This is a genomic window from Micromonospora sp. DT43 (assembly GCF_049841645.1).
Classification (GTDB): Bacteria; Actinomycetota; Actinomycetes; order Mycobacteriales; family Micromonosporaceae; genus Micromonospora.
Genome location: NZ_JBNCKR010000005.1, coordinates 232660 through 288194, shown reverse-complemented (window position 1 = coordinate 288194; position 55535 = coordinate 232660). Strand labels below are relative to the sequence as shown.

Sequence of the window (55535 nt, the reverse complement as noted above, 5' to 3'; positions counted from 1 at the left end):
ACAGGTCGGGCGGAAACGGCCAATCGGGACCGCGCCTTCAGTATGGACAGCGGACCTTGGTGATCGCTGCCCGCCCGAGGGTCGGCACGTGTCGGCGATGCCGGCCCCACCCGGGATGGGCGGGGCCGGCGGGTGGGAAGCCGCGCCTCACGAGTTGAGGTTCATCCGTGCGCAGGGTGTCCAGTCACCGACCGGTGCGCCCGGCCGACGGCCGACCAACCCACACGGCAGCGGCGCCAGCGGTACGCCCAACCGCGGGGCGATGGTGTTGTAGGCCAGCCGGCCCATCACGTCGTAACCTCCCGGCGTGGGGTGCACTCCACACTGGTCCAGATAGCCTTCGGGAATGGATTGATAGTCGATCCAGGTCGGTACGCGCCTGCCGAACTCGTCGATGATCTTCATGCTCCGGTAGATCGCGTCATTGATCACGGCTTCGCTCGCGGGCAGCCAGGCCGGGCTCGGGCCGGGTGGGGTCGTGCAGCCGGTCGTGCCGTGTCCGGCGCTGTACTGCACGAAGGCCGGGTACATGACGACGTCCGGGTCCATGTCCAGCGCCGTGTCGAAGAGTGTCCGGTAGGTACGCTCGAACGCGGTGATCTGCTCCGCGCTGGCGGTCGACAGGTTGTTGTTGGTCCCGCAGTTGACCAGGATCAGGTCGGGTTGGTGCCTGCTGACCAGGTCCGCCATCCGCGACGTCCAGTAGTTGCAGGTCGCGCCTCCCAGCGCTGCCACGGCAAAGGTGTGCGGGACGCAGTTCTCGTTGAGCAGTCGCCCCAGCTCCGCGCGGTAGGCGGCGCTCACCGAGCCGGTTATCGTCGCGCCCTCGGTGATCGAGTCGCCCACCGTCAGGATCTTCATCGTCGGTCGGGCTGGCGTGGGACAGGCGGCTGCGGCTCGGGCGGTGACGGGTGCCCCCGCCGGCACGGACAGGGCGGCCGCCACGAGAGCGAGAACGACGGCACCCAACAGCACGGGACGCAGTTTCATCGCGCTGCCCTCAGCACTCGTCGACGTCCGGATGTGGCGCTGTGATAGCTGTTCATGACATTGACCGTATGGGCATGGACGGGTGCCCCGGAGGTCGGGTGGACGCGGCGACCGGATCGGTGGGGGTTGCTGATCGACCCTCTCCTTCCTGCCCTCTAACGTGGCCGCCATGACCGTCGACGGTTGGTTGGCAGACACCCGCACGTCCTACGACACGGTCGCGGTCAGTTACGCGCACCTGGTCCGGGACTTCCTGGCGCAGGCGCCCTACGAACGGGCAGCTCTGGCGCTGTTCGCCGACCTCGTACGCGCCCGGGGTGGTGGTCCGGTCGTGGACGTGGGGTGCGGACCGGGTCGCATCACGGCTCACCTGAACGGCCTGGGTGTCGCCGCCTTCGGGATCGACCTCTCCCCCGGGATGATCGCGGTGGCCCGCCAGGATCACCCCGAGCTGAGGTTCGAGGTCGGCAGCATGACCGATCTCGACCTGGCCGACGGTTCGGTGGCCGGCCTGGTCGCCTGGTATTCGCTCATCCACATACCCGACGAGCGGCTCGGCCAGGTCCTCGCGCACTTCAGGCGCGTGGTGCGTCCGGGAGGCCCGCTGCTGGTCGGCTTCCACATCGGCGACGAGACGACCCACAAGACCGAGGGGTACGGCGGCCACCCGATGAACCTCCGCGTACACCGCCGTCGGCCGGCCCAGGTCGCGGCCTGGCTACGCGACAGCGGTTTCGCGGTGGAGGCCGAGATGACCGTCGTCTCGCCCGAGAGCAAGCTCGGCGGCATCACCTTCGGACGACGAGAGCCCTGATCTTTCACGTTGTCAGCCCTCCGTGACTCCTGCTAACCTCAAACCGCGAACACTGTTAGCAGTTATCCTGGCGGAACGAGGATCTGATGACGGACGACGCACGGCCGGTATGGGTTCTCGGTGGCGGCGGGGTCGCCGGCATCGCCTGGGAGGTGGGCATCCTCGCCGGCCTCGCGGACGAGGGGGTGATCGTCGCCCCGGACGCGGTGGTCATCGGCACGAGCGCTGGCGCCGTGGTGGGCGCCCAGATCGCCAGCGGAACTCCTCTCGTCGAGCTGTACGAGCGCCAGCGCCAGGGTGTGCCCCACGAGACCGCCCCCGCGCTGGGCTTCCTCGCCCTCCTCCGGCTCGCACGGGCGCAGGTGTTCGTCCGCGATCCCGAGCAGGCCGCTCGCCGTCTCGGCCGACTCGCCCTCTCCGCGCGCATCGACGATCCGTCCCGGCAGCGCCGGATCGCGGAGGCACGGCTGCCGGACCACACGTGGAAGGACACCGACCTCCGCATCACCGCCGTCGACGTGGAGTCCGGCGCTCTGCGCGTCTTCACGCGACACGACGGCGTGTCCCTCCTCGATGCCGTCGCGGCGAGCTGCGCCATGCCGCAATCCGCCGTCCCGGTGGCCATCGGCGGTCGCCGGTACATGGACGGCGGCATGCGGTCCGCTCTCAATCTCGACCTCGCGCCCGGAGACGGTCCGGTGATCGTCCTCGCGCCCAGCACCGCCGCCATCGGGCCCTGGGCCCGCGTCGAACGGCAACGGGCGGCGCTGGACGCCGACCGCCCGGTCGAACTGCTCGGACGCGACCCGGCGTCCAGGCGAGCACAGGGCGCGAGCGTGATGGACCGGTCCGTCGTGCCCGCGCTCGTGGCCGCCGGGCGGGACCAGGGTCGGCACGAGGCGCCGCGCGTGGCCGCCGCGCTGGCGACGACAAGCAAGCCGTAGGCCGCCCGGCCACGCCACCGTCGAGGTCCACCACCGACGGCGACCGCCGGCCCAGCGACCTCGGACCGGGTGTACGTGCCGACCCGGAGCGTTGATCACCATCAGTACGTGGTCACACCGGGCCGACCCGGCACCGCGAGATCGCGTCCCCCGATCGAATTAGCGGCCGTGGATAGAATCGAGCCGTGGCCCGGGAATTCGACACTCAGCTCATCGAGTCGGTCGCGGTTCGCCGTGCCCGCATGCGTGAGCTGCTGCTGTGGGGCCGGCAGCGCCGGGTCCGCGCCACGGGTGACGGGTTCAGGTGGCTGCGTAGCGGTCTCGTGCTGGCGGCGGTGGCCTGCGCCGTGTGTGTGGGCTGGTCCTTCCTGCAGAACGTCGTCGCCGAACAGCAGAAGGCACGCAACCCGGCACCGACCCAACCAACGAGTCCACGATGACGCAACCGCAGACCCTCACCTCCGCCGGTCACCTCAGTCGGGTGACCCTGGCCGGTCCACACCGACGCATCGACCTCGTGCTGCCCGCCGACGAGCCCCTCGGCCTGCTGCTGCCCGAGGTCGTCGCCCTGGTCGGTCACCCACCCACTGATGATTCGCGGGGCTACCAGATCAGCACCCTCGACGGCACAGTGCTCGACCCGGCCGGCAGCCTTCGGCAGGCCGCCGTCCCCGACGGCGCGTTGCTACGGGTCGACCCGATCTCCGAGGCGCCACCGGCGGCGATCGTCCACGACGTCTCCGACGAGGTCGGCGACGATCTCCACCGCCGGCACGGCCGGTGGGGCGACGCCGCACGGACGTGGACCGCCACCGCGGCCTGCCTGGTGGCCGCCACGGTGGCGGCGCTGCTCGCCGGCCCGCAACTCGGGCCCGCCGTGGTCAGCGTCGTCGGCGGCGCGGTCGCCCTGTCCGGCCTCTTCGTCGGGATGGCGGGCAGACGGCCCATCGGGGTGGCGGTGCTGTTGAGCGGTGCCGCGATGGTGCTGACCACCGTGCCCGGCTGGACGGACACCCCTACCCACCGCTGGGCGCTGTGGGCCCTCGGGATCGGCTGCGCCGTCCTCGCCCTGGGTGCCGTGACGGGCAATGGGCGTGCCGGCGTCCTCGGAGGCGGCACGATCCTGCTTCTGGTCGCGGGCTGGAGCGGGCCGCTGCTGCTCGGCATGCCCGCGGCGCGGGTCGCGGCGGTGCTGGCGATCGCGTCGGTGGGCGTACTGGGACTGCTGCCACGGTTCGCGATGATGACATCGGGCCTCACCCGTCTCGACGACCGACGCAGCAACGACGAGCCGGTGAGCCGCGTGTCGGTCCAGGCCGCAGTCGACGCCGCGCACCGCGGGCTGGCCGTCGCGGCGATCGCGGCGGCGACGTCGGCGACGCTCGCCGGGCTCATCCTCGCGTCGGCGCCGGGCCCGTGGAGGCTGGCGCTGGCAGCCCTGGTGGGCGGTGCCCTGCTGCTGCGGATGCGCGCCTTCCCGCTGGCGGCGGAGGTGGTGGCGCTGGTGACCGGCGCGCTGACCATCGCGGGCGGCCTGCTGATGTGCTGGATACGGGAACGGCCCGACACGTGGTGGGCCACCGCGGTGGCGGCGCTCGGCGTCTGTGCGGTGGCCCTGGCGATCCTGGCGTACCGGCCACCGCCGCACGTCCTGGCGCGAGGCCGGCAGGTCGCCGATCGCGTCGAGGCCCTGACCGTGCTGGCGCTGGTTCCCGTCGCCGTCGGGGTGTACGGGCTCTACTCGCGACTACTCGACACCTTCTGATGACTGAGGCGGTGGCATGAGCGCTCCACCGGTGCCCGGCCCGGCACCGCCAATCCCGGCACCGCCACGCACCCCGCCGCCGCCCGGCGCACCGGCGTCGGAGCCGGACGAGCTGTCCATCGCGCGCCGGCCGCCCTTCGGCGACTCCGCGCTACGGCGTACGTGGCGCAGCGCCAGCCGCATGTTCGCCAGCGGCCGGCAGACCCGTGAACTCGTCGACCTCGCCGCCGAGGTGCAGGCACCGGTACACACCGGCCGGCGGATCGCGGTGGCCTCCGTGCAGGGCGGCGCGGGGAAGACCACGGTTGCCGCGCTGCTGGCGTCGGTGTTCGCCGCGCGGCGCGCCGATCCGGTGCTCGCAGCCGACGCCGACCCGTACGAGGGCTCGCTGACCTGGCGGCTCGGCACCCCGAGCGAGCCGTCGCTGCAACGACTGGCACCCGGCCTGCTCGCGGCCCGGGGCGGCGACCTGCGCGCCCTCGAACCACTCCTGCCACGCACCGGGACGGGCCTCTGGGTGCTGCCGAGCGGCACCACCGACCCGAACCTGTGCACCTCGGTCACACGCGCGCTGTCGCGCCTCTTCGCCGTCGCTGTCACCGACTGCCCGCCCGGCCTGGAAGCCCGTACCCCGGCGGGGGTGATGGCCGACGCGCACGCGGTGGTGCTCGTCGCGGCGGCGACACCCGACGGGGTTCGGGGCACCTACCAGACGCTGCGCCGGATCGTCGACGACGGATACGGGTCATGGTTGACGCGGGTGGTCGTCGTGCTGAACGCGAGCAACGCCCACGGCCGCGCGACGCTGATCCACGGCGCCGCCCGCGAGCTGATCGAGCAGACCGGCGTACCGATGGTGGTGCTGCCCTACGACCGTCACCTCGCCGCCGGTGCGCTCATCACGCCGTCGCGGATCGGCGAGGCGACGCTCGTGGAGGCAACCCGCGCCGCCGCGTTGGCTCTGAGTCGCGCTCGGCGAATGTGACCGGAGGCCCACCGCATGTCGACGCGCATGGTGCATCGCCCCGCCCGGATGGCCCGCCCGATGTCCGCCATGGATCCACTCGTGCTGGACCCACCACCGCAACTGCCCGATGGCAAGTCCGCGATGGGGCTTCAGGCGCTGCTGCCCATGGCCGGTGCGGGTGTGGCGATGAGCATGATGATGTTCCTGCGCGGCTCCGGGTTCGCGGCTCTGGGCGCGGTCGTCATGGTGGCGGCACTGGGCGCCGCCGGGGCGATGTACCTCACCCAGTTGGGTAAGGCCGGCCGGCAGCGCCGGGCGCAGCGTGAGCGTTACCAGGACTACCTGGAGGAGCTGCGCGACCAGTTGCGCGAAACCGAGCAGCGTCTGCGGGACGAGGCGAACCTCCTCGACCCGCCGGTGAATCGGCTGCTCGACGTGATCCGCAGCCCGGCCCGCCTGTGGGAACGCCGACGCGCCGACATCGACTTTCTGCACGTACGGCTGGGCATGGGTTCGCTGCCTGTCCGGACGCTCGAGCTGCGCGAGCAGAGCACCCCCACCAACCCCCTCGATCCGTTCATGCGCCACGAGGCGCGCTCACTGATTCACCGATTCGCGCTGACACCCGGCCTGCCGCTGCGGGCGAACCTGGACTGCGCCGGGGATGTCAGCGTGATAACGCCGAACTACGCGGAGGCGGTCACCCTGGCCCGGGCGATCCTCGTGCAGGTCGCCACGTTCCACGCTCCCGACGACGTGCAGCTCGCGATCATCACCACCCCCGAGCGGGCCAGGGCCTGGCGGTGGGCACGGTGGCTGCCACATCTGCTCGACCGGACGTCGATCGGCCCGTCCGGTCCGACCCCGCTGCTGGTCACCGACGTGCAGACGCTCGCCGAGCTGCTCGGCGAGGATCTGGAGGAACGGGCCACCAGCGCGCTCAAGTCGTTCCGTCACGGTGTCGGGCGCACGGAGGCGAAGGCCCGGTCGCGGCTGCTGGTCATCGACGACGCACACGGTGAACTCGCCCGCGGGCTGGCCAGCCCCGACCAGACGGTCGGTCTGGCCAGCCTCGGCATCACCGTGGTGCACCTGCTCGCCGACCGGCTGCACGAACCCGGCGACATCTCCCGCCGGATCACCATCGACGGCGACTCGCTCACCCTGGACGATCTCACCGCGTCCCCGGCGGTGACCGTACGTGGCACCCTCGACGACGCACCGGCCCCGCTCGTGGAGGGCCTGGCCCGCAGCATCGCGCCGCTGCGGCTGTCCGCCGACTCCTACGACGACGGCACCGGCACGCCACCGGCCGACTTCCAGGACCTGTTGGGCCTGTCCGACCCCACCGACCTGGATCTCGCCAACCTCTGGCGGCCACGGGGAGAGCGGGACTTCCTCCGCGTCCCGATCGGGGTCGACCCGGCGGGGCGCCCGGTGCTGCTCGACCTGAAGGAGCCCGCACAACTCGGGATGGGGCCGCACGGGCTCTGCGTCGGAGCGACCGGTTCGGGCAAGAGCGAACTTCTGCGTACGCTCGTGCTCGCCCTGGCGGCGAGTCACCCGCCGGAACGCATGGCGATGGTCCTCGTCGACTACAAGGGCGGGGCCACCTTCGCGCCGTTCAGCGACTTGCCGCACCTGGCTGGCCTGATCACCAACCTGGTCGCCGACGCGGCGCTCGTGGAGCGGATGTACACGAGCCTCGACGGCGAGGTGCAGCGCCGCCAGCAGGTGCTCGCCGACGCCGGCAGGGTCACCGACATCACCGAGTACCACATGCTCCGCGCCGCCCAGGGCGAGCGCACCGACCTGCCACCGCTGCCCCACCTCCTCGTGCTCATCGACGAGTTCGGTGAACTGCTCGCCGCCAAGTCGGAGTTCATCGACCTGTTCCTGCGGATCGGGCGGATCGGGCGATCGATAGGCGTGCATCTGCTGCTGTCGAGCCAGCGCGTCGAACAGGGCAAGATGCGCGGCCTGGAGAACTATCTCGCCTACCGGATCGGCCTCCGTACGCTCACCGAGATGGAGTCGCGCACCGTCCTCGACACGGTCGACGCGTTCCACCTGCCGCCGCTGCCCGGCAACGGCTACCTGAAGGTCGACGTGTCGATCTACCAGCGGTTCAAGGCCGCGTACGTTTCCGGCCCGCTCAGCAACGGCGCGGACGCGGAACTCGCCCCGATCGTCGGGCCGCTGGCGAAGCCGATGCCGTTGTTCGGCACCGCGCGCAGCGACGTCGACGAGAACGTGCCCGAGGAACCGAAAGCGACCCGCCGCACCACCGGGCCGACCCTGCTGTCGACAGTGGTGGGGCAGATGGCGGCGAGCGGGCAGCGGGTTCCGGCGATCTGGTTGCCGCCCCTGCCAACCTTGCTCACCCTCGACGAGGCGGGCGGTGGGGTGGTCACCACGCCGGAGGGCGTACGCCTGGGAGACCGGTCGCGCTCCGGCGTCGGGTTGCCGGTCCCGCTGGGCCGTCTCGACGATCCGGCCCGTCAGTGGCAGGGCCCCTGGGTGCTGAACCTCGCCGGGAGCGGCGGCAACCTGCTCATTCTCGGCGGGCCCGGCAGCGGCAAGACGACCGCGCTGCGTACCCTCGCGCTCGGCCTGGCCACCACCCATCGCCCCACCGACGTCGGCATCTACGGCATCGACCTGCTGGGAAACGGCCTGTCGGGGCTCGCCGGGCTCCCCCACGTCGGCGGCGTCGCCAGCCGCGAGGACCGCGAACGCGTCCGCCGCGTGGTCGACGAGGTGCACGCGATGCTCGCCCAGCGGCAACGCATCTTCAGCCGGCACCAGTTCGACACCGTCGAGGACCTGCGGCACGCCGACGAGAGCGTGCGCACCGAGGTCGGCTGCGTCGACGTGGTGTTGCTGATCGACGGATACGGCCAGCTCAACGCCGAGTTCGAGAGCCTGGAGACCAAGGTGCACGGCCTGCTCGCCCGGGGCGGCCGCTACGGCATCCACGTGATCGGCACCGCCCGGCGGTGGAACGAGGTCCGTGCCGCGCAGCAGGTCGCCTTCGCCAACCGGGTCGAGCTGCGGCTCACCGAGCCCGCCGAGTCGAGCATCGACGGCCGGCAGGCCCGCGGTGTCCCGCCGGACCAGCCTGGCCGGGCTCTCACCAGCGAGAAGCTGTTCGCCCAGGTCGCGCTGCCCCGCCTGGACGGAATCCAGGACCCGGCCAACGCCGGTCTGATCGCAGCCACCCGGTTGGTACGAGCAGCGTGGACGGGGGCGCTGCCGCCACCCGTCCGGGTCCTGCCCGCGGTGCTTCCCGTGGCCGACCTCGCCGACGCCCCCGCCGGCCACGGAGTGGTTCCCTTCGGGCGCTACGAGAGTGACTTCGCCCCCGCCGTCGTCGACCTGTTCGGCCGCGACCAGCACCTCCTCGTCCTCGGAGACCCCCGGACCGGCAAGACGAACCTGCTGCGGCTGGTCGCCGAGGAACTGATGGGGCAGTACACGTCCGAGGAGCTGGTGTTCGCCGTGTTCGACCCCCGCCGCGCACTCGCCGACGTGGTGCCCGACTCCTACTGCGGCGGATACGCCCCGAACTCGACGCTCGCCCAGCAACTGTCCAGGGCGGTGGGCGACGAGCTGGCGAAACGGCATTCGTCCGATGCGGCGCGTACCCGGATAGTGCTGCTCATCGACGACTACGACATCCTTGCCGCGTCCGCCACGCAGCCGCTCGGCGCGCTGGTCCCGCACGTGGCGGCCGGTCGTGACACCGGGCTGCACGTCGTGATGGCCCGGCGGGTGGCCGGCGCCTCGCGCGGTCTGTTCGAACCGTTCCCGTTGGCCGTCCGCGAGGCGGGCTGCCTGAGTCTGCTCATGTCCGGCGACCGGACGGAGGGTCAACTGTTCTCGGGCGTACGGCCCATGGTCCTGCCAACCGGCCGCGCACAGCTGATCCGCCCCGGCGACGGCCCCCGCATGGTGCAGACCGCGTTCACCGGCCAGACGAAGGAGAAGTGATGACATTCGATGCGGTGGCGCTGTGCCGCGCCGAGCCCGATGCGGCCGCGATGCTCGGCGCCCTGCTCGCGGCCGGCTCCGAGCTGAAGATGGACACGATCGAGGCGGCGGGGCTGGTGCAGCTGTTCGACCCGGGCGACGGGCGTCTGCTCCTGAGCGTCGAGACCGCCCGCCTGGTGCGCGTTCCCGGCGAGGCGCAGCGGCTGCTGGGCCTCGTCCCCGCCGACGACGTGCCCGAATCGGTGTGGTGGGTGGAGAGCCGGGCGCCGGGCGCCGACCCGCAGGCCGCGGAGGTGGCCCGCCGGTTCACCGCCGCACTGGTCGAGATCACGGGAGGGTTGACATGGGAGAGCCGATGAACGGCGCGACCGACACGATCACCGACCGGGCCGTCGTCCTCCATCAGGACCGCGCGGTGGTCGGCCTGGCACCCTGGCTCGCCGAAGCCGCCGTCGACGCGGTACGCGACGGACTGCTGCTCCAGGTCGTCACGCCGGCGGACGGCGTGATCACGTACCCGTTGGAGATGATGCTCGCCCAGGCACAGGGACAGTGGGTGGTGCGGACGGGCGACAGGTACCGCGACGGGCTCACCGGTCTGCCGTTGCACTGGGACGGTCACCGCTTCGCCGGCGCCGACGCCTCGCAGCCCGCCGGTTCGCCGCCGGACGACGCACCGTGGACAGGCGGCCTGGAAATCCAGATCGTCACCCTGCACCCCGTCACCGAGGCCCTGCGACTGGGTGCCAGCACGGAAGCAGCCGTCCGTGCTCTCACCGGCGGCGACCCGGCCGGGTGGGGCGTCGCCGAACCGGTCACCGAGCCGTGGTCACGCCCCGAACTCACGGCGTTCTGTCGTACGCGCGCACCGGCACCCACCAGCCTGACCATCGTCGGCGGCGAGCACGCCGCCGCCACCCTCGGGGTGCTGACGGTCGAACGGGTCGACGTCGGCATCCGCGAACAACTCCGGCTGGCCGGCCCTCCCCTGTCGACTGTCGACGAGACGGCACTCGAGGGGCTCGCCGAGAAGCTGGCCGGGACCGCCCGCAGCATGATCGTGACCGTGCACCCGGGCCGGTCCGGTGGGCTGCGGTCAAGCACGCCGAGCATGCCCGCGCTGCCGTGGGGAATTCTGGTCGGCCACCAGGAGAACCCCGTCGAGTCTGCGCAGGAGATGGTGATGGGCCGCCCGTTGGGGCGGGGCGCCCGGCGCGCGTGGTGGTATCGACTGGACGGCGGCCCCGGCGCCCCGTACGAGACGCTCGGCGCGGTGATGCGTCGCTACGGCCTGAGCGTCCCCCGTTAGATCGACCCGTGTACGCGGAGCTGAAAACGTCAACTCAGTCGAGCGACTCGAGGATCTCCTGAAGGCCTCGGACGAGGTACATGGGCCGATAACCCAACCCTTGCAACTCACCGAACATCTTCCTCGCGGCTGGCTCGTCCAACTGACCTCGGTGGAAGTCCCGGATCGTCAACACATACGGCATGTCTTCGAACGGGATCCCCGCGTCGTCCTCCAGCTCGTGCCCCACCTTGAAGTCGAGCGCCAGGTCATCGGTCTTACCTCGGTAATCAGCGTAGGGCTTGTCGGACGGTTCGAACCGGATACCCAGGGCGGACCTGACCTTGCCGGCCACCCGTTCCCGGTCCTCGACGGACCCGAAATATATCTCCAGGTAGTTCGGCATCAGGACGTTACCGGCCATTCCATGTCTGAGTCCATAACGCAGGTTCGCAATCTCGTGAGCTTCGCAGCGTTACCAGGGGCCCCATTGAGGAATGCGGTGAGGCCCTTGATCGCGTCGGGCCGGATGAGGGACGTATGCCTTACATCGATGATGACATTGCCACCCCGAACTATGGCCCGGCTGGGAACGAAATCTCGTTCTTGACCGTACGGTGTGTCGGGGGGTCGACTGGATGAAGCCGCCGGGCTCCCGGTACCAACGTTCGGCGCGGTGCTGCGCCGCTACGGCCTGAACGCCCCCGCCAAATCGGCGCGCGTGCGAGGGCCGAAGTCGCGCTTCTCGCCGGCCCGCCGAGATCGGGGCTCGTCGGGACGGCTCCCCGTCCGCTCCTGCCGGACGGGGACCCGGAAGCCCGATGAGCACGCCTGGAAGGCCGAGGAGCAGCGGCCTAGGCTGTCGCGATCCCATTGTCGATGGCCCACCGCTTGCTCGCCGCCTCGGCACGGGTCTTCTCATGCAGACTCGGATCGTTTGCCAGCCGGTCGAAATAGTCGCGTTCACCCGCCCCGCCGAGATTCAAGATCACCGGAAGCGTCTCGATCGTGTCACGCCACGGCAGGCGCAGCGTCACCGTCTTGAGCAGGTCGAGCGCTCGGGCCCGCTCCTCGGCGTCCAGATGATCCCGAGCGACCCACCCCAGCCACCGGAGCAGCTCCACGACCAAGCCGTTGACGATGAAGCTCACCCACATCTCCCCGACCGACTCGACGAACTCGTCCGGGGGGTCGGTCCACGTGGCATCGAGGATCTCTGCGACGCCGTCCTCCTTCGCCCAGACACGCACGTTGGTCCGCGTCACATCGGCGAGGGTCGGCAACCGACGCTTGAGGGTCACCTGCAGCAGAAACCAGTCATCGTCGAAGAACGTCTCGGGTAGTCCCCAGGTCGGGTCCTCGCCGTGCCGAGAGGCGCTGTCCAGCTGAAACGCCAGACCTGCTTCCAGGGCCGCGAGTGCCACAGCCCTATCCTCGGGACCGGGCGGCAGATCCTTGATCGCCATGTGAATTCGACCCAAGTCCGCCAACTGCCACGAGGGCGGCAGGCTGGCCAGCAGCTCGGGCGCCACCAGGGAATCGCTCACAGGAACTCAACTCCAAAGGGCCTGAGGAAGTCGCGTGCCGCGGCGAGGTTCGGCAGGTGCTCGTCGAACCAGGCACCCGCCTGGCCCCGCTTCATCGGGTGCGCTGCATTCACCGACGCCTCCTCGGCCGCCTCGCGCAGTTGGCGCAGCTGGTCTGGAGTCAACGTGCGTCCACCTATCTGGATCGGCACCTCCGCGTCGGCGATACGGTCGATCGCGTACCGCTTCGGCTTCGGGTTGGTCATGCTGAACAGGCCCTTCAACCCCTCGTCGGTCCCGATCCGGTAGCCCACTGCGCGGTTGGCGGGATCTGCCGCTCGCCAGGCAAGCATGCGCCGCAACTGATCAGGCTTCTCGTCGATCTTATTGGCCACCGTCTGCGCGGTCGCCTTGACCTCGTCCAGATGCACCTTGCCATCTCTGGTCTGGTACAACAGATCCGCCTCAGGAACTTCGCCGGTACGAACCACCGTGCCGGTGCCGAAATCGACAGGCTCGTTCTTGACGTTGAGGCCGATCTTCGACCCGGGCATCAGGTCGGGGCTGTTGAGAACATCGTTCGCGGCACGCAACTCAGCGGCCGCTCCCGTTGCGGCAGATCGGTCTCCGCCCAACTGGTCCATGACGTCGCGGAGAACGTGGGCCTGCCGGTCGGCGCTGCCCGCCAATCGTCCGGAATCCTGCAGGTCCATGAAATCCCGGGCCGCCCGGTTGGCCACACCGTCCGGCAGGTCGGTACGGGCGAGCAGGTCCTGCACCTGGGTCCTGGCGGCGGGAGAGAGCCGCTCGGCCTGATCGAGCAGACGCTGCTGCTCACCCGGCGTGAGATCCCGCCCCCGATCGGGGACTCCTCCGCCCGGCGTGTTCCCGTCGGGCGCATTGCCGTCCGGCAGATTTCCACCCGGCCCATTACCGTCCGGCAGGTTCCCACCCGGCCCATTACCGTCCGGCAGGTTCCCACCCGGCCCATTACCGTCCGGCAGGTTCCCACCCGGCCCATTGCCCTCCGGCAGGTTCCCACCCGGCCCATTACCGTCCGGCAAGTTCCCACCCGGAGTCACGTCACCCGGATGGTGGCCGCCCGGCGTGTTGCCGCCGGGCAGGTTGCCGCCGGGGCCGTTGCCGCCATCCATGTGCATCACGTCGCCGCCGCGAGTGCTGGGCATGTCGACCTCGAAGCCGCGGCCGACCGGCACGTCGCCGACGATCGCCGGGGCCAGCCCGAGCTGCGGAATCTTGATGTCGAACTTCTTGGCGAAGTTGATGGCCACCTCGCCGACAGTGGGCAGCTTGTCGAGCCAGTTGCCGGTGCGGATCAGCGCGGCACTGACCCGGGCGGCGGTGGCGCTGCCTCGGATGCCGTTCATCGCAGCGCCCGCGCCACGCAGGCCGGAGCCGGCGCCCTTGGTGCCGACCACAGCCGAGACGATGTTGAACGTCGCCAGGCCCGCAGCCTTCGACTTGTCCTCGCCCCACGTGTCGTACGCGATGATGCTCTTGCCCGCGTTGAGCAGGAGGTTGCCCGCCTCACCCTTCTCCAGGAACGGCATGCCGACCGTCTGGTCGATCACGATCGTCACCGGGTTGATGTAGATCGAGACGGCCCAGACGAACTTGCCGAGGCCCAGCCAGGAGTTGCCGGCGGTGCCCCAACTCCACTCGCCGGTGGTCGGGTCGCGGCCGATCAGCCCACCCAGGTCCTCGAGCATGGTGACGAAACCCTCGCCGACGCCGACGAAGAACGCCCCGACGTCACCGAAGAAGCCGCGGTCGTGCTCCTCGTTGCTGCCCCACGGCAGGGCCCCGTCCTCACCAGCAGCGGCGTTGAGCATGTCGGCGGTGAAGCCGTACTCGCCGTCCTCGGCCTGGCCGTCGGCGTTGTCGGCCCGATACTGGCGACCGCCGTACAGCGCGTTAATCGTGTTGGCGCACTTGCGCTGCGCCTCGAAGAAGGCCGCCACCTGCGTGTTGACCGCGGTGATCAGGCCGTTGTGCTGGTTGACCTTGCCCTCGTCCTCGCGCCAGTCCTCGTCGTCCTTGACCGAGCCGACGAACTGCTCCGCCTGGCCCTTCAGGGCCGCGAGCTGGGCCTTGATCTCCTTGACCTCGCTGGCGTACGTGGCCAGGGCCGCTCCGACGGTCTGGATGTCCTCGCCGACCGAGGCCGACACCGTGCGTACGGGGCCGGTGGCGGCGAAGAGCTGCGTCGCCTCCGGCGCCTTGTATACCGGTGCCAGCCCCTGAAAGGCGCTGTCGACCGCCTGGCCGGTGTTGGCGAAGTCCCCGCCGGTGGTCCGGACCGTCTGGGCATGGGTGGCCAGCACGTCCATGTTGCCGGGGATCTGTGGAATCTCCCCCGGGTTGATCATCGGGGCACCGCCCCACGGCCCGGCCCCGGCATCGTGGCCGACGGGTCGGGCGCTGCCGCGGCGCTGCGCTGCGCGTTCGCGGCCATCTCCAGGTCACCTTCGACGTAGGCGTTCGTCGCCTGCGCCGCGGCCTGGATGCACGCCCCCGTGCGAGTGAACACGAACTCAAGATCCGTCCGAATGGACTCCACGAAGCCCTGAAGTGCCTGGCCCACGATCTCCGAACTGGACTCGGTGGCGGATCCCTCCAGCGCCGAGTTCAAGCTCGTCATCTGCCCCTCGAAAGGGGTAGCCGCGGCATGTGTGCGATTCAGGACGTCGCGCACTCCACCAGGGGAGATGTCCCAGGCGCTCACGCTCGTGCTCCCTCGTCAACAACTCGTCGGAAACGGCTCAACCGATGGACTGGACCGCCGAACGGGCCCGGGACAGCGTCGTGTTCGCCGTCTCGTCGTTCTTCGTCATGGTGGTCTTGACCAGATCGATGATCGCGCGGACCTCGCCCGCGGCGCGGTTCCACCGATCCTCGACGGTCCGGTAGTCCTCGGAGACACCGTCGGCCTGGAAGTCGGCCATGGCTCCCGCCACGTCGGCGCTGCGCTGCGAGATCACTGCCTCCAGCCGGGCGACGATGGTGGCGAGGTCGCCCTGAACCTGCTGTGAGGTGCCCGTGTCGAAACTGCGTCGGTCTGTGGTCATGACTGTCACTCCCCCGGGTCAGCGGCTGCTCGAGAACCTGGCCGCGTCAAAGTTCGCCGTGCCCGCCGTCGACGAGGCGTTGTCCGCCATCTCGGTGTCACCCTGACCGAAGGCGGAGTCCATTCCACTCTGGCCTCCGAGAATCGCTCCCAGGGCGGAGTTGAGATTCGCGGTGATCGAATCCGCGTTGGCCTTGAACGAATCGAAGGCGACCCGTCCCGCACCGTTGAAATTGCCCTGCAACGGCTCGGCCGCGGCGATCAGCTGCTTGATCAGAGAACCGAGATCATCGGACGACCCCTGCGTCTGCTTGGTCAGGCTGCCGAGCGTCTGTGCTCCCATGTCGAACTTCATGCCGCTCCTCCCGCACTCTCCGATCCAACGTCCCGCGTCTATGCTACGAGGCCCGCGCCACAAAGCTACGCGCGAACTTGACACATGCCGACAACGATCGTGCCGCGCGTGATCGCGCATCCCGGAAAACACCAGCGTCGGAGGCCGGGAAGAACGCCGCGCCGGCCCAGACCAGGCAGTGGACGTCCACGCCAACGGTGCTGATCGACTCGTGCGGTCCGCAGTAGCCGATGAGGAACTGCATGCTCGGCAGCAGGAAGTGGAGCATCCCGAGGACCGTCAGCGGCGTCCGGGCAGTCGCGAACCCGAACAGGACAAGCGGCAGCGCGGTGATCAGACCGGTGCTGACGAACAACGCCGACCGGACTGGGCAGTCCCCGAAATGACTCTGGCCGGTACACCCGCGAGGAGCAGGCGAATCTCGACGAATGTTGCTCGGCGCACCGATCTCTCCAGATTGGGAAGACTTTGCGGCCACCGGCGTGGGCCTGCTCCGAACTCGTGACGTGCCGGTGGCACCTCGCCTGCGGTGTCGGGTCGTGAGCCGGTCGGGATGTGTCTCAGCTTCGGTCAGGCCCGCAGGTCCGCCTGTTCCGTCACTCAGGTATCAGACGGATCGGCAGCGGCGGTACGTTGCAGGTTGCTCCCTCGGCTGCTCGACCGGGAGCCTCTGACCACTGGCGGCCGAGTTGCAGTTTCCGCCCGCGCCCGGATCACCGTCAGCGGCATCGATCAGGCGGCACTTCCGGAAACTGCGCGCCTTCGACGAATCGCTGCCGGAGGCTGCGCACGGCTGGATCAGATACTTGTCGAGCGACTCTCCGGATCGAGCGAAAGGTGTCAGGCGGGACGCCACTCGTCGTGGGCGTCGAACTCGCCGAAGGGGTCCTCGGTCCAGCCCAGGTCGCGCCAGGTGCCGGTGCCGTCCAGCGGGCCCTCGTAGAGCAGCTCCACGTAGCTGCCGCGATGGGTCGCCAGGCGAATGCGTTCGCCGCGACTGAAGAGGAACATGGAGAGGGCAACGTCGGGGCGGCCGTCGATGATCTCCATGCCGAGAACACCCTTCCACGTCAGCTGGAAGCCGGACGTGGGGACGGCCGGGCCACGCAGCAGGCAGGAGAACGCGTCCTCCATCTCGGTGAGGTTGACCAGCTCCACCGTCTGGTCGAGGTGGGCGGACAAGCTGTCGACGATCGCGGCGATCTCCGCCCGCCATCGTCGCGGGCCTTGACCTGCCTGTTCGTCGTGTCCTTCGGCGACCGTCATGGCCAGTCCTGTTCTTGCCAGCGCTCGCGATTCGGATAGATTACTTCGTTGGCGGGGTTCGGCCGGACCTCGCCATAGTTGGGGTCGCCGGCCCACTGATCCGGGTTCACTGGGCGGGGAGTCTCCGCCCTCTGATCGATCATGCCGTACGCGGTGATCACGGAGTCCTTCTTGCCCGCCTCGGTGATCACCACCGAACGATCGTTGTAGTAGATGTCCACCTCTCGGGTGTAGGCGGTGCCCCGGTAATTGCCGTGGTAGGTGCCGCTGAAGATCCGCTCCGGATTGTTCAGGATCGAGGCCTGCTCGTCCGGCAGGACACCATGGCTCGACCGTGCGTGCCCGGGACGCCCACCCGGTACGGGCGGCGGCGCACCCCGCAGCTCCCCCGGCTCGACCTGCCGCCGGGCGGGACCAGGGTCGGCACGAGGCGCCGCGCGTGGCCGCCGCGCTCGCGACGACCGGCCATCCGTAGGCTGCCCCGGCTCGCCGCCGCCCCCGACCTCCGCGAATTCCGCCCTGACTGTGACGACGTTCTACGCTCGGCGGTCCTCCGGGCGGCTCTGCCGCCAGGCGTAGGAGGCCAGGAAGAACGCCGCGCCCGCCCAGACCAGGCAGTAGGCGCCCAGGCCGACGGTGCTGATCGATTCGTGCAGTCCGAAGTAGCCGATCAGGAACTGCATCGTCGGCAGCAGGAACTGAAGCATCCCGAGGACCGTCAGCGGCGTCCGGACGGCAGCGAAGCCGAACAGGACAAGCGGCAGAGCGGTGATCAGACCGGTGCTGACGAACAAGGCTGACCGGACCGGGCTGTCCCCGAAATGGCTCTGGCCCGTCGTCGACAGGAAGACGATGTACGCGGCGGCGGGAATGGCCAGCGCGGCGGTCTCCACCGCCAGTGCCCGCCAACTCGGCATGGCCGCCCACTTGCGGAGAAGCCCGTAGATTCCGAAGGTGGCAGCGAGACCAATCGCCACCCACGGCGGCCGCCCGGCGTCGATCCCCAGCCACACCACACCCCCCGTGGCCAGGGCCACGCCGGCCCACTGCGCGACAGCCATCCGTTCCCGCAGCACCACCAGGCCGAGAAGGGCGCTGAAGAGCGGGTTTATGTAGTAGCCGAGGGCCGCCTCGATCACCCGCCCACTGTTGACCGCCCAGATGTAGAGGCCCCAGTTCGCGCCCACGAAACAGCCGGCGCCCGCCAGCAGCGCCAGGACTCGCGGCTGGCGGTGCAGCATCCGCAACCAGGTGAGGTCACGCTGGATCGCCAGCACGATGACGACGAAGACCAGCGACCAGACGATGCGGTGGGCGAGGATCTCCATCGCGGGCGCCGGCTCCAGCAGCGGCCAGTAGAGGGTCAACAGACCCCAGAGGAGGTACGCCGCGGTGCCGGGCAGTACGCCCGTGCTGGTTCGGCGTTCACCGGTCACGGCGGGGATCACCTCAGGTGAAGGTGCGGTGTGGCCGGCTCGGGGACGGCCAACGCGCAGCGCAGCGGGGGTGCCGCCCGGATCGGCTGGCCGCGTCATTTCCGCGGCTCGGCGAGGAACACGCCGAGGGCCAGCGCTACCAGGGGAATCAGACAGATGATGGTGAACACGCCCTGGGGCCCCCAGGATTGCGCCGCCACACCGAGGACGGGCGCGAGGAGGCCGCCGATGCTCACGGCGAGCCCGAGCGTCACACCCGCGGCGGTGCCGGGCCGGGTCGGCAGGTAGTCCTGGCCCAGCTTGACCAGGACGGCGAACGGGATGTTCAGGGCGATGCCGGCAAGCACGGCGAAGAGGAGCGGTGGGTACTCTCCGGGCGTGAACCGCAGGCCGACGAGCGCGGGAATGGCGACGATCGCGCCGAGCTGCACGGTGCGGACCATGCCCATGCGGTCGGCGATCCGCCCGCCCAACAGCGTTCCGGCCACTCCACCAACCAGGAAACACGCCAGCGCCGCGCCGGCGAGACTCTTGCCCGCCCCCAGGTGGCGGATCCAGAACAACTCGATGAAGGTGATCGCACCGAAGAAGGCGACCGACCTGACGGTCTCGATACAGGTGAGCACCAGGAAGGGAACCCACTGGTCGCGGCCACTGTGCGAAACGTCGCGTCCTGCCGGCCGCTGTAGCCGGTTGCGGTACAGCAGGAAACCCATGAGTACGGCCGGCGGGATGAAGAGCGCGGTCGCGCCGACACCCATCGCGATCAGCGCGGGAGTGGCCAGTACCGGCGCGAGAAAGAACCCGACACTGCCCCCGGCGGCGAAGATGCTCATAGCTGTCGCGCTCTCGCCCGCCGCCACCCGAGCCGACTTTCCGGCGGCCGGATGGAACATCGCCACGCCGAGTCCCGACGCGCAGAGCAGAAGCCAGACCGCCGCGTAGCTGTGCGCGAGACCGGAGAGCCCGAGCCCGATCCCGGCGAGCGTCACTCCCGCCGCAGCGAGCCAGTCCAGCCGGTACCGGTCGACGGCGACGCCGACAAAAGGCTGCGGAATGGAGCTGCCCAGGGTCGCGGCGAGCGTGAGACCGCCGGCGGCCACGTAGCTGTAGTGGCGGTCCAGCACGAAGTACGGAACGCAGGCCGGCACCAGACCCTGGTAGAGGTCGTCGACGGCGTGGGCCGCGCCCCACAGGCGCATCCGTCGCCACGCCGACGGTTGCCCGTCCCGGTCCTCGGCCGGCACCATCGCTGACCCCGCGCTGAACGGATCCGCTCGGCTGCTTGTCTCCGCCACCATCAGCTCTCTCGTTAGGTGTCCTGCAGGAAGAATGCCCGGTCCGCCAATTGCGGGCTATTGATATCCTGCCGATTAATGTCGATAAGCAGCCACGATGTGGACGGGCCCGCCCGGGTGCCCCTGGCCGACCGCGACCGGATCGACTGGCATCACCACCCGCGCCATCAGTTGGTCTGCCCCCGCAACGGCGTGCTGGGAGTGTCGACGCCGACGGGAATGTGGACCGTGCCACCGGACCGGGCGGTGTGGATTCCGGCCGGCGTCGCCCATGCCCATCGGGCGTACGGCCCCACCGACATGCGCGCGATCATGTTCGACCGGCCGCTGAACCCACTGGGCGTGGACCAGCCGACCGCCCTGGCCGTCTCGCCGCTGCTGCGCGAGGTGATCGTCTGCCTGACCGACGACGAGGAGCTGACCGACGACGAACGGGACAACCTCGAACGCGTGGCTCTGGACCAGCTACGACGGGCGGCCACGTTGCGCCTGCGCCTGCCGTACCCGGCCGATTCCCGGCTGCGGAACCTTGCCGAGATCCTGCTCGACGACCCCACCGACAGCCGCACCCTCGCCGAGCTGGGCATGGCGGTGGGGGCCGGTGCGCGTACCCTCAGCCGGCTCTTCCGGGAGCAGACCGGGATGTCGTTCCCGCACTGGCGGACGCAACTGCGGTTGCACCACTCGCTCACCTTGATCGCCGAGGGCGAGTCGGTGACCACGACCGCCGCGGCAAGCGGTTACAGCGGTCCCAGCGCGTTCATCCAGGCGTTCCGGGCCTACTTCGGGATGACGCCCGGCGAGTACTGCCGGGACCGGCGAGGCTCCGATCTCTCTCCGACCGCGAACTGACCGGCCGCGGGTCCGGGCCGTCGTGCGGCCGGCAGCTCCCACCCACGACTCTTCCGTCGGACACATGCGTGCCCATCCCGCCCCGCTCCACCGGGGCTACGCACCACCGACTCACGTGTCACGATCTCCGCCATGCGTCTTCCGTTCGGCCTGCTCCTCGCATCCGTGGCGGCCGGCCTGCTCTCGGCCGCGGCGGCGCTGCTCGCCATGCCAGCCGCGTCGATGCAGTTCGACCTGGTCATGCTGCTCGCACTGCTCGGCTACGTTCTGCTGCATCGCGGTGCGCGCCGGGTGCGATGGACCGTCGCCGCCGGTGTCGGGCTACTGGCCGTGGTGGCGGCCATGAGACTGCTCTGGCATCAGGAGCAGGTCATCGACGTCGGCTGGATGGCCTACGAGCCAGCGCCCGAGACGTCCATCGTGGGACGATGGCGGGCCTCGATCGACAGGCAACGGCTCGCCGCGCTTGGCATGGCGCTCGGCGTCGTGTGTCTCGCGGCCGGTGTGTTGGCGCTACCGTCCCGGGGCAGACGGCGGGGTGTGGCGACGGCAGTCCTCGCGCTGCTGCTGCTCGCCTGGTTCGTGCTGGACTCGACCCAGGAGTTCGTCGACCACACCCTGCCGGAGTTGCTCGGGACGGTGTGGCCGGCGCTGCTCGCCGCCCTCGTGGGCATGGGGGCACTCGCGCTGTCCGGAGGGCGGTCCGACCGCCGTTGGCTGCTCCCGGCGGGGTTGTTCCTGCTGTCACTCACAGCGGCAGACACGTACTCGAACCTCGCCGGGGTGTGGTCCGGCTGGTGGAAGATGACAAACCCTGACCAGGACCCCTTCCTGGTAGTAGGGACGGTGGTGGGCGCGTCAGGGGAAGCCTCCCCCCAGGTGTCGTCGGCCGTGGAGACGGCGATCGCGCTCGCCGGGGCGGGGTTGGCCGCCGTCGGAGCGCTACGCAGTTCCAGCGAGGCCACGGACCGAACTGACCTCCCGCTGACCGGCGACGAAAGCCCGGACAACGCCGACGATGACGACTTCCCGGCGTAGTGCACCTCGGCATGGTTGGGTCGCCGGCCCACCGATGCGGGTTCACGGGTCGGGAGCCGCTGCCCCCGCAGCTTCCCGTCACGACCTGCCTGCGGCAGCTGTCGAACCCTCTCCTGTGCGCGGTGATGAGGTTCGCTGCCCGGCCTGACGACGGCGAGCAAAAGGCCCAGGTCATGATCGGCGATCAAGCCGGTGACCTGGGCCTTTCTGTGGAGCCGCCGGACGGAATCGAACCGTCGACCTACGCATTACGAGATCAAGATGGATGATCCGGTGACCTGCACATGGGGGGACCTACCAGCGGAAAAACCTCTCGTCATCTCTCACCACTCCCCCACCGCCGGTCGACCTCTTACGGACTGGATGCGGACAGCTCGCTGCCGTGAAGTGGGTCGGCCGCTCACCCTGCCTTGCAAAGATCAAGACCACTGTCGGTCGGCGTCGGTTACTGCCGCTGACCTGCTCGCCGTGTCGCCCGCCGTCGATTTCGGACCGCGTCCGTCAGTGGGCTTGGCTGTACGGATGGCTGTACAGCCACCCTCTGATCCGGAGATTCCCAAGACCATGTCTAGGCCGTCCGATGCCGTCCGCCTAGTCCTGCTCCTCAAGCGCTCGGCAACTCGATCGGTCCCGTCCCGTCCCGTCCCGTCCAGTCCGCCCCAGTGGCTCCCACGCGTGGCTCCCAGACTGTCAGCTTGGGAATTGCCGATCTCCGACAGGCCATGGGCTTGACGGCCTAACCTCGGCAGTCCGGTCAGATAGCCGGACACTTGACAACCTGCATCGCCAACGCCCGGCGCTCTCGGCTCGGAACTACGCTAGGACTAACGCGATCACCAGGGCAGGCAGCATCATGAGGGGCGCCGCAAGGCGGACGAGCTGCCACGCCCAAACGTTGCGTGGCGAACCACGCTTCACGCGGGCGCTCGCGAGCAACACAGTCAAGAGCGCCAACCATCCAGCCCACGTCCCGCAGTGAATCCCGACCACTAGGGCGTCTCCGTTCGGCACCTCGGCCACAAGGTCTCTAATCCACGGCTCGTGGCCAGTCTTGTAAGTGACGTCCGAGAGCAACAGGCTTGGAACAACCAGCCCAACAGCTGGAAGCAGGAGAACATAGAAGAGCCATCGACGCGGCCGATACACGAGCGCGAGCACGGTCACGACACCAACAGAAGTCGCCCGCACACTCCAGCCGATCGTGGCCATAGAGAGCCGGCCGCAGCCGGAGGTCTGGCAAGCTAGCTCGGCAAACCACGGAACGAGGCGTTGCCGGACGTCCATCGCCGAGCCGAGCACAAACGTCGCTCCGGCGCAGACGGCGCACAGCATGACGACGGCCGCGAGACAGCCGATGTTGCCTTTCCACGCCGACGTAGCCACCTCGCTGGGCGTTGCGTCGCGGTCGCTGGTCATAACTGCGGCGAAGGTACACGACCTAGTCAACCCCGGATGCCGGCACCCGTGGTTGACCTGCGCCGCACTGCCGACGGGCACCTACGGGTGCCGACCGCCGTTGACCGTCAGCTTGCGTGCCACGCCAATAGGCACGGCGACCGAAAAGTTATGAGATCAAGATGGGCGTCCCGGCGACCTGCCCGAGTGGCCTATTAGCAGCGGAAACGCCTCTTGACATCTCTCGCCACTCCCCCAACGTCCCTTGACCTCTTGCGGACTGGATGCGGACTGCTCGGACCAGACGGCGGCCTTGGGATTAGAAGAAGTTCGCGGACGGCTGGTCGGGTGGCTGCGCACATGGTCAGCCCGTCCGTCGTTGTCGGGCAGCGTCGGCGTCAGCGGGCGAGTTCGACTGCAACTTCCCAGTATCGAGCCTTGGGATCGAGCACCCAGTGATGAAACCTGATGAAGTAGAGGCGGGTGCCACTCCGCATGATGTAATGGAATAGATCTTCATCTGATTTCCCTGGCGAAAGACCTGAGAGTTCGCTGATTCGCTTCCATGACTCGCGTTTGCGGCGTGTCTCGGATTGGGATTCAGTCGCCATCGGGCGAAGGGAAGCTACCCTTTTGGGCGATGGGAGTGCGTTTGGGGGCACGGCAGTCCTCAAGATTCACCGGAAGGCCCCGAGAACGTTACGAGCTACGGTGACTGACCGCAATGGCGCGACCGAAAGCTGATAGTCGTTCCCGCGCCCGGCCGCTAGCCGCAGCCGTTCGAAGCCTTTCGCCATCCCGTCTGCCGCCGACCCACACACCGTGGAGCGGGCCAGGGCCAGGGCGACAAGGTGGAGCGCCCTACCGGACGAACGACCTTGTCGCCCTGGCCCTGGCCTGCTCGGCTCTGCCTGGGTCGGTGGTAGGCGGGATGGCATCCCACCACCCACGAACCGGAACCGTTCGGCAACTCCATCTCGGAGTCGTCTGGCCCCCGCCGGAGGCATGCCCTTAATTGGCCGGCGCGCCGGCCGATGCCGGCGCTTGCGCCGCCAGCAGGCCGAGCGCGGCCGGCGCGGCCCGCTTGCGGGCCGCCTTGATCTGATAGAGCGGAATTCGGCAACCAACTGCTACCGGTGCTACCGGTGCTCGGCCGACCGCTTTCGGGTGAGGGTGACCCCAGCGAGGACGAGTGCGATGCCGGCCGCGATCGCGGTGGTGACGGCTTCGTGGAGGAAGAGCCACCCGAGGATCACGGCGACGATGGGCAGGAGGTAGGTGACGACAGACGCAGCGGTCGGGCCTTCGTCATCGATGATGCGGTAGTTCAGGACGTAGGCGGCTCCGGTGCCGAGTGCGCCGAGTACGAGCAGGCTTGTGACAGCGTCGAGTCGCCAGGTCGGTGATTCCAGCCCGGCGAACGGCATGGCCAGGGCTAGCAGGGCTGTGGCTGCGCCGAGTTGGGCAGCCGACAGCATGAGCGGAGGGATTCCGCGACCGGTCAGGAATCGGCCCATATGACGCTGGACGTGTACGCCGGGCTGTTCGGTGACGACCTGGACGCGGTCGCCAACCGGCTGGACGAAGCGTTCGCGGCGCGGGATGCGGACTATCTGCGGACCGGCACCACCGATGGCGGTGTGATCAACCTCGGAAAACGGCGAAGCCCAGGCCAATGACCTGGGCTTCTGTACCGAGCCGCCTGACGGAATCGAACCGTCGACCTACGCATTACGAGTGCGTCGCTCTAGCCGACTGAGCTAAGGCGGCAACGATCAGCAAGTGTACGGCACCCCCCGACCCCGGACCGAACGGGATACCCCCGCGCCCCCGCTGGCACCAACCGGACAACAACCGTCATCTGGCGGATTACCGGACAGCGCCTCGGCGGGACCGGTACTACGCTGCGGCGGGTGAGTGACGAACGCGACGATCACCAGACCCCGGCGGGCGAGCCCGACGGGGAGCGGGCCCCTCGCCGGCCGCGCTCCACCGATCCGCTGGAGCTGGGCTTCACCCCCCGCAAGCCGGTGCCCTGGCTGGCCCCGTTCCTGTTGATCAGCACCGGCATCCGGACGCTGCTGGCGATCCTCTTCGGCGCGTACCTGGACAAGCGTGAGTTGCAGAACGCCTTCGGCGACGACATCTTCCGCCAGGCGGGGCCGGACGGCGGGCTGTGGCTCGACTACGTGGCCGACCTGGGTGACGGCTTCCACGCCACCTACTCCGTCGCGTACCTGCTGGCGCAGCCGGAGCTGACCGTGGACGGGCACCGGCTGCCCCGCGCGCAGACCCTGGTGATGGGCGGGGACCAGGTGTACCCGTCGGCGGCCTACGCGGAGTACGAGAACCGGTGCAAGGGGCCCTACCAGGCCGCGCTGCCGGCGACCCCGCCCGACCGTCCAACGCTGTTCGCGGTGCCGGGCAACCATGACTGGTACGACGGCCTTACCGCTTTCCTGCGCTTGTTCGTCCGTTCCCGGGACCGTAACTTCGCCGGCTGGCGCACCGGGCAGTCGCGGTCGTACTTCGCGGTGGAGTTGCCGGCCGGTTGGTGGCTGCTGGGTGTGGACGACCAGTCCGGCTCCTACCTGGACGACCCGCAGTTGGCCTACTTCGACGAGGTGGCCCGGCGGCTCACCCCGGAGTCGAAGGTGATCATCGCGGCGCCGTCGCCGACGTGGGTCAAGGCCGCCGACGACCCGACGGCGTACGACTCGATCGACTACTTCGTCCGGACCATCATCGACCCGACCGGGGCGCAGGTGCGGCTGCTGCTCTCCGGCGACCTGCACCACTACGCCCGCTATGCCGGCCCGGGCCGACAGTTGATCACCTGCGGGGGTGGTGGGGCGTATCTGTATCCCACCCACAAGCTGCCGGAACGCATCGAGGTGCCACCCCGGGACACCCTGGCCCGACGGGCCAGCCGCACCCAGCCGTACGACCTGGTGGCCCGCTATCCGGACGCGGCCCGCTCCCGGCGCTACGGCTGGGGCATCTTCGCCCGGCTGCCGTTCCGCAATCCGGGCTTCACCACCCTGCTCGGCACCCTGCACACCCTGCTGATGCTGGCCATGGCGGGAGCGACGGCGAACTGGGCCGACAGCACCGACCAGCGACTGTTCAGCGTCCCGCTGGTGCTGATGGTGCTCGTGACGGTGGTGGCGGCGGTCCTGTTCGCCAAGCCGCCCAGCGCCAGCGGCAAGCGGCATGCGCGGCACTGGATTCTCGGCGTCAGCCACGGCGTGGCCCAGGTGGCGCTCGCCGCCGGTGGCACGTGGATCTGGTTGGCGCTGCCGTTCTACGACTGGCCGTGGCCGCTGCCGGCGGCCGCCGCGGCGGTGCTGTACGGCCCGGTCATCGGCCTGGCGGCGAGCCAACTGGTGGCGGCGTACCTGCTGGTCGCCGGTTCGTTCGGCGTGAACGTCAACGAACTGTTCGCCGGGCAGGGCATCGAGGACTCCAAGTCGTTCCTGCGGTTGCGCATCGACCCGGACGGCACGCTCACCGTCTATCCGATCGGGGTGGACCGGGTCTCCCGCGACTGGCAGGTGAACCCCGACGACTCCCCCGCCGCAAGCTGGCTGACCCCGAAAACCCCGCTAACCCCCCACCTAACGGAACCCCCCATAACCCTCCCCTAACCGTGTTGGGGACTGGGGGTTAGGGGGTGTAGTGCTGGTCGTGGGCTTGACGGGGTGCGCAGACGGAGGCGCGGGAGCAGGAGCAGCGGGAACCGTCGGCGTCCAGGCGGACGGTCACCGCGTCCCTCGGCACGCTGTGGCCGACCACACGACCCTCGCCCTCCGGGGTGGAGACACGGCTGCCGACGGCCGGCGCGGTCGCCTGGAAGCGCTGGTAGAGCGGGTGCTCGTACTTCAGGCAGCACATCAACCGGCCACACGCCCCGGAGATGCGCAGCGGGTTCAGCGGCAGATCCTGGTCCTTGGCCATCCGGATGGTCACCGGCTCGAAGTCGGTGAGGAACGTCGCGCAGCACAGGTCCCGACCACACGAGCCGATGCCGCCCTGGACGCGGGCCGAGTCCCGTGCCGAGAGCTGCCGCAACTCGACCCGGCAGTGCAGGGTGGCGCCCAGGTCGCGGACCAGGGAACGGAAGTCCACCCGGTGCGGGGCGGTGAAGTAGACGGTGCTGCGCTCGCCGCCGCCGTCGGCGGAGCCGAGCACGTGGTCGACGGCCACCACCTTCATCGGGAGACCGTGTGCGCGGATCAGCCGCTTCGCCGCCACCTTCGCCTCGGCCTTGCGACGGCGCAGCGACTCGTCCCGGCGCAGGTCGTCGTCGCCGGCCAGCCCGACCAGCCGGGGGAAGCCCTCGGTCTCCTCGGTCACCCACTGGGCGGCCCAGACGCACTCGGCCACCTCCGGCCCGTCGTCCGTCGGCACGAGCACCCGGTCACCCACCTGCGGACGCAACTCGCCCGGGTCGAGGTAGTAGAGGCGCCCGTACCGGTTGAAGCTGACCGCGCAGAGCATGCCCATCCCCCCACCTTACGACGCAGCACCGCCAACGACGCAGCGGCCAATCACTCCACTGCCATCCATGACCGTCGACTCGACCGATTGCCGGGCCACCCGTCGTGCCGATGACCCTCGCCCGGACGGTTGAATCCGGCCGCGGGTGGGGGACAAACGCAGCCCGGCGGCGTTGAGTGGAGGCAGACCTGCGGGGGGTGCAGGGGGAAGACCACGGCGTCGCCGTGGGCGTCGACTCTGCTCGGGCGCCCGCGAGCGACGCCGTGGCCTGTCCGGGAACGCGGCGACCGGCTACCAGCCGACCCGGGTGGGCTGGTCGTAGCGGGGACGGCCGTCCAGCGGCGACCGCCAGGTGGACTCGGCCAGGCTCGGCGCCCACTGGCGCAGCAGTGTCTCGGCCCCGTCGTACGCGACGCACAGCACCGCCAGCACCCGCGCCGCGATCTCGGCCGCGTCGGCGACACCCGGACCGACAGGCGTCAAGCGGGCCGGCGGGCCCGCGGCGGTGGCGGCGACAACGGCCACCGCCTCGGCCGAGCGCAGCACGTCGGCGATCGTGCGAGCCAGGGCGAGTCGACTGCCCTCCACCCAGTCGGCGAGCGCGTCCGCGTACCCGGCGGTGGAGTCCAGTCGGCCAACCAGGCTCTCCGGGCCCTCGTCGAGATGACGCAGCAGCGCCGCGCGCTCCTGCCCGTACGCCGAGGCGGCCGGGCCGGACCAGAGCACCGGGTCGGTGAGCGCGGCGCCGACGTCGTCGTACCCCCGGACGAGCCGGCGGACGGCGTGCCCGGCGCTGGCGAGCGGCGCCGGGTGGAGGTCGAGGAAACCACGGACGGCGTCACCCGGCAGCACCTGCATCCGGCGCAGCAGAGGCCAGACCCGGTGCCCCTCGGGGACGCCGGCCGCGAGCAACGCGTCCACCCGGTGGAGCAGGTCGAGGCCCGGTTCGGCGAGCCGGTCCAGTGGGTCCATCACGGCTCTCCGATGATCCGGCGGCGGGCGGCGCGGTCGACCTCGGCGTACCGGTCGGCGGCCTCGCGGATCGCCGAGGCGGCGGCGGCGAGCCGACCGGCGGCGGCTCGCGCCTCGCGGGCCCGGTCGTCGGTGGCGGCGGTCCACTGTCGGTGCAGCGCGCGACCGATCTCGCCGGGGCGGCCCGGGGCGTCCGTACCGAACGCCGCCTGGGCCGGGTCGCTGGCGGTGACCGTGTGGGACAGGGTGGTGAGCGTGGCGCTCGCCTCGTCGAGCCGGGCGGAGAGCGCGCGCAGTGCGTCCATGTCAGGCCCCCGCGAGCGGTCGGTAGGCGGCGAACGTCTCGTTGTGCAGCTTCTCCCGGGCCCACTCGGCGGCGTCGGCGGCCGCGGTGACGGCGGCCTGCACCGAGCCGGCCACGTCCCGTGGGCTGCGGGTGTGCAGCGGCCCGAGGAACCGGACGTCGGTGATCCGCCCCCCGGCGGTGACCACCACCTCGACCAACCCGTCCGGCGACCGGACGGTGACCTCGACTGTCGACACGGCCTGGTCGAACTCGGCCTGCAGCGATTCGATGCGGCGGTAGCGCCGCACCGCCTCCTCGATCCAGGCCTCGTCGATCTCCCCCCGCGGCATCGGCGGCTCCTCCCGGATGGGCCCTCACTGAGCGTGCCGCCACCGTCACCACGGCACACCGGACCGTACCGCACAGCAATCGCGCGTGTCGATGGCTGTGGACAACCGGCTGGAGCTGCGGGTCAGCCCTTCCAGAGGGCGAGCATCATCGCCTCGACCGCGATCCGTGGCTTGACGTTCGCCTCGATCGCCGTCCGGCAGGCGAGGACGGCCTCCAGCCGGCGCAGCGACCCCTCGGCGTCCCACTTCTGGGCCCCCGCGCCGGCGAGCGCGGCGGTGTCGGTGTGCACCGGGTCGATCGGGGCTCGCAGCGCCATGGTGAGCGCGTCCCGGTAGAAGCCGGCCAGGTCGACGAGCGCCCGGTCCAGCGCGTCCCGCTGGGCCCGGGTGGCCCGCGACTTCTGCCGCTTCTCCAGCTCCTTGAGCTGCCCGGCGGCACCGCGGATCGCGCCGGCCGCGCCCCGGCCGGTGCCGCCCGCGCCGAGCGCGGTCTCCAGCGCGGACCGTTCGGTCGCGTCGGCCTCGGACACCGACGCCTCGGCCTCCGCCTCGGCCGCCTCGATCAGCGCGGACGCCGCGTCGAACGCCGCACCGACGCCTGTCAACCGTCGTGGCACGGCGAGCACCGCCTCACGCCGCTTGCGCGCCTCCGGGTCGCGGGCCAACCGGCGGGCCCGACCCACGTGGCCCTGCGCGGCCGCCGCCGCCCACTGCGCCACGTCGGGCGCGATGCCGTCCCGACGGACCAGCACCTCGGCCACCGCCGCGGCCGGCGGCTGCCGCAGGGGTACGACGCGACAGCGCGACCGGATGGTCACCGAGATGTCGTCGGGGTGGGTGGAGGGGGCGCAGAGCAGGAAGACCGTACGCGGCGGCGGCTCCTCGACAGCCTTGAGGAGCGCGTTGCTTGCCGCCTCGGTGAGCCGGTCGGCATCCTCGATGACCACCACCTGCCAGCGCCCGCCGGACGGGGTGCTGGCCGCGCGCAGCACCAGCGCGCGCATCTCGCCGACGCCTATGGAGAGCCCCTCCGGCACCACCATCCGGACGTCGGCGTTGGTGCCGCCCATCGTGGTGTGACAGCCGGGGCACTCGCCGCAGCCGGTGCCGTACGTGCACTGCAGGGCGGCGGCGAAGGCGCGGGCGGCGACCGAACGGCCGGAGCCGGGCGGCCCGGTGAAGATCCAGGCGTGCGTCATCCCGGTCGACGGATCCAGCGCGCCGGGTTCGGTGTCACCGGCCTCGGCAGGGCTGGCCGGGCCTGCGGCGATCAGCGCGGGCGCCCGGTCGGCCGCACCGGCGCGCAGCACGGCTGCCGCCGCGGCGGCGGCCCGGCGCAGTTCGGCTACCGCCTCGTCCTGACCGACCAGGTCGGCGAAGACGTCAGGCATCAGGTCTTGTGCTCCATCATCACCAGCTCCGCGTCGGATAACTCCGGCTGCACCGACGTGTCCGGGCCCTGCGCGGGACGGGGGTGCACGATGCCGCCCGGCTTGCCCAGCATCTCCTGCACGCGCCGGACCACCAGCCCGGTGATCTCGTCGGCCGGCCGGGACGCGTCGAGCACCAGGTAGCGCTTCGGGTCGGCGGCGGCCAGATCCAGGAAGGCGTAGCGGACGCGCTCGTGGAAGGCGATCGACTCGGCTTCCAACCGGTCGGCGCCCGCGTTGCGCGAGGCGACCCGGGACAGGCCGGTCCGCGGCTCGACGTCGAGCAGCACCACCAGGTCCGGCTTGAGCCCGCCGGTGGCCCAGGAGGAGAGCCAGGAGACCTCGTCGACCGGGAGCGTCCGCCCCGCGCCCTGGTAAGCCAGAGACGAGTCGACGTACCGGTCGCTGATCACCACATCACCGCGGACCAGCGCGGGCCGGACCACGGCGGCGACATGGTGCGCCCGGTCGGCGGCGTAGAGCAGCGCCTCGGCGCGCGGGGAGGGAGCGTCGTCGCCGGAGGTGTCCAGCACCAGGGACCGGATCCGCTTACCGACTGTCGTGGCCCCCGGCTCCCGGGTGACCAGGACGTCCCGCCCCTGGCTGCGCAGCCGCTCGGCGAGCGCGGCGAGCTGGGTGGACTTGCCGGCGCCCTCGCCGCCCTCGAACACCACGAAGAGCCCGGCGGAGACGAACGGCTCGGAGGGCATCAGCGGGCGACCACGGATCGAGCCCCAGAGGTCGGCGAGGACGGGGACGCCCTTCTTGTCGTCCATCTGGCCGAATGCGCTGATCCCGGCGAAGATGCCTGCGGCACCGGCCGCGAGAAGCAGCAGTCGGGTGGAGGAGACGGAGATGCCGAGGTCGGCGATTGTCAGCTTGCGGGAGCCGCCGACGCCTACCAGCACGCTGCTCAGACCGATGGCCAGGATCAGCACCAGCCGGGTGCCGATCTGCACCACAGCGAAGACCCGGCCGCGCACCTCGTCGGCCACCTCGCCGCCCAGCAGCGTGGTGCCGGCCAGGAAGGCCATCCCGGCGCCGGCGCCGACCAGGACCGCGCCGACGATCGCCATCGACAGGTGGATGGCGAAGGCGAGGGTCATCACGGCGGCGCTGGCCAGCACGATGCTCATGCCGAACCACCGACGCCGGGACATGTCCTTGACGATCATCGGGCCGAGACCGATGCCGAGGGCCAGACCGGCGAACATGGCGCCGAAGAGCAGCGAGAACGCGGCGTCGCCGGCGCCGAGCGAGTTGGCGAAGAACTTGGCCGTGCCGACCACGATGCCGCCACCGGCGAACGCGCCGAAGATGCCCAGCACCAGGCCACGCACCAGCGGGGTCTTGCCGATGTATTTCCAACCCTCGGAGAACTGCCGGAACATGCTCTGTTCGGCGCGCTCGACCTCACCGCGTTGCGCCTCGCTGATCTCCTTGATCCCGAAGGCCACCACCAGTGCCGTGGCGAGCCGGGACAGCGAGTTGATCCAGAGCGCGAGCTGGGCCGGCTCGGCCCAGGAGGGCAGGTCGCCGCCGACGGCACCGCGGACGCCACGGTCGAGCACGGCCAGGCCGACGGCTGCGGCGATCGGGGTGAGCCCGTACGTGGTGATCAGGGTGAGCTGGTTGGCCGCCTCCAGCCGGGCCCGCGGGATGAGGTTGGGGACCGCGGCCTCCTTGGCCGGGATCCAGAGCAGGGTGATCGACTCGATCAGGAAGGTGGCGATGAGCGCCCAGCCGACCACCAGGCCGCCCGCGGCGCCGGAGAGGGCGTAGAGCGGAATGGACGCGAAGAGCACGAAGCGCAGCAGGTCACAGATGACCATCGTCCAGCGCCTGTCGAACCGGTCGGCGAAGACGCCTGCCACCGGGCCGAGCACGAGCGCGGGCAGCAGCCGGATCGCTGTCACCCCGCCGAACGCGGCGCCCTGGGCGGTGCTGCCCTGCACCTGCGAGGCGGCGAAGAGAGCGGTGGCCAGCAGACCGAGCCAGTCGCCGAAGGAGGCCGCGCCGAGCACGATCCAGAGCCGCCGGAACGGCCTGATCCGCAGAACCGAGCGGATCGCGGCGTAGCCGGACGGATCGACCTGACCGGAGCTGGACTGGTTGGCGGCGTTGCCCGACTGGTCACCCGCGCGCGACACGCCGGGCGACTCGCCGCTGTTCTGGCTTTCGATGGCCGTACCTCCACGTGCCGGCCCATCGCTGGGCACCCCCGGTGCAACACTCTAGACCCGGTGGGGGCCGCCCCACCGGCGACATTCTCCTGCTCGCTGAGCCTAGGCCGCCGGAGGCACCGGCCGCAGCCCGGGACGTACGCGAGGGTGTTTCGCATTCACCGCCGGACAGTTAGCGTGCACACGTGCCCATCGAAAGCGACAAACTGCGCGACCGCCTGGACCGGGCGACCGCCCATCTCGACCCCCCGTACGCCGTGGTGGATCTCACCGCCTTCGACGCCAACTCGGCGGCCCTGGCCGACCGCGCCGCCGGCAAACCGATCCGGCTGGCCAGCAAGTCGGTGCGCAGCCGGGAGCTGATCGGCCGGGCGCTCGCCCGACCCGGCTGGCACGGCGTGATGGCGTTCACGCTGCCCGAGGCGATCTGGCTGGTCCGGGCCGGCCTGAGCGACGACGTGCTTGTCGCGTACCCGAGCGCCGACCGGGCCGCGCTCGCCGAACTGGCCACCGACCCGACGCTCGCCGCCGCCATCACCCTGATGATCGACAGCATCGGGCAACTGGACTTCATCGACGCCGTCCGAGCCCCGGGGCAGCGCGCCGAGCTACGGCTCTGCCTGGACCTGGACGCCTCCTGGCGACCACTGCGCGGGGTGCACGTCGGCGTCCGCCGCTCTCCGGTGCACAGCGCCCGGGCGGCCGGCGCGCTCGCCGCCACCATCGCGGACCGGCCCGGCTTCCGGCTGGTCGGACTCATGTCGTACGAGGCGCAGATCGCCGGCCTGGGCGACGCGCCGCCGGGGCGGACGCTGCTGGCCGGCGCGATCAGGCTGGCCCAGCGCGGGTCGTACCGCGAGTTGCTGGCCCGCCGGGGCGCGGCGGTGGCGGCGGTACGCGAGCACGCCGACCTGGAGTTCGTCAACGGCGGTGGCACCGGCAGCGTGGCGGCGACGAGCGCCGATCCCGCGGTCACCGAGGTCACCGCGGGATCGGGCCTGTACGGGCCGACGCTGTTCGACACGTACCGCGCCTGGCGGCCCAGCCCGGCGGCGTTCTTCGCCTGCGCGGTGGTCCGCCGGCCGACGCCGGAACTGGCGACGGTGCTCGGCGGCGGTTGGATCGCCTCCGGTCAGGCCGCCGACAGCCGGTTGCCCCGACCGTGGCTGCCGGCCGGCCTGAAGCTCGTCGGCACCGAGGGCGCCGGCGAGGTGCAGACACCGCTCTCCGGCGCGGCGGCGGCCACCCTGCGCGTCGGCGACCGGGTGTGGTTCCGCCACGCCAAGGCCGGTGAGCTGTGCGAACGGGTCAACGAACTGCACCTGGTCGAGGGGGACGCGGTAGTCGCGACAGTGCCCACCTACCGGGGCGAGGGCCACGCGTTCCTCTGACGGGCGCGCGGGGCGCCCACTCAGGCGTGCTGGACGACCTCGGCCTGCTGCTCGGCGGCGGAGTGGTCGCTGTCGCGCCCGTCGACCTGGCGGTGCAGGTACTCCCGGATCAGCGCCTTCGCCTCGAGCAGCACCCGCTCGTCGCCGTCGGACTTCCGCCGGAACGCGAGCTTGATCAGCGCGTCGGCCGCCTCCACCGCGATCTCCAGGACGAAGCGCAGCTTCGGCACGTCGGTCAGCCCGAAGCGCTCGATGAGCACCCGCGCCAACTGGTCGGCGATCACGCCGTTGTTGTCCCGTTGCTCATCGAGCAGGTGCAGGTCGACCACGTCGCCGAAGTGCAGGGTACGGAAGCCGGGGACGGTGCGGTGCATCGTGATGTACTCGTCGATGCCCGCGTCGACGCCGTCCCACCAGTGGGTCATCTCGTCGGAGGCGAAGCGCTCGTCGAGCCGCTGCAGGTAGGACTCCATCGTGCGCAGGGTCAACGCCTGCACGATCGCCCGCTTGTCCGGGAAGAACTGGTAGACCGACCCGATCGCCACTTCGGCCCGCTCGGCGAGCAGGGTCGTGGTCAGTCCCTCGTACCCCACCTCGTCGACGAGTTCGGCGCAGGCATCCAACATGCGCTGGACCCGCGCAACACTTCGACCCTGCACCGGTACGCGGCGCAGCGGCCCGGTCGTGGCGGCTGGTGTGGACACTCGGCGCCACCCCCCTTCGACGGATGAACATATCTCCACGTCACGAGTCCGTGACTACCGGTACAACGAGCGGATCGCAATTGCGGTATTTACCAGGTACAACGTTCCTGATATGAAGTCAGTTCATATTCATGAACGAGGAGCGCGCATGGTCGGCACCGCACCGCTCACCGCCCGCTGGTCCAACTGGGCAGGCAACCAGCGTGGCAGCGCCACCGCGATCCTGCGCCCCGGCTCGCCGAACGACGTCGCCGAAGCCGTCCGGGCCGCCGCCGCCGCCGGAGGCCGCATCCGCGTCACCGGTAGCGGCCACTCGTTCACCGCTGTCGCCCTGGCCGACGACAGGCGGATGGAGCTGTCCGACCTGGACACCGGCGTCAGCGTCGACGTCGCGCGCCGACTCGTCACCGTACCGGCGGGAATGACCCTGCACACGCTCAACGGGCTGCTCGCCCGGCACGGCCTCGCACTACCCAACCTGGGTGACATCGACGCGCAGACCGTCGCCGGCGCGATCTCCACCGGCACCCACGGCACCGGCGCCGGCTACGGCTGCCTGTCCACCTTCGTCGAGGCCCTCACAGTGGTCACCGGCACCGGCGAGGTGCTGCGCTGCTCCGCCGACGAACACCCCGACGTCTTCGCCGCCGCCCGGGTCTCGCTCGGCGCGCTCGGCGTCCTGGTCGAGGTGACCCTGCGCTGCGTGGACGCCTTCGTCCTACGCGCCCACGAACGTCCCGCCGAGCTGGCCGACGTGCTCGGCGAACTGCCCGCGCTGATCGGCCGGCACGACCACGTCGAGTTCTACTGGTTCCCGTACACGTCCCGGGTCCAGATCAAGGCCAACGACCGGGTGCCCGCCAACGACCGGCCACTGCCCCGCTGGCGCGGCTGGCTGGACGACGACTTCCTGTCCAACACCGTCTTCGCCGGTGCCTGCCGCCTCGGCCGGGCCGTGCCGGCACTGGCACCCGGCATCAGCGCCGTCTCCGCCCGCGCGCTCACCGAACGGCAGTACACCGGACGCTCCGACCGGGTGTTCTGCACCCCGCGCCGGGTCCGCTTCGTCGAGATGGAGTACGGCCTGCCCCGCGAGGCGCTGCCCGAGGCGCTCACCGCGCTGCGACGGATCGTGGACGGGCTGCCGTTCAAGGTCCTGTTCCCGGTCGAGGTGCGCTTCACCGCCGCCGACGACATCTGGCTGTCGCACGGCTACGGCCGGGACAACGCGTACGTAGCCGTGCACCAGTACGTCGGCATGCCGTACGAGCCGTACTTCCAGGCGTTCGAAGAGGTGGCCGCCGGGCTGGGAGGTCGTCCGCACTGGGGCAAGCTGCACTACCGCGACGCCGCGTCGCTGGCCACGGCGTACCCCCGCTTCCCCGACTTCCAGGCGGTCCGCGACCGCCTGGACCCCGACCGCGTCTTCACCAACCCCCACCTGACCCACGTCCTCGGCGCCTGACGTTCGCCCGTTCCGTAGATCTTGGTACGAGACGGCCCCTCCAGGGGCGCCCGCGTACCAAGATCTCGGGCGGTATCCACAGGGACGGACACCTGTGGGGGCGCGGAGGCAGGGTGGGTCCGTGCGGGCGAATTCGGAGTGGGTCGGGCTGCGGCGGGCGCTGCCCGGCGACGACGCCGACGAGCTGACCTGGCTGCTGTTCCAGCAGGATGCCGTCATCAGCCTCGACCAGGCACGACGACACCTGTCACCGAAGGCGATCCGCCACCGGGTGTCCAGCGGCCGCTGGCGACGGGCACACCGGTCGGTCCTGATCACGCACAACGGCCCGATCACTGCAGAGCAGAGCCGGTGGATCGCCCTGCTCGCGGCTGGCCCCGCCGCGCTGCTCGGTGGCCTGACGGCCGCTCACGCCTGCGGACTGCGCGGCTACGACAGCCGGATCATCCACGTGCTCCTGCCGGCGAGGCATCAGATCCGTGCGATACCGCCGGGTGTACGCGTCCACCGCACGACCCTCCTTCCCGCAGTCGACGTCCACCCCTCGGCGCGACCGCCCCGCACCAGAGCTGCCCGGTCGCTGGTGGACGCGGCCCAGTGGGCGCGCACCGACGCCGAGGCGAGGGCCATCATCGCGGCCGGCTTCCAACAACGACTCGTCGCCGGCGACGACCTGCACCACGTCCTGGGGCGGATGCCCCAGGCCCACCGTCGACAGTTGATCCGGCGAACCGCCGTGGACGCCCTCGGCGGCGCACACTCACTGGCCGAGCTCGAATTCCTCGACCTGGTCCGTCGCGCCGGGCTGCCCGAGCCGTCCCGCCAGGCCGTCCGACGCGATGCCGCCGGGCGCCGCCGCTATCTCGACGCATGGTTCGACGAGTGGCGAGTCCACGTGGAGATCGACGGCGGGCAGCACCTCGATCCGCGAACCGCCTGGGCGGACATGCGCCGGCAGAACGACCTGTGGATGGAGGGCGACCGGGTTCTTCGCTTCCCCGCCTGGGCGATCCGCGCAGACGCCGCCGAAGTCGTCCGTCAACTCCGAACCGCGCTCGAAGCCGCCGGCTGGCCCGGCTGACAGTCCCGCCTGGCCGAGATCTTGGTACGAAACGGCCCCTGCGGGGGCGCTCGCGTACCAAGATCTCGTGAGAGCCGGGTTACTCGGTGCTGGAGGCGGCCTTGCGCGGGGTTGCCTTCTTGGCCGGGGCCTTCTTCGCGGCCGTGGAGGTGGCCTTGGCCGTCGTCGTCTTCTTCGCGGCAGTGGACTTGCTGGCGGCGGCCGTCTTCTTGGTGGCCGTGGCCTTCTTCGCCGCCGTGGCCTTCTTCGCGGGCGCCTTCTTCGCCGCCGCCTTCTTGCGCGGCGCCGGACCCTTGGCACGCTTGTCGGCCAGCATCTCCGAGGCTTCCTCGAGGCTCAACGCCTCCGGGGTCTGCCCGCGCCGCAGGGACGCGTTGAACTCGCCGTCGGTGACGTACGGGCCGAAACGCCCGTCCTTGATCACCAGCGGCTTCTCGGTCAGCGGGTCGACGCCCATCTCCCGCAGTGGCGGCGCGGCGGCCCGTCGACCCCGGGTCTTCGGGGCGGCCAGCAGGGCCAACGCCTCGTCCAGGGTGACCGTGAACATCTGCTCTTCGGACTCCAGCGAGCGGAACTCCTCGCCCTGCTTCACGTACGGGCCGTAGCGACCGTTGTTGGCGAACACCTCGACACCGTCGGGCGCGACGCCCACCAGCCGGGGCAGGCTGAGCAGCCGCAGCGCCTCCTCCAGGGAGAGCGAGTCCGGCGTCTGCGAGCGCAGCAGCGAGGACTTCCGCTCGCCGCTGGACACGTACGGGCCGAAGCGGCCGGACTTCAGCACGATCGGCTCGCCGGTGGCCGGGTCGTCGCCGAGCTTGCGCTCGCCGCTGCCGCCGAGGAACAGCTCGTGCACCTTCTCCGGGGTCAGCTCGTCCGGGGCGAGGCCCTCGGGGATCGGCGCCCGGTCGCCCTGGGGGCCGCTCTCCTCACCCTCACCCGAAGCCGCAGCCGTCCCCGAGGCCGAAGCCCCCGTCGAAGCCGAAGCCGCCCCGGCAGCCGTCGCCGCCGGCTGCTCGCCGCCGGGCAGCTCACGCTGGAGGTACGGTCCGTACCGGCCGACCCGGACCACTACCTCTCGGCCGTCGTCGTCGGTGAAGAGCGGGATCGAGTTGACGCTGCGCGCGTCGATGTCGCTGAGGTTCTCGGTGACCAGCTTCTTGAGCCCACCGGAGCGGGCGATGTCCTGGTCACCGGCGCCGTTGGCGCTGCCGAAGTAGAACGCGGTGAGGAAGTCGACAGCGGCGTGGTCACCGCCGGCGATCTCGTCCAGCTCGTTCTCCATCGTGGCGGTGAAGTCATAGTCGATCAGACGCGGGTAGTGCCGCTCCATCAGCCCGATCACCGCGAAGGCCAGGAACGTCGGGATCATCGCCTGGCCGCGCTTGGTGACGTACCCCCGGTCCTGGATCGTCTGCATGATCGAGGCGTAGGTGGACGGCCGCCCGATGCCCAGCTCTTCCAGGGCCTTGACCAGCGACGCTTCCGTGTAGCGCGACGGCGGCTGGGTGTGGTGGCCCTGCGCGGCGAGCTCGTCGGCGGTCAGCGGCTGGTCCTTGACGAGGGTGGGCAGCCGGCGCTCGGCGTCCTCGGCCTCGGCGTTCTCGTCGTCGCTGGACTCGACGTACGCGCGCAGGAAGCCCGGGTCGGTGATCGTCTTGCCGGTCGCGCCGAAGTCGGCCTCCTCCTGCGAGGTGGAGACCGCGCGGATGCGCACCGACACGCTGGAGCCGACCGCGTCGGTCATCTGCGAGGCGATCGTCCGCCGCCAGATCAGCTCGTAGAGCTTGAACTCCTCGGCGGACAGCTCCTTGGCCACCTCGCCCGGGGTGCGGAAGTTGTCCCCCGCCGGGCGGATCGCCTCGTGCGCCTCCTGCGCGTTCTTCACCTTGCCTGTGTAGCGACGCGGCTCCGGCGGCACGCTGCGCTCGCCGTACAGCTCGACGATCTGCCGGCGGGCCGCCGAGATGGCGGTCTCCGACAGGTTCACCGAGTCGGTACGCATATAGGTGATGTAACCGTTCTCGTAGAGCCGCTGCGCGGTGCGCATCGTCTGCTGCGAGGACAGGCGCAGCTTGCGGGCCGCCTCCTGCTGGAGGGTCGAGGTGATGAACGGCGCGTACGGGCGGCGGCGGTAGGGCTTCTCCTCGACGCGGGTGACCGTGAACGGCCGGCCCTCCAGACGGGCCGCGAGCCCGCGGGCACCGCCCTCGTCCAGGTGGACGACGCCCGCGCCGGCCCGGACCCGACCGGTGGTCGGCTCGAAGTCCTTGCCGGTGGCGATCCGGTCGCCGTTGAGCGCGATCAGGGTGGCGTTGAAGGCGCGCGGCCCCTCACCGGCGTTGACCACGGCGAGGGTGGCCAGGATGTCCCAGTACTCGGCGGTGCGGAAGGCCATCCGCTGCCGCTCCCGCTCGACCACGATCCGGGTCGCCACGGACTGCACCCGGCCGGCCGAGAGCTTCGGCATGACCTTCTTCCACAGCACCGGGGAGACCTCGTAGCCGTAGAGGCGGTCGAGGATCCGCCGAGCCTCCTGGGCGTCGACCAGATCACGGTCGATCTCCCGGGGGTTGGCCACGGCCGCCTGGATCGCCGGCTTGGTGATCTCGTGGAAGACCATCCGCTTGACCGGCACCTTGGGCTTGAGCGTCTCCACCAGGTGCCAGGCGATCGCCTCGCCCTCGCGGTCCTCATCCGTCGCCAGGAAGATCTCGTCGACCTCCTTGGACAGCTTCACCAGCTTGCTGATCTGCTGTCGGCGGTCGGCGGAGACGACGTAGAGCGCGTGGAACCCGTTGTCCACGTCCACCCCGAGCCGGGCCCAGGATTCGCCCTTGTACTTCGCCGGCACGTCGGCGGCGTTGCGCGGCAGGTCGCGGACGTGACCGAAGCTGGCCTCCACGACGTACCCCGGGCCGAGGTAGCCCGAGATCGTCTTGGCCTTCGCCGGTGACTCGACGATGACCAGACGGGTGGTTCCAGCTTTGCTCGGCACGTCTCTGTCGACCTCACTCCTGCTCGTGGCCTGCCGGCGCCGGGAACAGCGACCGCTCTCGACCCCGCCGCGGCACCGGCGGTCCGGATGTCCAACGTAACGCGCCGTCCGCGTTTCGGGTTTCGCGGGCGGCAATCCGCTGCGGCGCGGCGGTCAACTCCGCCCCGCCGTGCTCGGCACTGCCGGACGGCGCCACCGTACACCGTGAGTAGGGCTCGAAGCGGGTCACTGTGACGATGGCGGGCCATCGACCGAGGCCCGACCCGCCCGTTTTCCTCTGAATCGGCCCGCCGGCTGTCCGGCACCGGACAGCCGGCCACCCCTCCCGACTTGGGCGGATTGCCTGGTTCAGGCCCGGCTGGGCCAGGCGTCCGTTGGCGCCGCCGGCGGTGGCCCGCCGACCAGTTCGGCGAGTCGCGCCAACCGGCGCCGGCCGGTGATCCGATACGCTGGGCCGCCCTCGTCGGGGCCGACCAAGGTGCCGGCCAGGCCGGCGGCGGCGAGAGCGGCGCCGATCGCGTCCCAGGACTCCTGGTCGCCCGCGCCGAGCCGCAGCAGGAACCCGCTGGGCGGCTCCGGCGTCCCGGCGGCGGCGAGCCAGAGCCGCAGCCGCCGGCCGGTCAGGTGGAAGACCGCCGGCGGGCGCTTCGTCGGGCCGTGCAGCCAGGCGACCGCGAGCGGCTTCAACAGACGGGTGTACGACGTACGAACGGTGTGTCGCTCGTCCTCGGTCGGCTCCCAGCTCGCGGCCAGGCCGCGCAGCGCCAGTTCGGCGACGAGCACGTGCACCCGCCAGGCGGCGTCCACCCGTATCGCGAGTCGGGCCGTGCCGCCCATCCGGACCACCTCGCCCGGCCCGGCCAGCAGCCCGGCCAGGTCGGCGACCGTCGGTTCGGCGGCATCCGCGCCGAAGAAGACCAGTTGCCGGCCCGCGTGATCATCGCGCGGCGGCGGGGAGTGGGCCGGCCCGCCACGACGCCCGTTCGGGCCCGACGACGGGGTGTCGACTCCCGGCGGATCGGGCTCGGGTGCGGGGAACAGCGCCTCCAGCGGCTGCGCCGCCGCAGAGTCACCGAGCCCGTTCAGCGACACTCCGGCACCTCGTCGAAGGCCTGTTTCAACTCCTCGGAGTTGAGCTTGCTGGTGTCCAGAGCGCTGGCGTCGTACTCCTTGTTGAGCGTCTCGACGGCGGCCCGCACGCCGTCGTAGAAAGCTGTCGGCTCGCCGGTGCCCAACCCCTCGATGGTGTCCAGGGCCCGGCCGTAGGCGTCCCGCATCTTGCTCAGCGAGCCGCGGAACCCGGCGGAGATGGCCTCGCCGTTGTCGGTCTCCGGGATGCCGGCCTGCTCGACCTTGCGGCGCGCGGTCTCGCTGGCCTGCTCCGCGCCACCGAAGAGCCGCACCAGGTTCTCCTTGGCCTGCGCCGGAGTGGTCTGCGCCGTCATCTGCTGATCGGTGCTGCTTGTCAACTTGCTGATCTCGGAGCGCCACGGCGTGAGCGCGCCGCAGACCGACGCCGCCCAGGCCCGCGGGCTGGGCCCGCCGCCGCAGCCGGCGAGGACGACGACGAGCGTGGCCAGGACCACCGTGAGCTTTCCGGCGGCAGACGCCCGGCACGTACGCATGCGTTGCAGCGTACGGCCTTCGGCCAGGCGTGGCACCGGTCCGGATGGCCGGGGTCCCCGCCCGACGGGTACGTCGAACGGGGACCCCGGTGCCGGTGTCGCTCAGGCGTTTACCGTCTCCGGCCGCTGGTCGGCGCTGCCCGCACCGGTGTTGCCACCGGCGTCGGAGTCGTCCATCGCGATGCCCTTGCGCTTGCTGAAGACCACCGACGCCACGATGATCAGCGTCGCGACCAGCGCGATGCCCACCCGCAGCGCGACGTTGCGGTCGTCACCGACGCTGTACGCCACCACGGCGGGCGCGATCAGCAGCGAGACCAGGTTCATCACCTTGATCAGCGGGTTGATCGCCGGGCCGGCGGTGTCCTTGAACGGGTCACCGACGGTGTCGCCGATGACCGTCGCGGCGTGCGCCTCGGAACCCTTGCCGCCGTACGCGCCGTCCTCGACCAGCTTCTTGGCGTTGTCCCACGCGCCACCGGAGTTGGCCAGGAAGACCGCCATCAGGGTGCCGGCACCGATCGCACCGGCGAGGTACGCCGCCAGGGCGCCCGGCCCGAGGCCGAAGCCGACAGCGATCGGCGCCAGGATGGCGAGCAGGCCGGGGGTCATCAGCTCGCGCTGCGCGTCCCGGGTGCAGATGTCGACGACCTTGCCGTACTCCGGGCGCTGGGTGCGGTCCATGATGCCGGGCAGCTCACGGAACTGCCGGCGAACCTCCATCACCACGGCGCCGGCCGAGCGGGACACCGCGTTGATGGCCAGCCCGGAGAAGAGGAAGACGACAGCCGCACCGATGATCAGGCCGACCAGGTTGCGCGGGTTGGCCACGTTCAGCGCGTTGAGGATCTCCGCCTCGACGTTGCCCACCTTCGCGTCCCCGTACGCGGCCTTCAGCGTGTCCGTGTACGAGCCGAAAAGCGCCGTCGCCGCCAGCACCGCGGTGGCGATCGCGATGCCCTTGGTGATCGCCTTGGTGGTGTTGCCGACGGCGTCCAGTTCGGTGAGCGTGCGCGCGCCGTGCTCGTCGATGTCGCCGGACATCTCGGCCACGCCCTGGGCGTTGTCGGAGATCGGCCCGAAGGTGTCCATGGCGACGATGACGCCGACAGTGGTGAGCAGGCCGGTGCCGGCCAGCGCCACCGCGAACAGCGACAGCGTGATGGAGCTGCCGCCGAGCAGGAACGCCCCGAAGACGCCGGCGCCGATCAGCAGCGCCGAGTAGACAGCCGACTCCAGCCCGATGCTGATGCCGGCCAGGATCACCGTTGCCGCGCCGGTCTGCGAGCTCTTGCCGATGTCCTGCACGGGCCGGCGGTTGGTCTCGGTGAAGTACCCGGTCAGCGCCTGGATCGCCGCGGCCAGCACGATGCCGATCACCACCGCGCCGATGGCCACCAGTCGCGGGTTGCGGTCGACGTCGGTGAGGCCACCCTCCAGCTCGGCGAAGGTCGCCGGCAGGTACGCGTACGCGGCGATCGCCACCAGCACCGCGGAGATCACGGCCGAGATGTAGAAGGCCCTGTTGATCGCGGTCAGGCCGCTGCGGTCGGAGGCGCGCAGCCGCGTGATGAAGACGCCGACGATGGCCACCAGCACACCGATGGTGGAGATGATCAGCGGGAAGACCAGACCGTCCTCGCCGAAGGCGGCGCGGCCGAGGATCAGCGCGGCGACGAGCGTCACCGCGTACGACTCGAACAGGTCGGCGGCCATGCCGGCGCAGTCACCGACGTTGTCGCCCACGTTGTCGGCGATGGTGGCGGCGTTGCGCGGGTCGTCCTCGGGGATGCCCTGCTCGACCTTGCCGACCAGGTCGGCGCCGACGTCGGCGGCCTTGGTGAAGATGCCGCCGCCGACCCGCATGAACATCGCGAGCAGCGCGGCGCCGAAGCCGAAGCCCTCCAGCACCGTGGGCGCGTCACCCCGGTAGAGCAGGACGACGAGCGCGGCGCCGAAGAGGCCGAGGCCGACGGTGAGGAAGCCGACCACGCCGCCGGTCCGGAAGGCGATCTTCATGGCCGCCTCGCGGCCACCCTGTCGCTCCCGGGCCGCGGCGGCCACGCGCAGGTTCGCGCGGGTCGCCAGCCACATGCCGGCGCCGCCGATGGACGCGCTGAACACGGCGCCCACGACGAAGAAGAGCGAGCGGCCGAGCTTCACGGCCATCTCGCTGCCGTCGGTGTCGTGCACCGGCAGCAGGAAGAGCAGCACCACGGCGACGACTACGAAGATCGCCAACGTGCGGAACTGGCGGAGCAGGTAGGCCGAGGCGCCCTCCTGGACCGCCCCCGAGATCTCCTGCATGTTGGTGGTGCCCTTGCCGGCTGCCAGCACCGTCTTCGTCAGAGCGGCGGCGAAGACGAGCGCCACCAGCGCGAGGACCGCGGCGATGACGACGTACGTGACATTGCTTCCGGTAAGGGAAAGCCCGCCGCCATCGGCGGCCAAGGTCTCGGACATCTGTGTCCTCCTGTTACCGAACACTCGCGCCGACGGTGGAGACGCACCTGTCGACGCCTGGATGCGGACTCGCAAGCGCGCGCCAACCCACCCCAGCGGACCAGCGAAACCCACCCATACCCGCTGGCTGCGGGTTGGATCACTTGCTGACAACCCGGGTACTGTAGCCCTCCACAGTGTTCGAGGTCACATCGAGGTGGCACCGTGTCGCGATGATCTTCGTCGCTGTGTTATGAAACGAAATCTGATATAGGGCCCGATCCATGACGAGAAGGCCGCACCCCCGAGCGGGGATGCGGCCTGACTTGCCGAAACGGGTCAGCGGCCGACCGGCCACACCATCCGCACCTCGGTGCCGACGCCCTCGTCGACCGGGCGCACCTGCAGATCCTCGACGAAGCCCGCGAGCAGGGCGAACCCGACGCCAGTGGTAAGCGCCTCGTCGGTAAGCGACTCGTTGGCCAACTCGTCCGGCGGCAACGCCGCCAGCCCGATGCCTGCCTCGATCGGCGCGCGGTCCACCACCCGCACCGCGTACGTGCCGCCGTCGGACATCTCCACCAGCACCGGATCGGCCAGGCCGTACTGGCGGTGCAGGGCGACCGCCCGGGTGCACGCCTCACCGATGGCCAGGCGCACCTCGTCCAGCAGGTCCTCGCGGACACCGGCACGCCTGGCGACGGCGACGCCGACCAGTCGGGCCGTACGCACGTGCACCGGCGCCGGGGAGAAGGAGAGCCGGACCGTCGCCATCACGCGTTGGCGCCGGTCGGGCCCGCGCCTACCGCCGCCTCGACCGTGGGGTGCAGCGGGAACACCTGGTCCAGCGCCGTGATCCGGAAGATCTTGAGCAGCGGCTCCTTGTCACAGACCAGGGAGAACGAGCCGCCGGCCGTCCGCAGCCGCTTGTGCGCGCCGACCAGCACGCCCAGCCCCGTGGAGTCGAGGAAGTCCACCCGCCCGAGGTCCACGACCACGTGTCGCGCGCCACCGTCGATCAGCTCGAGGAGTCGTTCACGGAGCCGGGGCGCGGTGTAGACGTCCACCTCACCGCCGACCTCGAGCACCGTGTGCTCGCCCACGGTGCGCGTCGCCAGCGACAGCTCCATCGGTCCTCCTCGCCAGAGCCGTAAACTCTCCTGGGCATCTAACCACTACCGCCGGGACACCCTGCGGTCACCGGCGGAGGCTTCCCCTTACCCCCGGCCCCGGCTTTTCATCTCCGAACACCAGTGCGAGAGTGCAGGACGTGACCTCCAACGACTTCATCTCGGCGCGCGCTACGCCGCGCCGTGAGCTGGAGTCGTCCGTCGCGCCCACCGTATCCGCAGGTCACGACGCTGGCCCAGCGCCTGTCGACCTGCTGCGCCGGCTGCGCGCCCGGGGCGCCGGCGATCCGGTCACCCACGTCGAGCGGGTGCCGGCCCGCGTCGGGGTGCCCGCACCCTGGCCTGCGTGGGCGCCACCGGAGCTGCGCGCGGCGTTCGCCCGTCGCGGCGTGGTCGCGCCCTGGCAGCACCAGGCCGAGGCGGCCACCCTGGCGTACGAGGGCGGCAACGTGATCGTCGCCACCGGCACCGCGTCCGGCAAGTCGCTGGCGTACCAACTCCCGGCGCTGGCCACCCTGCTCGCCGACCCCCGGGCCACAGTGCTCTACCTGGCACCGACCAAGGCTCTCGCCGCCGACCAGCTGCGGGCCGTCGCCGACCTGGCCCTGGAGGGGGTACGCCCCGCCTGCTACGACGGCGACACGCCGCGCGCCGAGCGGGAGTGGATCCGCCGGCACTCCCGCTTCGTGCTGACCAACCCGGACATGCTGCACCACGGCATCCTGCCCGGCCACGCCCAGTGGTCCGGTTTCCTGCGCCGGCTGGCGTACGTGGTGATCGACGAGTGTCACACCTACCGGGGTGTGTTCGGGTCGCACGTGGCGCACGTGCTGCGGCGACTGCGCCGGCAGTGCGCCCGCTTCGGCGCCACCCCGGTGTTCGTGCTCGCCTCGGCGACCTCCGGCGACCCGGCGACCGCGGCCGGACGACTGACCGGCCTGCCGGTGACCGCCGTCACCGAGGACGCGTCGCCGCGCGGCGGGGTGACCTTCGCGCTCTGGGAGCCGCCGCTGCTGCCACCCGACTCTTCCACCTCTCCTCCGGTACCCCCGCAGGCGACAGGTGAGCACGACGAGCTTCGCCAGGTCCGCCGGTCGGCGCTGCGGGAGACCGCGGACCTGCTCGCCGACACGGTCGCCGAGGGGGTACGCACGCTCGCGTTCGTCAGGTCCCGCAAGGGCGCCGAGGTGGTGGCCGCCAATGCGCGCCGGGCGCTGGACGACGCCGTGCCGGGGCTCGGTGACCGGGTCGCCGCCTACCGGGGTGGCTATCTGCGCGAGGAGCGGCGCGAGCTGGAACGGGCGCTGCTGCACGGTGACCTGCTCGGCCTGGCCTCCACAAACGCGTTGGAGCTGGGCGTCGACCTGGTCGGTCTGGACGCGGTGCTGATCTGCGGCTATCCGGGCACCCGGGCGTCGCTGTGGCAGCAGGCGGGCCGCGCCGGACGATCCGGGCAGGAGGCCCTCGCGGTGCTGGTGGCCCGGGACGATCCGCTGGACACCTACCTGGTCCACCACCCGGAGGCGATCTTCGGTGCGCCGGTCGAGGCGACGGTGCTCGACCCGGCCAACCCGTACGTGCTGGCGCCGCAGTTGGCCTGCGCGGCCGTCGAGGCGCCACTCACCCCGGCCGACCTGGCGCTCTTCGGCGACGGGGCGAAGGAGGCCATCGACCAGTTGGTCGAGGCGGGGGCGCTGCGGCAGCGGCCCACCGGCTGGTACTGGCGGCACCGCGAGCGCCCCGAGGTTGACCTGCGCGGCGAGGGCGGCGCCCCGGTCGTCGTGGTGGAGTCCGCCACCGGTCGCCTCCTCGGCACTGTCGACGGCGGCTCGTCGCACTTCCTGTTGCATCCCGGCGCGGTCTACCTGCACCAGGGCGTCTCGTACGTGGTCGACGACCTGGACCTGGCCGACGGGTGCGCGCTTGTGCATGTCGAGGAGCCGGACTGGTCCACCCACGCCCGGGATGTCACGGACCTGTCCGTGGTGTCGGTGCGCTCCTACGTGGACGCCGGGCCGGTCGGCATGTTCCTCGGCGAGGTGGACGTGACAAGCCAGGTCGTGTCGTACCAGCGGCGCCGGATCGCCACCGGCGAGGTGATCGACACCCGGCCGCTCGACCTGCCCACCCGGGAGCTGCGCACGGTGGCGGTCTGGTTCACGCTGTCACCGCGGTCACTTACCTCAGCCGGGGTCCAGCAGGCCGACGTGCCGGGTGCGCTGCACGCCGCCGAACACGCCGCGATCGGCCTGCTTCCACTGATGGCGACGTGCGACAGGTGGGACATCGGCGGGCTCTCCACCGCCCTGCACCCGGACACCGAGGCGCCCACGGTCTTCGTCTACGACGGACACCCGGGCGGGGCCGGCTTCGCCGAGCGGGCGTACGGAACGGCGTCGGCGTGGCTGCGCGCCACCCGGGACGCGATAGCGGAGTGCGGCTGCGAGACCGGCTGCCCGTCCTGCGTGCAGTCGCCGAAGTGCGGCAACGGCAACAACCCGCTCTCCAAGCCGGACGCGATCCGGGTGCTCGACGTGGTGCTGGGAAATCTGCCCGCCTGAGCCACCTTGCATGAATCCGCACGGCTCTGGGCACAATGACATGGGAGCGCTTCCATCGATGCCTGTTTTGTAGTTCGCCCCCGCGCCCGAGGAGAAGCTGTGGCCGACACGATCGCCGAGACCGTCGACCTGCTCTACACCATCGACCAGGACCAACTCACCCTCGACCAGCAGATCGCACTCGGGGCCGCGCTGGCCGCCCTGGCTCAGGCGGAACGCCTGGAGCAGATCAACGAGCGGCTGCGCAGCATCCACCAGGTGCTCAACACCTGGGCGTTACGCGTGACCGTGGACGGCCGCTGACCGTCGTCGGGGCCGGTCCGGCGGGGCGGGGCCGGTCGGGGTGGGAGCGCCGGGGCACGGGCGGGCAGCGGTTGCCCGGCTGTGCGAGACTCCGGCGCACCATCCCCCTGAGGAGAACAGATGCAGCTCGACAACTTGCAGACCCTGCAGCAGTTCCACATCCGCCAGCGGCTGCGGATGATGGTCAACCAGTACGAGGTCCGGGCGGTCGCGCCGGATGGCACGGAGGGTGAGCTGCTGGCGTTCGCCCAGCAGAAGCGGCTCGCCTTCAAGGAGCAGGTGACGATCTACACCGACGACTCGAAGCAGCAGCCCCTGCTCGGCTTCAAGGCCCGCCAGCGCATCGACCTCGGCGCCACGTACGACGTCACCGACGCGGCCGGTAACGCGATCGGCCTGTTCCGCAAGGACTTCGCCCAGTCTCTGCTGCGCTCCACCTGGCACGTCGAGCAGACCGGCCTGCCGCAGGTGACGGGCCAGGAGCGCAGCCTGCCGGTGGCGCTGCTGCGCCGCTTCGTCGACTCGCTGTCCTGGCTGCCGTACCACTTCGACTTCACCGCCGGCGGCCAGCCAGTCTTCTCCGTGGTGAAGAAGTGGGGCCTGCGCGACAAGTACGTCGTCGAGGTGCAGAACCCGCAGATCGACCGCCGCCTCGTCATCGCGATGGCCGTCGCCCTCGACGCGCTCCAGGCCCGCTGACGCACCCGGCTCACACCTTTTCGGCCGCTGGCCGGGACAGGGCGCGCTGCCCTGTCCCGGCCAGCGGGCTGCGGTCGGAACAGCCCAGCGGTATTCGGCCGGGCTTCTACGCAGCGCACGCCGAGCCGGCGGCCATCGCCTCAGCCGCGTACCGGGCCGGCGCGGGCCGTGGACGCGGCGACCCGGGTCAGGCCCGGAAGCGGTGTGAACGCCACCTCGACGGTCACCAGTACGTCCAGCCCGTCGAGGTGACAGTCCACCAGTCGGCCGGCGTTGCGTTGGGCGATGTCCGCTGCGGACGCGCACGCCACCGCGTCACCGTCGAGCGCACGGGCAGCCCCGGCCAGCGCACCGAGATCGGCGGCCACCGCCGCCCGCTGAGCCGCCATCCCGGCTGCGGTGACGGCGGCGCCAAACGTCCCGACCAGCACGAAGACCAGGCCGAACGCGAGTAGAAGCAGGGTCGCGCCACCTCGCTCCACGTCCCGACAACCGTCGCCAAGTCTCTCGGCGCCGTGTCCATCGGCGCCGTGTCCATCGGCAGCGTCTCCATCGGCAGCGTCTCCATCGGCGGCGTCTCCATCGGCGCCGTGTCCATCGGCGGCGTCTCCATCGGGGTTCGGACTCTCATTGCTGTCACGTGACCGAACGGCAGGACGCCGCATCACCAACTCCCCTCGCTGACGCCCGGTTCCAGGGCTGCGACGGCGGTGGCGACGACCGTGATCCGCGGTAGCCGGGCGCCCAGCGCGCGGACGGGCGCGCGGACCGTCGCCTGCACCCGGTCGCCGTCGACAGACACCGACACCTCCGCCTCGGGCGGCGCGGCGCGCACCCCGCCCGCACTGTTGTCGCCCCGGGCCGCGGCCAACGCCGTTTCCCGGGCCGTGTGCAGGCAACTCGCCTGAGTGCTGACGGCGTTGACCGCGGTCAGGCCGGCGAGCAGGAGCAGGAGTAGCGCCGGCAGGCCGGCCGCCAACTCGGCGGTGAAGGAGCCCCGGTCGCCGCCGCCGAGGTGGACCTGCCACCCTCCGTCGCAGGCCCGCCCGGGGGTACCCGTTTTCCGACCATGGCCGACCTGCCGGCGCCCGATCACTTGAGCGCCCGGTCGATGACCGCGGTCAGCGCCGACTGGACGTTGCCGGAGGTCAGCACCTTCAACAGGATCCCGGCGAAGGCCACTGCGGCGAGCGTGCCGACGGCGTACTCGGCGGTGTTCATCCCGTCGTCGCCGCGGAGTCGGGCGATGAGTTTGCGCATGCGTCTTCCCTTTCTCGATGGGTCAGAGCACGTCGCCGAGGACGGCGACGATCACCGGCACCAGGCCGGCGAGAATGAACGCGGGCAGGAAGCACAGCCCCAGCGGCAGCACGATGAGGACGCCGGCCCGGCGGGCGGACGCCTCGGCGGCAGTGGCCCGGTCGGCCCGCAGGTCGTCGGCGAGACGGGTCAGCGCACCGGCCAGCGCAGCGCCGCTGTTGGCCGAGCGGAATGCCGCTGCGGCCATCCGCTCCGCTCCCGGCACCCCGTCCAACGCCGACCATGCCTCGGCCGGGCCACCGCCGAGAAGCAGGGTGCGGCCGACCCGGGCCAGTCGGCTGGCGAGCGGGCCGTCCAGCGCCTCGGCCACGGCCAGCACCGAGCGGTCCACCGGCGCACCCGCCCGCATCGCCGCCGCCAGCAGGTCAGCGGCGAGTGGCAGATCGGCGGCCTCCCGGAGTCGCCGACCGCGGACCGCCGGAGGCTCGATCCGCCGCAGCAGCACGTCCAACAGGACAGCGGTCGGAACCGCACCGAGCAGCCCGAACCAGCCCCCGACGACCACCGCCACGGCGAGCCCGGCCATCCCTGCCGCGAGCCGGATCGCGTCCGGTCGCCGCCGCCTCTCCACACCGCCAAGACCCGAACCGTCCCGGTCCGGCGAGCCGCGCCGACCGCCCGCGCCGCCTGGGCGCACCGGGGACATCAGGCGGCCCGCCCCGACGCCGCGCCCAACCGCTCGGCCCAGAGCAGGCCGACGACCTGTAGGGCGACGGCGAGGACTGCGCAGACCCCACCGACAGTGCTGTGCAGGAGCACCGCCAAGGGATCGACCCCGATCCCGTAGCCGAGCCCGATCCCGCCGACCGGCAGGGCCGCCAGCAACCAGGCCGTGGCGCGGGCGCCCGCCGCCTGGGCCGCTGCGGCGGCCAGGCCCCGGTCGGTCGCGCGGGCGTCCGCCTCGATGCGCTCGATCAGCTCGGCCAGCGGTGCGCCGGTCCGGTCCGCCAACCGCACGGCGGCCGAGGTCAGCTCGCGAAGTCGGTCCGCTCCGCCCACCCCCTCGACGGTGGCGACCTCCAGGGTCGGCGGGACGGGCAGGCCCGCCCGGAGGTCGGCCGCCAGACCGCAGAGCAGGTCCAGGCCGCGCCGCCGAACCATCTCGGTGTGCCGGTTCGCCCTCCAGCGGAGTAGGGCACGCATGGCCAGCGTGCCGTAGCCGGCCAACGCGACCGCGGCCACCGGCCCGGCGAACACCCCGCCGACACCTGCCCCCACCAGGCCAACCAGCAGCAGCACTCGCCTCGGCGACCGACGCACGCGTACCGGATGCGCCGCGTACGACCCGCCGGCCGTCTGGCCCGCCGGGTCAACGAGGCGGTGGTCCGCCGCGCCGACGCGACAATCGTCGGCCGGGCCAACGAGGCGGCGCTCGGCCAGGCCGAGGCGGCCGTCGTCCGCCGGGTCAACGAGGCGGTGGTGCGCCTGGTCGACGCTGGCGTGGCCCGGGTGATCGACGGTCTCCAGGGTCTCGGTCTCCGGCCGGGCAGTGGCGGCCGGGCGGCGAGGATCCCGACGGATCGGCGGACGGGCCGGGCCGGCCGGCCGCGTGGATCCCCCCGGGCCGCCTGTCGCCCTCGGGCGGCTCGGGCTGCCGTCGAGGTCCCGAGTGGACCAGGCGACAGCCGTCCGCCCGCCGCTGGACGCCGACGCTCCCGGCGTGCGCGAGAGGCCACCCGGGCGGCCCGAGGCCGACAGGTCGCCGAACTCGTCGGTCGGCCCGCCCGGTCCGCGAGCGAGGCCCCTGATCCATTCCACCAGGGCGTCGTCCGGGTCAGCGCCGATGACACCGCGGCCCGGTGCCAGTACCCGGCGGCGGCGGGCCCGAACGGTCCGCGCGGGCCAGGCCAGCAGGGCTGCGGCGGCCAGCAGCAGCCCCACCACCAGCACCGTTCCGCCGGTCATGACGGACCCGCCGATCCGGGCCACGGCTCGCTCAGGATCGGTGGCACCGCCACGCCACGATCTCGCAGCAGCGTGCCGAAGGTACGCGCGGCCAGCCCCAAACCGCGTCCACGTATCCAGGCAGGCACCACAGTGGCCAACCGCTCCGGCCCTTCGGGAAGTAGCAGGCAGATCGACTCGAGGACTCGACCCCGGTCCCCTCGGCGTACCTGGAGCAGCACCTGGAGCGCGGCGACCACCTGGGCGTGCAGCGCGGCGCGGGGCAGCCCGCCCAGCATGCCGAGCGCCTCCAGCCGGGCCGGCACGTCGGACGGGGTGTTGGCGTGCAGCGTCCCGGCGCCACCGTCGTGGCCGGTGTTCAGCGCGGCCAGCAGGTCGACCACCTCCGCGCCCCGGCACTCACCGACCACCAGCCGGTCCGGGCGCATTCGCAACGCCTGCCGGACCAGGTCGCCGAGGCTGACGACGCCCGTCCCCTCGACGTTTGCGGTACGCGCCTGGAGCCCGACCACGTGCGGGTGCCCCGGCTGCAACTCGGCCGCGTCCTCCACCAGGACGATCCGCTCGGTGGCGGGCACCAACCCGAGCAGTGTGTTGAGCAGGGTGGTCTTGCCCGAGCCCGTGCCGCCCGTGACCAGGTACGCCAGCCGGGCCGCGACGACGGCGGCGAGCAGGGGCGCCACCGGTCGGGGCACCGTTCCCTGGCGCACCAGTTCGTCGAGGGTGAACGGGCGGTGCCGGAACGTCCGTAGGGACAGGTAGGGGCCCTCGGTCGCCACCGGCGGCAGCACTGCGTGCAGTCGGGTGCCGTCGGGGAGCCGGGCGTCGGCGTACGGGGAGCCGTCGTCGAGCCGCCGACCGGCGCTGGCGATCAGTCGCTGCGCCAACCGGCGGACGTCCTCGACTGAGCCCACCGGGACCGCGACCTGGTGCAGGCCCGCGCCCCGGTCGACCCAGACGCGGACACCGTTGACCAGGATGTCGGTCACCTCCGGATCGGCCAGCAGTGGGGCCAGTGGCCCGGCGCCGACGAGGTCGTCGTGCACGCGGTCGGCGATCCGGAGTACTGCGGTGTCGCCCAACACCGCGGCGGTGGGCTCGGCGCGTACGGCGGACACGATCGCCGCCGGGGTGACCGGGTCGGTGGCGGCGGCGATCCGCTGCCGCACCCGGGCCGCGAAGGTGCCCTCCTCCGGCCGGCCGTTCATGCCGCGCCCGTGGCGGGGACGCCGGTGAGGTCCGCGACGATCCGCCGGCAGAGAGTGGCGAGCGGGCCCTTTCCGGCCGCGGCCGGCGCTTCGCCGCGTTCGAGGCCCCGACAGAGGCCGGGCTCGGGACGCAGCGTGCCCGCGAGAGGAAGCCCGAGTGCCCGTGCCACCTCGGTGGCGCGAAGACGGCCCGGGGCGGGCCCGCGCACCACCACCGAGAGCGCGGCACAGTGTGGGGCGGCCGCAGCCACCACCCGGGCGGCGGCAGCGGTGGCGCGCAGCTCCGCCGGTACGACGACGAACGCCTGGTCGGCCGCCTGCAACGCGACCACGGCGGCGTCGTCCAACTGTCGGGGCAGGTCGATGACCACGAAGTCCCGGCCACGGTGGGCGGCGTCGACGGTCGCTGCCATCGCGGCGGCGGGCAGCGCCAGCATCTCGCCGCGATCCCAGGAGAGCACCACCAGGTCACCCCGGCTGGGCAGCGCGTCGACCAGCGCGGGCGCGTCCACCCGCCCGTCCGCGTCGGTGAGCGACGGCCAGCGTAGCCCTTCCAGCTGCTCCCACCCGAGCACGAGGTCGAGGCCACCACCGAGCGGGTCGGCGTCGATGAGCAGGGTGCGCAGTCGGGCCCGCGCCGCGGTCACGGCGAGCCCGCCCGCGAGCACGCTCGCGCCGGCACCGCCCCGGCCGCCGAACAACGCGACGACCCGGGCACCCGGGCCGGCCGGCTGCTCGGGGCCCTGCTCGGCAAGGCGGTCCAGCAGCCAGGGCTCGGCGGCGGGCAGTGCGGCGACGTGCTCGGCACCGATCAGCTCGGCGATCTGCCAACCGGGATCGAGGTGACCGGTCCGGCCGACCAGCACCAGTCGGGGCCGCTTCGGCAGTCGGGCACGTAGGCACGCCTGCGCCTGGTCGGCACCGAGCAGCACCAGCGGAGCGGGACCCCAGCGGGTGCGGGCCGCCGCCGGGTCGGCGGCGAGCTCCACCTCGGTGCCGCCGGCGGCGGCGAGCCGCAGCAGGTCGTCGAGCAGGTCGCCATCGGCCGTGACGACCAGCGGGAGCCGTCGGATCGGCGGGACGGAGGTACGGGGTGCCATCGCGGCCTCCAGCGGTCGGGATCGGATGCACCGCCGACCCTGCTCGCGAGCGGCCCCGCACACCGCCCCGAGGACGCCGCCTGTGGACAACTTCGCGTGCTGTGGACAACGCCCGGCGAAAGAGTTGATCTGCTAGGCGCGCGAGGTGCAGTCATCGTCGTGCCGGAACTGAAGCGCACACCGGTAAACCAGCGGACACGTCGCGGTGTCTTGCTTAGTGACGAGACCGGAGGTCAGATGCGAGATTCGCGGGGCGCGGAGTTCGACGAGTTCGTCCGTACCCGGTCGGGCGCGCTGTTGCGTGTCGCCTACCTGCTCACGGGCGATCGGCACGCCGCCGAGGATCTGCTGCAGGAGGTTCTTGAGCAGGTGTACGTGCGGTGGCGTCGCGTGCAGACCAGTCCGGAGGCTTACGCACGGCGTGCACTGGTCAACCAATCGATCAACCGGTGGCGGCGACGAAGACGGCGACCCGAGCAGGCCCTTGACGACCACGACGTCGTCACACGGGACCACGCGGACGATGTCGCGCTCCGCCGGGCGGTCGTCGCGGCACTGCGGGACCTGCCGGCCCGGCAACGCGCGGCCGTCGTGCTCCGTTACCTGGAAGATCTCCCCACCGCCGACGTCGCCGCCACTCTGGGCTGTTCCGAGGGAACGGTGAAGAGCCACGCCTCGCGCGGCTTGGCGCGCCTGCGGACGGCGCTTGCCGCGCCACGTCTCGTCATGTCCCCCATCGACAGGGAGAGTTCGCGGTGAACATGAGTGACGACGACGTGCGGGAGGTCCTGCACCGGGCGACAAGCCACCTCAGTGGTCGACCCGACCTGTTGGAAGATGTGCGCCGTGGTGGCCGTCGGCGAGTGCGGC

General features: G+C 71.2%; 55 protein-coding genes and 1 tRNA gene (1 of these 56 running past the window's edge). 21 read left to right on the top strand and 35 right to left on the bottom strand.

The genetic code is table 11. The features are described from left to right. Nucleotides 1–147 precede the first annotated feature (147 nt). The gene (locus tag ACLQ26_RS15360) at nucleotides 148–990 is read right to left on the bottom strand and encodes an SGNH/GDSL hydrolase family protein (RefSeq protein WP_425745029.1); all 843 of its coding nucleotides are present in this window, start codon (nucleotides 988–990) and stop codon (nucleotides 148–150) included. A 169-nt stretch (nucleotides 991–1159) separates the two neighbouring features. On the opposite strand from ACLQ26_RS15360, the gene ACLQ26_RS15355 reads away from it, so the two are divergent. From ACLQ26_RS15355 to ACLQ26_RS15320, 8 genes are all read left to right on the top strand, one after another. Beyond that, the gene (locus ACLQ26_RS15355; protein ID WP_425745028.1) at nucleotides 1160–1804 is read left to right on the top strand and encodes a class I SAM-dependent DNA methyltransferase; all 645 of its coding nucleotides are present in this window, start codon (nucleotides 1160–1162) and stop codon (nucleotides 1802–1804) included. An 86-nt stretch (nucleotides 1805–1890) separates the two neighbouring features. Then, complete coding sequence (locus ACLQ26_RS15350; protein WP_425745027.1) at nucleotides 1891–2748, top strand: patatin-like phospholipase family protein; 858 nt, start codon at nucleotides 1891–1893, stop codon at nucleotides 2746–2748. 185 nt (nucleotides 2749–2933) lie between these two features. Beyond that, nucleotides 2934–3188 (top strand): hypothetical protein, encoded by a 255-nt coding sequence (locus tag ACLQ26_RS15345; protein WP_425745026.1) that lies wholly within the window; start codon nucleotides 2934–2936, stop codon nucleotides 3186–3188. Next, on the top strand, nucleotides 3185–4513 hold the full coding sequence (gene eccD / locus ACLQ26_RS15340) for a type VII secretion integral membrane protein EccD (RefSeq protein ID WP_425745025.1): 1329 nt from the start codon (nucleotides 3185–3187) through the stop codon (nucleotides 4511–4513). The genes ACLQ26_RS15345 and eccD overlap by 4 nt, the downstream gene beginning before the upstream one ends. Before the next feature lie 16 nt (nucleotides 4514–4529). After that, nucleotides 4530–5498, top strand: coding sequence for a MinD/ParA family ATP-binding protein (locus ACLQ26_RS15335; protein ID WP_425745024.1), 969 nt, complete (start codon nucleotides 4530–4532; stop codon nucleotides 5496–5498). A gap of 69 nt (nucleotides 5499–5567) precedes the next feature. After that, nucleotides 5568–9473 carry a type VII secretion protein EccCa gene (eccCa, locus tag ACLQ26_RS15330; protein ID WP_425745023.1) on the top strand — a complete coding sequence of 1302 codons (3906 nt, stop codon included), beginning with the start codon at nucleotides 5568–5570 and terminating at the stop codon, nucleotides 9471–9473. Further along, nucleotides 9473–9832 carry a hypothetical protein gene (locus ACLQ26_RS15325; RefSeq protein ID WP_425745022.1) on the top strand — a complete coding sequence of 120 codons (360 nt, stop codon included), beginning with the start codon at nucleotides 9473–9475 and terminating at the stop codon, nucleotides 9830–9832. The genes eccCa and ACLQ26_RS15325 overlap by 1 nt, the downstream gene beginning before the upstream one ends. Next, nucleotides 9817–10782, top strand: a complete 966-nt coding sequence (locus ACLQ26_RS15320; RefSeq protein ID WP_425745021.1) for a DUF6177 family protein — start codon at nucleotides 9817–9819, stop codon at nucleotides 10780–10782. The genes ACLQ26_RS15325 and ACLQ26_RS15320 overlap by 16 nt, the downstream gene beginning before the upstream one ends. A 34-nt stretch (nucleotides 10783–10816) precedes the next feature. Here the strand turns inward: ACLQ26_RS15320 and ACLQ26_RS15315 are convergent, their stop codons facing one another. From ACLQ26_RS15315 to ACLQ26_RS15265, 11 genes are all read right to left on the bottom strand, one after another. Then, nucleotides 10817–11167 carry a hypothetical protein gene (locus ACLQ26_RS15315; RefSeq protein WP_425745020.1) on the bottom strand — a complete coding sequence of 117 codons (351 nt, stop codon included), beginning with the start codon at nucleotides 11165–11167 and terminating at the stop codon, nucleotides 10817–10819. A 448-nt stretch (nucleotides 11168–11615) separates the two neighbouring features. Then, a complete protein-coding gene (locus ACLQ26_RS15310) occupies nucleotides 11616–12308 on the bottom strand; it encodes a hypothetical protein (RefSeq protein ID WP_425745019.1) in 693 nt (230 codons plus the stop codon). After that, complete coding sequence (locus tag ACLQ26_RS15305; protein WP_425745018.1) at nucleotides 12305–14677, bottom strand: hypothetical protein; 2373 nt, start codon at nucleotides 14675–14677, stop codon at nucleotides 12305–12307. Before ACLQ26_RS15305 ends, ACLQ26_RS15310 begins: the two co-directional genes overlap by 4 nt. Continuing rightward, complete coding sequence (locus tag ACLQ26_RS15300; protein ID WP_007454706.1) at nucleotides 14674–15033, bottom strand: DUF6507 family protein; 360 nt, start codon at nucleotides 15031–15033, stop codon at nucleotides 14674–14676. Before ACLQ26_RS15300 ends, ACLQ26_RS15305 begins: the two co-directional genes overlap by 4 nt. A gap of 37 nt (nucleotides 15034–15070) precedes the next feature. Next, nucleotides 15071–15376, bottom strand: coding sequence for a pore-forming ESAT-6 family protein (locus ACLQ26_RS15295; protein ID WP_358096524.1), 306 nt, complete (start codon nucleotides 15374–15376; stop codon nucleotides 15071–15073). An 18-nt stretch (nucleotides 15377–15394) separates the two neighbouring features. Next, nucleotides 15395–15730 carry a hypothetical protein gene (locus tag ACLQ26_RS15290; RefSeq protein ID WP_007454704.1) on the bottom strand — a complete coding sequence of 112 codons (336 nt, stop codon included), beginning with the start codon at nucleotides 15728–15730 and terminating at the stop codon, nucleotides 15395–15397. A gap of 43 nt (nucleotides 15731–15773) precedes the next feature. Then, entirely contained in the window at nucleotides 15774–16085 is a 312-nt protein-coding gene (locus ACLQ26_RS15285; protein WP_425745017.1) for a hypothetical protein, read from the bottom strand. A 485-nt stretch (nucleotides 16086–16570) separates the two neighbouring features. Then, on the bottom strand, nucleotides 16571–16996 hold the full coding sequence (locus ACLQ26_RS15280) for a hypothetical protein (protein WP_425745016.1): 426 nt from the start codon (nucleotides 16994–16996) through the stop codon (nucleotides 16571–16573). Next, nucleotides 16993–17217, bottom strand: coding sequence for a hypothetical protein (locus tag ACLQ26_RS15275; protein ID WP_425745015.1), 225 nt, complete (start codon nucleotides 17215–17217; stop codon nucleotides 16993–16995). The genes ACLQ26_RS15280 and ACLQ26_RS15275 overlap by 4 nt, the downstream gene beginning before the upstream one ends. Nucleotides 17218–17532: 315 nt before the next feature. Then, nucleotides 17533–18432, bottom strand: coding sequence for an EamA family transporter RarD (gene rarD, locus ACLQ26_RS15270; RefSeq protein ID WP_425745014.1), 900 nt, complete (start codon nucleotides 18430–18432; stop codon nucleotides 17533–17535). Nucleotides 18433–18527: 95 nt separating this feature from the next. Beyond that, a complete protein-coding gene (locus ACLQ26_RS15265) occupies nucleotides 18528–19733 on the bottom strand; it encodes an MFS transporter (protein ID WP_425745013.1) in 1206 nt (401 codons plus the stop codon). Nucleotides 19734–19808: 75 nt separating this feature from the next. On the opposite strand from ACLQ26_RS15265, the gene ACLQ26_RS15260 reads away from it, so the two are divergent. Together ACLQ26_RS15260 and ACLQ26_RS15255 are read left to right on the top strand one after the other, a co-directional pair. Next, entirely contained in the window at nucleotides 19809–20582 is a 774-nt protein-coding gene (locus tag ACLQ26_RS15260; protein WP_425745012.1) for an AraC family transcriptional regulator, read from the top strand. 132 nt (nucleotides 20583–20714) lie between these two features. Beyond that, nucleotides 20715–21620: an aminopeptidase gene (locus tag ACLQ26_RS15255; protein WP_425745011.1), complete on the top strand. Its 906-nt coding sequence runs from the start codon at nucleotides 20715–20717 to the stop codon at nucleotides 21618–21620. Nucleotides 21621–22433: 813 nt separating this feature from the next. Here ACLQ26_RS15255 and ACLQ26_RS15250 read toward each other — a convergent pair. Together ACLQ26_RS15250 and ACLQ26_RS15245 are read right to left on the bottom strand one after the other, a co-directional pair. Then, on the bottom strand, nucleotides 22434–23036 hold the full coding sequence (locus ACLQ26_RS15250) for a hypothetical protein (protein WP_425745010.1): 603 nt from the start codon (nucleotides 23034–23036) through the stop codon (nucleotides 22434–22436). A gap of 1118 nt (nucleotides 23037–24154) precedes the next feature. After that, entirely contained in the window at nucleotides 24155–24532 is a 378-nt protein-coding gene (locus tag ACLQ26_RS15245) for an EamA family transporter (RefSeq protein WP_425745009.1), read from the bottom strand. Between ACLQ26_RS15245 and ACLQ26_RS15240 the strand changes: the two genes are divergently transcribed. After that, nucleotides 24533–24694: a hypothetical protein gene (locus ACLQ26_RS15240; RefSeq protein WP_425745008.1), complete on the top strand. Its 162-nt coding sequence runs from the start codon at nucleotides 24533–24535 to the stop codon at nucleotides 24692–24694. Between the two features lie 17 nt (nucleotides 24695–24711). On the opposite strand, the gene ACLQ26_RS15235 is transcribed toward ACLQ26_RS15240, so the two are convergent. Then, nucleotides 24712–24785: transfer RNA gene (locus tag ACLQ26_RS15235), tRNA-Thr, on the bottom strand. Nucleotides 24786–24928: 143 nt separating this feature from the next. Here ACLQ26_RS15235 and ACLQ26_RS15230 point away from each other — a divergent pair. Continuing rightward, nucleotides 24929–26662 (top strand): metallophosphoesterase family protein, encoded by a 1734-nt coding sequence (locus tag ACLQ26_RS15230; RefSeq protein WP_425745007.1) that lies wholly within the window; start codon nucleotides 24929–24931, stop codon nucleotides 26660–26662. A 19-nt stretch (nucleotides 26663–26681) separates the two neighbouring features. On the opposite strand, the gene ACLQ26_RS15225 is transcribed toward ACLQ26_RS15230, so the two are convergent. The 6 genes from ACLQ26_RS15225 to tmk form a co-directional block, all read right to left on the bottom strand. Next, nucleotides 26682–27521: a PSP1 domain-containing protein gene (locus ACLQ26_RS15225; RefSeq protein WP_425745006.1), complete on the bottom strand. Its 840-nt coding sequence runs from the start codon at nucleotides 27519–27521 to the stop codon at nucleotides 26682–26684. A gap of 285 nt (nucleotides 27522–27806) precedes the next feature. After that, nucleotides 27807–28487, bottom strand: coding sequence for a hypothetical protein (locus ACLQ26_RS15220; RefSeq protein ID WP_425745005.1), 681 nt, complete (start codon nucleotides 28485–28487; stop codon nucleotides 27807–27809). After that, complete coding sequence (locus ACLQ26_RS15215; protein ID WP_363687826.1) at nucleotides 28487–28792, bottom strand: hypothetical protein; 306 nt, start codon at nucleotides 28790–28792, stop codon at nucleotides 28487–28489. Before ACLQ26_RS15215 ends, ACLQ26_RS15220 begins: the two co-directional genes overlap by 1 nt. 1 nt (nucleotide 28793) lies before the next feature. Next, nucleotides 28794–29123, bottom strand: coding sequence for a YbaB/EbfC family nucleoid-associated protein (locus tag ACLQ26_RS15210; RefSeq protein WP_007454690.1), 330 nt, complete (start codon nucleotides 29121–29123; stop codon nucleotides 28794–28796). Nucleotides 29124–29245: 122 nt separating this feature from the next. Continuing rightward, the gene (locus tag ACLQ26_RS15205) at nucleotides 29246–30514 is read right to left on the bottom strand and encodes a DNA polymerase III subunit delta' (protein WP_425745004.1); all 1269 of its coding nucleotides are present in this window, start codon (nucleotides 30512–30514) and stop codon (nucleotides 29246–29248) included. Continuing rightward, nucleotides 30514–32604 carry a dTMP kinase gene (gene tmk, locus ACLQ26_RS15200; protein ID WP_425745187.1) on the bottom strand — a complete coding sequence of 697 codons (2091 nt, stop codon included), beginning with the start codon at nucleotides 32602–32604 and terminating at the stop codon, nucleotides 30514–30516. The genes ACLQ26_RS15205 and tmk overlap by 1 nt, the downstream gene beginning before the upstream one ends. A 317-nt stretch (nucleotides 32605–32921) precedes the next feature. Here tmk and ACLQ26_RS15195 point away from each other — a divergent pair, with 317 nt between their 5' ends. Next, a complete protein-coding gene (locus ACLQ26_RS15195) occupies nucleotides 32922–34127 on the top strand; it encodes an amino acid deaminase/aldolase (protein ID WP_425745003.1) in 1206 nt (401 codons plus the stop codon). Nucleotides 34128–34147: 20 nt separating this feature from the next. Here ACLQ26_RS15195 and ACLQ26_RS15190 read toward each other — a convergent pair whose 3' ends face one another. Then, nucleotides 34148–34753, bottom strand: coding sequence for a TetR family transcriptional regulator (locus tag ACLQ26_RS15190; RefSeq protein WP_393291246.1), 606 nt, complete (start codon nucleotides 34751–34753; stop codon nucleotides 34148–34150). A gap of 226 nt (nucleotides 34754–34979) precedes the next feature. On the opposite strand from ACLQ26_RS15190, the gene ACLQ26_RS15185 reads away from it, so the two are divergent. Both ACLQ26_RS15185 and ACLQ26_RS15180 read left to right on the top strand, forming a co-directional pair. Further along, nucleotides 34980–36296 (top strand): D-arabinono-1,4-lactone oxidase, encoded by a 1317-nt coding sequence (locus ACLQ26_RS15185; protein ID WP_425745002.1) that lies wholly within the window; start codon nucleotides 34980–34982, stop codon nucleotides 36294–36296. 121 nt (nucleotides 36297–36417) lie between these two features. Next, a complete protein-coding gene (locus tag ACLQ26_RS15180; RefSeq protein WP_425745001.1) occupies nucleotides 36418–37377 on the top strand; it encodes a DUF559 domain-containing protein in 960 nt (319 codons plus the stop codon). 79 nt (nucleotides 37378–37456) lie between these two features. On the opposite strand, the gene topA is transcribed toward ACLQ26_RS15180, so the two are convergent. The 6 genes from topA to ACLQ26_RS15150 all read right to left on the bottom strand — a co-directional run bounded on the left by topA (nucleotide 37457) and on the right by ACLQ26_RS15150 (nucleotide 45569). Next, nucleotides 37457–40372, bottom strand: coding sequence for a type I DNA topoisomerase (gene topA, locus ACLQ26_RS15175; RefSeq protein ID WP_425745000.1), 2916 nt, complete (start codon nucleotides 40370–40372; stop codon nucleotides 37457–37459). A 348-nt stretch (nucleotides 40373–40720) separates the two neighbouring features. Next, complete coding sequence (locus tag ACLQ26_RS15170; RefSeq protein ID WP_425744999.1) at nucleotides 40721–41464, bottom strand: hypothetical protein; 744 nt, start codon at nucleotides 41462–41464, stop codon at nucleotides 40721–40723. Next, complete coding sequence (locus tag ACLQ26_RS15165; RefSeq protein ID WP_425744998.1) at nucleotides 41455–41997, bottom strand: hypothetical protein; 543 nt, start codon at nucleotides 41995–41997, stop codon at nucleotides 41455–41457. Before ACLQ26_RS15165 ends, ACLQ26_RS15170 begins: the two co-directional genes overlap by 10 nt. A 102-nt stretch (nucleotides 41998–42099) precedes the next feature. Next, complete coding sequence (locus ACLQ26_RS15160; protein ID WP_425744997.1) at nucleotides 42100–44460, bottom strand: sodium-translocating pyrophosphatase; 2361 nt, start codon at nucleotides 44458–44460, stop codon at nucleotides 42100–42102. Nucleotides 44461–44778: 318 nt separating this feature from the next. Beyond that, entirely contained in the window at nucleotides 44779–45213 is a 435-nt protein-coding gene (locus tag ACLQ26_RS15155) for an ATP-binding protein (RefSeq protein ID WP_405428096.1), read from the bottom strand. After that, a complete protein-coding gene (locus tag ACLQ26_RS15150) occupies nucleotides 45213–45569 on the bottom strand; it encodes an STAS domain-containing protein (protein WP_363687846.1) in 357 nt (118 codons plus the stop codon). Before ACLQ26_RS15150 ends, ACLQ26_RS15155 begins: the two co-directional genes overlap by 1 nt. A gap of 188 nt (nucleotides 45570–45757) precedes the next feature. On the opposite strand from ACLQ26_RS15150, the gene ACLQ26_RS15145 reads away from it, so the two are divergent. From ACLQ26_RS15145 to ACLQ26_RS15135, 3 genes are all read left to right on the top strand, one after another. After that, complete coding sequence (locus ACLQ26_RS15145; RefSeq protein ID WP_425745186.1) at nucleotides 45758–48130, top strand: DEAD/DEAH box helicase; 2373 nt, start codon at nucleotides 45758–45760, stop codon at nucleotides 48128–48130. 99 nt (nucleotides 48131–48229) lie between these two features. Continuing rightward, on the top strand, nucleotides 48230–48433 hold the full coding sequence (locus ACLQ26_RS15140) for a hypothetical protein (RefSeq protein ID WP_363687848.1): 204 nt from the start codon (nucleotides 48230–48232) through the stop codon (nucleotides 48431–48433). 120 nt (nucleotides 48434–48553) lie between these two features. Further along, nucleotides 48554–49132 carry a hypothetical protein gene (locus tag ACLQ26_RS15135; RefSeq protein WP_425744996.1) on the top strand — a complete coding sequence of 193 codons (579 nt, stop codon included), beginning with the start codon at nucleotides 48554–48556 and terminating at the stop codon, nucleotides 49130–49132. Nucleotides 49133–49272: 140 nt separating this feature from the next. On the opposite strand, the gene ACLQ26_RS15130 is transcribed toward ACLQ26_RS15135, so the two are convergent. Further along, on the bottom strand, nucleotides 49273–49614 hold the full coding sequence (locus tag ACLQ26_RS15130; protein ID WP_425744995.1) for an Rv3654c family TadE-like protein: 342 nt from the start codon (nucleotides 49612–49614) through the stop codon (nucleotides 49273–49275). A gap of 33 nt (nucleotides 49615–49647) precedes the next feature. On the opposite strand from ACLQ26_RS15130, the gene ACLQ26_RS15125 reads away from it, so the two are divergent. Next, nucleotides 49648–49776 (top strand): hypothetical protein, encoded by a 129-nt coding sequence (locus tag ACLQ26_RS15125; RefSeq protein WP_425744994.1) that lies wholly within the window; start codon nucleotides 49648–49650, stop codon nucleotides 49774–49776. Between the two features lie 20 nt (nucleotides 49777–49796). On the opposite strand, the gene ACLQ26_RS15120 is transcribed toward ACLQ26_RS15125, so the two are convergent. The 6 genes from ACLQ26_RS15120 to ssd form a co-directional block, all read right to left on the bottom strand. Next, nucleotides 49797–50111: a TadE family type IV pilus minor pilin gene (locus tag ACLQ26_RS15120; protein WP_425745185.1), complete on the bottom strand. Its 315-nt coding sequence runs from the start codon at nucleotides 50109–50111 to the stop codon at nucleotides 49797–49799. A 113-nt stretch (nucleotides 50112–50224) separates the two neighbouring features. Continuing rightward, complete coding sequence (locus tag ACLQ26_RS15115) at nucleotides 50225–50392, bottom strand: DUF4244 domain-containing protein (RefSeq protein WP_234584142.1); 168 nt, start codon at nucleotides 50390–50392, stop codon at nucleotides 50225–50227. Between the two features lie 22 nt (nucleotides 50393–50414). Then, complete coding sequence (locus ACLQ26_RS15110; protein ID WP_425744993.1) at nucleotides 50415–51098, bottom strand: type II secretion system F family protein; 684 nt, start codon at nucleotides 51096–51098, stop codon at nucleotides 50415–50417. Beyond that, a complete protein-coding gene (locus ACLQ26_RS15105) occupies nucleotides 51098–52357 on the bottom strand; it encodes a type II secretion system F family protein (protein ID WP_425744992.1) in 1260 nt (419 codons plus the stop codon). Before ACLQ26_RS15105 ends, ACLQ26_RS15110 begins: the two co-directional genes overlap by 1 nt. Then, nucleotides 52354–53565: a TadA family conjugal transfer-associated ATPase gene (locus tag ACLQ26_RS15100; RefSeq protein WP_425744991.1), complete on the bottom strand. Its 1212-nt coding sequence runs from the start codon at nucleotides 53563–53565 to the stop codon at nucleotides 52354–52356. Before ACLQ26_RS15100 ends, ACLQ26_RS15105 begins: the two co-directional genes overlap by 4 nt. Then, nucleotides 53562–54665 carry a septum site-determining protein Ssd gene (gene ssd / locus ACLQ26_RS15095; RefSeq protein WP_425744990.1) on the bottom strand — a complete coding sequence of 368 codons (1104 nt, stop codon included), beginning with the start codon at nucleotides 54663–54665 and terminating at the stop codon, nucleotides 53562–53564. Before ssd ends, ACLQ26_RS15100 begins: the two co-directional genes overlap by 4 nt. A 237-nt stretch (nucleotides 54666–54902) precedes the next feature. On the opposite strand from ssd, the gene ACLQ26_RS15090 reads away from it, so the two are divergent. Continuing rightward, entirely contained in the window at nucleotides 54903–55424 is a 522-nt protein-coding gene (locus ACLQ26_RS15090) for a SigE family RNA polymerase sigma factor (protein ID WP_425744989.1), read from the top strand. Between the two features lie 2 nt (nucleotides 55425–55426). Next, nucleotides 55427–55535, top strand: partial view of a hypothetical protein gene (locus tag ACLQ26_RS15085; RefSeq protein ID WP_425744988.1) — the start only. The gene runs 1205 nt beyond the window's last position; the window shows 109 of its 1314 coding nt (coding positions 1–109); its start codon is at nucleotides 55427–55429; its stop codon lies beyond the right edge, outside the window.

What these genes read in the sequence shown, in the direction of transcription:
- ACLQ26_RS15135 (WP_425744996.1), top strand. Translation starts at nt 48,554, where the DNA reads ATGCAGCTCGACAACTTGCAGACCCTGCAGCAGTTCCACATCCGCCAG.
- ACLQ26_RS15315 (WP_425745020.1), bottom strand. Translation starts at nt 11,167, where the DNA reads ATGCCGAACTACCTGGAGATATATTTCGGGTCCGTCGAGGACCGGGAA.
- ACLQ26_RS15190 (WP_393291246.1), bottom strand. Translation starts at nt 34,753, where the DNA reads ATGTTGGATGCCTGCGCCGAACTCGTCGACGAGGTGGGGTACGAGGGA.
- ACLQ26_RS15155 (WP_405428096.1), bottom strand. Translation starts at nt 45,213, where the DNA reads ATGGCGACGGTCCGGCTCTCCTTCTCCCCGGCGCCGGTGCACGTGCGT.
- ACLQ26_RS15150 (WP_363687846.1), bottom strand. Translation starts at nt 45,569, where the DNA reads ATGGAGCTGTCGCTGGCGACGCGCACCGTGGGCGAGCACACGGTGCTC.
- ACLQ26_RS15240 (WP_425745008.1), top strand. Translation starts at nt 24,533, where the DNA reads ATGACGCTGGACGTGTACGCCGGGCTGTTCGGTGACGACCTGGACGCG.
- ACLQ26_RS15220 (WP_425745005.1), bottom strand. Translation starts at nt 28,487, where the DNA reads ATGGACCCACTGGACCGGCTCGCCGAACCGGGCCTCGACCTGCTCCAC.
- ssd (WP_425744990.1), bottom strand. Translation starts at nt 54,665, where the DNA reads ATGGCACCCCGTACCTCCGTCCCGCCGATCCGACGGCTCCCGCTGGTC.
- eccD (WP_425745025.1), top strand. Translation starts at nt 3,185, where the DNA reads ATGACGCAACCGCAGACCCTCACCTCCGCCGGTCACCTCAGTCGGGTG.
- ACLQ26_RS15245 (WP_425745009.1), bottom strand. Translation starts at nt 24,532, where the DNA reads ATGGGCCGATTCCTGACCGGTCGCGGAATCCCTCCGCTCATGCTGTCG.
- ACLQ26_RS15260 (WP_425745012.1), top strand. Translation starts at nt 19,809, where the DNA reads ATGTCGATAAGCAGCCACGATGTGGACGGGCCCGCCCGGGTGCCCCTG.
- ACLQ26_RS15255 (WP_425745011.1), top strand. Translation starts at nt 20,715, where the DNA reads ATGCGTCTTCCGTTCGGCCTGCTCCTCGCATCCGTGGCGGCCGGCCTG.
- ACLQ26_RS15205 (WP_425745004.1), bottom strand. Translation starts at nt 30,514, where the DNA reads ATGCCTGACGTCTTCGCCGACCTGGTCGGTCAGGACGAGGCGGTAGCC.
- ACLQ26_RS15305 (WP_425745018.1), bottom strand. Translation starts at nt 14,677, where the DNA reads ATGATCAACCCGGGGGAGATTCCACAGATCCCCGGCAACATGGACGTG.
- eccCa (WP_425745023.1), top strand. Translation starts at nt 5,568, where the DNA reads ATGGATCCACTCGTGCTGGACCCACCACCGCAACTGCCCGATGGCAAG.
- ACLQ26_RS15110 (WP_425744993.1), bottom strand. Translation starts at nt 51,098, where the DNA reads ATGTCCCCGGTGCGCCCAGGCGGCGCGGGCGGTCGGCGCGGCTCGCCG.
- ACLQ26_RS15265 (WP_425745013.1), bottom strand. Translation starts at nt 19,733, where the DNA reads ATGGTGGCGGAGACAAGCAGCCGAGCGGATCCGTTCAGCGCGGGGTCA.
- ACLQ26_RS15335 (WP_425745024.1), top strand. Translation starts at nt 4,530, where the DNA reads ATGAGCGCTCCACCGGTGCCCGGCCCGGCACCGCCAATCCCGGCACCG.
- ACLQ26_RS15185 (WP_425745002.1), top strand. Translation starts at nt 34,980, where the DNA reads ATGGTCGGCACCGCACCGCTCACCGCCCGCTGGTCCAACTGGGCAGGC.
- ACLQ26_RS15325 (WP_425745022.1), top strand. Translation starts at nt 9,473, where the DNA reads ATGACATTCGATGCGGTGGCGCTGTGCCGCGCCGAGCCCGATGCGGCC.
- ACLQ26_RS15105 (WP_425744992.1), bottom strand. Translation starts at nt 52,357, where the DNA reads ATGACCGGCGGAACGGTGCTGGTGGTGGGGCTGCTGCTGGCCGCCGCA.
- ACLQ26_RS15225 (WP_425745006.1), bottom strand. Translation starts at nt 27,521, where the DNA reads ATGGGCATGCTCTGCGCGGTCAGCTTCAACCGGTACGGGCGCCTCTAC.
- ACLQ26_RS15250 (WP_425745010.1), bottom strand. Translation starts at nt 23,036, where the DNA reads ATGACCAGCGACCGCGACGCAACGCCCAGCGAGGTGGCTACGTCGGCG.
- ACLQ26_RS15280 (WP_425745016.1), bottom strand. Translation starts at nt 16,996, where the DNA reads ATGACGGTCGCCGAAGGACACGACGAACAGGCAGGTCAAGGCCCGCGA.
- ACLQ26_RS15215 (WP_363687826.1), bottom strand. Translation starts at nt 28,792, where the DNA reads ATGGACGCACTGCGCGCGCTCTCCGCCCGGCTCGACGAGGCGAGCGCC.
- ACLQ26_RS15115 (WP_234584142.1), bottom strand. Translation starts at nt 50,392, where the DNA reads ATGCGCAAACTCATCGCCCGACTCCGCGGCGACGACGGGATGAACACC.
- ACLQ26_RS15165 (WP_425744998.1), bottom strand. Translation starts at nt 41,997, where the DNA reads ATGCGTACGTGCCGGGCGTCTGCCGCCGGAAAGCTCACGGTGGTCCTG.
- ACLQ26_RS15210 (WP_007454690.1), bottom strand. Translation starts at nt 29,123, where the DNA reads ATGCCGCGGGGGGAGATCGACGAGGCCTGGATCGAGGAGGCGGTGCGG.
- ACLQ26_RS15160 (WP_425744997.1), bottom strand. Translation starts at nt 44,460, where the DNA reads ATGTCCGAGACCTTGGCCGCCGATGGCGGCGGGCTTTCCCTTACCGGA.
- ACLQ26_RS15355 (WP_425745028.1), top strand. Translation starts at nt 1,160, where the DNA reads ATGACCGTCGACGGTTGGTTGGCAGACACCCGCACGTCCTACGACACG.
- ACLQ26_RS15090 (WP_425744989.1), top strand. Translation starts at nt 54,903, where the DNA reads ATGCGAGATTCGCGGGGCGCGGAGTTCGACGAGTTCGTCCGTACCCGG.
- ACLQ26_RS15350 (WP_425745027.1), top strand. Translation starts at nt 1,891, where the DNA reads ATGACGGACGACGCACGGCCGGTATGGGTTCTCGGTGGCGGCGGGGTC.
- ACLQ26_RS15360 (WP_425745029.1), bottom strand. Translation starts at nt 990, where the DNA reads ATGAAACTGCGTCCCGTGCTGTTGGGTGCCGTCGTTCTCGCTCTCGTG.
- ACLQ26_RS15295 (WP_358096524.1), bottom strand. Translation starts at nt 15,376, where the DNA reads ATGACCACAGACCGACGCAGTTTCGACACGGGCACCTCACAGCAGGTT.
- ACLQ26_RS15100 (WP_425744991.1), bottom strand. Translation starts at nt 53,565, where the DNA reads ATGAACGGCCGGCCGGAGGAGGGCACCTTCGCGGCCCGGGTGCGGCAG.
- ACLQ26_RS15290 (WP_007454704.1), bottom strand. Translation starts at nt 15,730, where the DNA reads ATGAAGTTCGACATGGGAGCACAGACGCTCGGCAGCCTGACCAAGCAG.
- ACLQ26_RS15320 (WP_425745021.1), top strand. Translation starts at nt 9,817, where the DNA reads ATGGGAGAGCCGATGAACGGCGCGACCGACACGATCACCGACCGGGCC.